Annotated in this window: 53 protein-coding genes and 6 pseudogenes (1 of these 59 cut by a window edge); 31 read left to right on the forward strand and 28 right to left on the reverse strand. The window is 63.4% G+C overall.

Annotation, left to right across the window (positions count from 1 at the left end; translation table 11 throughout):
- From ACSFA8_RS19870 to ACSFA8_RS19880, 3 genes are all read right to left on the reverse strand, one after another.
- Positions 1-546 carry the 5' portion of a hypothetical protein gene (locus ACSFA8_RS19870; protein WP_435481199.1) on the reverse strand. Its footprint begins 147 nt before the window's first position, so only the first 546 of its 693 coding nucleotides appear in the window; it begins with the start codon at positions 544-546; the stop codon falls past the left edge of the window.
- Between the two features lie 378 nt (positions 547-924).
- Positions 925-1,146 (reverse strand): response regulator transcription factor, encoded by a 222-nt coding sequence (locus ACSFA8_RS19875; RefSeq protein ID WP_435481200.1) that lies wholly within the window; start codon positions 1,144-1,146, stop codon positions 925-927.
- A gap of 53 nt (positions 1,147-1,199) precedes the next feature.
- Positions 1,200-1,586, reverse strand: a complete 387-nt coding sequence (locus ACSFA8_RS19880; RefSeq protein WP_435481201.1) for a response regulator — start codon at positions 1,584-1,586, stop codon at positions 1,200-1,202.
- Positions 1,587-1,799: 213 nt separating this feature from the next.
- Between ACSFA8_RS19880 and ACSFA8_RS19885 the strand changes: the two genes are divergently transcribed.
- The 4 genes from ACSFA8_RS19885 to ACSFA8_RS19900 all read left to right on the forward strand — a co-directional run bounded on the left by ACSFA8_RS19885 (position 1,800) and on the right by ACSFA8_RS19900 (position 5,418).
- Entirely contained in the window at positions 1,800-2,276 is a 477-nt protein-coding gene (locus tag ACSFA8_RS19885) for an MEDS domain-containing protein (protein ID WP_435481202.1), read from the forward strand.
- Between the two features lie 99 nt (positions 2,277-2,375).
- Positions 2,376-2,765, forward strand: coding sequence for a hypothetical protein (locus tag ACSFA8_RS19890; protein ID WP_435481203.1), 390 nt, complete (start codon positions 2,376-2,378; stop codon positions 2,763-2,765).
- A complete protein-coding gene (locus ACSFA8_RS19895; RefSeq protein WP_435481204.1) occupies positions 2,729-3,253 on the forward strand; it encodes a sensor histidine kinase in 525 nt (174 codons plus the stop codon). Before ACSFA8_RS19890 ends, ACSFA8_RS19895 begins: the two co-directional genes overlap by 37 nt.
- Before the next feature lie 74 nt (positions 3,254-3,327).
- Positions 3,328-5,418 carry an MASE4 domain-containing protein gene (locus ACSFA8_RS19900; protein WP_435481205.1) on the forward strand — a complete coding sequence of 697 codons (2,091 nt, stop codon included), beginning with the start codon at positions 3,328-3,330 and terminating at the stop codon, positions 5,416-5,418.
- Between the two features lie 311 nt (positions 5,419-5,729).
- Here ACSFA8_RS19900 and ACSFA8_RS19905 read toward each other — a convergent pair whose 3' ends face one another.
- The 5 genes and pseudogenes from ACSFA8_RS19905 to ACSFA8_RS19925 all read right to left on the reverse strand — a co-directional run bounded on the left by ACSFA8_RS19905 (position 5,730) and on the right by ACSFA8_RS19925 (position 8,560).
- On the reverse strand, positions 5,730-6,137 hold the full coding sequence (locus ACSFA8_RS19905; protein ID WP_435481206.1) for a PIN domain-containing protein: 408 nt from the start codon (positions 6,135-6,137) through the stop codon (positions 5,730-5,732).
- Between the two features lie 3 nt (positions 6,138-6,140).
- On the reverse strand, positions 6,141-6,398 hold the full coding sequence (locus ACSFA8_RS19910) for an AbrB/MazE/SpoVT family DNA-binding domain-containing protein (protein ID WP_435481207.1): 258 nt from the start codon (positions 6,396-6,398) through the stop codon (positions 6,141-6,143).
- 139 nt (positions 6,399-6,537) lie between these two features.
- Positions 6,538-7,110 (reverse strand): annotated as a pseudogene (locus ACSFA8_RS19915) (tyrosine-type recombinase/integrase); the annotation flags it as partial.
- Positions 7,111-7,154: 44 nt separating this feature from the next.
- Positions 7,155-7,832, reverse strand: coding sequence for a glutathione S-transferase family protein (locus ACSFA8_RS19920; protein WP_435481208.1), 678 nt, complete (start codon positions 7,830-7,832; stop codon positions 7,155-7,157).
- 17 nt (positions 7,833-7,849) lie between these two features.
- A complete protein-coding gene (locus tag ACSFA8_RS19925; protein ID WP_435481209.1) occupies positions 7,850-8,560 on the reverse strand; it encodes an IclR family transcriptional regulator in 711 nt (236 codons plus the stop codon).
- A gap of 51 nt (positions 8,561-8,611) precedes the next feature.
- Here ACSFA8_RS19925 and ACSFA8_RS19930 point away from each other — a divergent pair, with 51 nt between their 5' ends.
- From ACSFA8_RS19930 to ACSFA8_RS19955, 6 genes and pseudogenes are all read left to right on the forward strand, one after another.
- Complete coding sequence (locus tag ACSFA8_RS19930; RefSeq protein WP_435481210.1) at positions 8,612-9,814, forward strand: CaiB/BaiF CoA transferase family protein; 1,203 nt, start codon at positions 8,612-8,614, stop codon at positions 9,812-9,814.
- 83 nt (positions 9,815-9,897) lie between these two features.
- A complete protein-coding gene (locus ACSFA8_RS19935; RefSeq protein WP_435481211.1) occupies positions 9,898-10,869 on the forward strand; it encodes a Bug family tripartite tricarboxylate transporter substrate binding protein in 972 nt (323 codons plus the stop codon).
- A 13-nt stretch (positions 10,870-10,882) separates the two neighbouring features.
- The gene (gene leuC, locus ACSFA8_RS19940; RefSeq protein ID WP_435481212.1) at positions 10,883-12,292 is read left to right on the forward strand and encodes a 3-isopropylmalate dehydratase large subunit; all 1,410 of its coding nucleotides are present in this window, start codon (positions 10,883-10,885) and stop codon (positions 12,290-12,292) included.
- Positions 12,292-12,933: a 3-isopropylmalate dehydratase small subunit gene (leuD, locus tag ACSFA8_RS19945; protein WP_435481213.1), complete on the forward strand. Its 642-nt coding sequence runs from the start codon at positions 12,292-12,294 to the stop codon at positions 12,931-12,933. Before leuC ends, leuD begins: the two co-directional genes overlap by 1 nt.
- Positions 12,930-13,856 (forward strand): hydroxymethylglutaryl-CoA lyase, encoded by a 927-nt coding sequence (locus tag ACSFA8_RS19950; protein WP_435481214.1) that lies wholly within the window; start codon positions 12,930-12,932, stop codon positions 13,854-13,856. Before leuD ends, ACSFA8_RS19950 begins: the two co-directional genes overlap by 4 nt.
- Positions 13,857-14,009: 153 nt before the next feature.
- A pseudogene (locus ACSFA8_RS19955) lies at positions 14,010-14,695 on the forward strand (zinc-binding dehydrogenase).
- A 155-nt stretch (positions 14,696-14,850) separates the two neighbouring features.
- Here ACSFA8_RS19955 and ACSFA8_RS19960 read toward each other — a convergent pair.
- Both ACSFA8_RS19960 and ACSFA8_RS19965 read right to left on the reverse strand, forming a co-directional pair.
- Positions 14,851-15,834 (reverse strand): alpha/beta fold hydrolase, encoded by a 984-nt coding sequence (locus tag ACSFA8_RS19960; RefSeq protein WP_435481215.1) that lies wholly within the window; start codon positions 15,832-15,834, stop codon positions 14,851-14,853.
- On the reverse strand, positions 15,835-16,647 hold the full coding sequence (locus ACSFA8_RS19965; RefSeq protein ID WP_435481216.1) for an SDR family NAD(P)-dependent oxidoreductase: 813 nt from the start codon (positions 16,645-16,647) through the stop codon (positions 15,835-15,837).
- A 109-nt stretch (positions 16,648-16,756) separates the two neighbouring features.
- Here ACSFA8_RS19965 and ACSFA8_RS19970 point away from each other — a divergent pair, with 109 nt between their 5' ends.
- Together ACSFA8_RS19970 and ACSFA8_RS19975 are read left to right on the forward strand one after the other, a co-directional pair.
- Complete coding sequence (locus ACSFA8_RS19970) at positions 16,757-17,704, forward strand: GlxA family transcriptional regulator (RefSeq protein WP_435481217.1); 948 nt, start codon at positions 16,757-16,759, stop codon at positions 17,702-17,704.
- An 85-nt stretch (positions 17,705-17,789) separates the two neighbouring features.
- Complete coding sequence (locus tag ACSFA8_RS19975) at positions 17,790-17,978, forward strand: 3-keto-5-aminohexanoate cleavage protein (protein ID WP_435481305.1); 189 nt, start codon at positions 17,790-17,792, stop codon at positions 17,976-17,978.
- 143 nt (positions 17,979-18,121) lie between these two features.
- Here ACSFA8_RS19975 and ACSFA8_RS19980 read toward each other — a convergent pair whose 3' ends face one another.
- From ACSFA8_RS19980 to ACSFA8_RS19995, 4 genes are all read right to left on the reverse strand, one after another.
- Complete coding sequence (locus ACSFA8_RS19980) at positions 18,122-18,778, reverse strand: flavin reductase family protein (protein ID WP_435481218.1); 657 nt, start codon at positions 18,776-18,778, stop codon at positions 18,122-18,124.
- A 24-nt stretch (positions 18,779-18,802) separates the two neighbouring features.
- On the reverse strand, positions 18,803-19,789 hold the full coding sequence (locus tag ACSFA8_RS19985; protein ID WP_435481219.1) for a Bug family tripartite tricarboxylate transporter substrate binding protein: 987 nt from the start codon (positions 19,787-19,789) through the stop codon (positions 18,803-18,805).
- Between the two features lie 102 nt (positions 19,790-19,891).
- Positions 19,892-20,188, reverse strand: a complete 297-nt coding sequence (locus ACSFA8_RS19990; RefSeq protein WP_435481308.1) for a hypothetical protein — start codon at positions 20,186-20,188, stop codon at positions 19,892-19,894.
- 28 nt (positions 20,189-20,216) lie between these two features.
- A complete protein-coding gene (locus ACSFA8_RS19995) occupies positions 20,217-20,807 on the reverse strand; it encodes a 2-hydroxychromene-2-carboxylate isomerase (RefSeq protein ID WP_435481220.1) in 591 nt (196 codons plus the stop codon).
- 158 nt (positions 20,808-20,965) lie between these two features.
- On the opposite strand from ACSFA8_RS19995, the gene ACSFA8_RS20000 reads away from it, so the two are divergent.
- The 4 genes and pseudogenes from ACSFA8_RS20000 to ACSFA8_RS20015 form a co-directional block, all read left to right on the forward strand.
- Positions 20,966-21,706, forward strand: coding sequence for an SDR family oxidoreductase (locus ACSFA8_RS20000; protein WP_435481221.1), 741 nt, complete (start codon positions 20,966-20,968; stop codon positions 21,704-21,706).
- Between the two features lie 7 nt (positions 21,707-21,713).
- Positions 21,714-22,700, forward strand: a complete 987-nt coding sequence (locus tag ACSFA8_RS20005) for an NAD(P)H-dependent flavin oxidoreductase (protein ID WP_435481222.1) — start codon at positions 21,714-21,716, stop codon at positions 22,698-22,700.
- Positions 22,701-22,757: 57 nt separating this feature from the next.
- Positions 22,758-22,979 carry a hypothetical protein gene (locus ACSFA8_RS20010; protein ID WP_435481223.1) on the forward strand — a complete coding sequence of 74 codons (222 nt, stop codon included), beginning with the start codon at positions 22,758-22,760 and terminating at the stop codon, positions 22,977-22,979.
- 46 nt (positions 22,980-23,025) lie between these two features.
- A pseudogene (locus ACSFA8_RS20015) lies at positions 23,026-23,994 on the forward strand (alpha/beta fold hydrolase); the annotation flags it as partial.
- A gap of 294 nt (positions 23,995-24,288) precedes the next feature.
- Here the strand turns inward: ACSFA8_RS20015 and ACSFA8_RS20020 are convergent.
- The 4 genes from ACSFA8_RS20020 to ACSFA8_RS20035 all read right to left on the reverse strand — a co-directional run bounded on the left by ACSFA8_RS20020 (position 24,289) and on the right by ACSFA8_RS20035 (position 28,453).
- On the reverse strand, positions 24,289-25,914 hold the full coding sequence (locus ACSFA8_RS20020; RefSeq protein WP_435481224.1) for a 3-(methylthio)propionyl-CoA ligase: 1,626 nt from the start codon (positions 25,912-25,914) through the stop codon (positions 24,289-24,291).
- A gap of 34 nt (positions 25,915-25,948) precedes the next feature.
- Positions 25,949-26,542 (reverse strand): 2-hydroxychromene-2-carboxylate isomerase, encoded by a 594-nt coding sequence (locus ACSFA8_RS20025; protein ID WP_435481225.1) that lies wholly within the window; start codon positions 26,540-26,542, stop codon positions 25,949-25,951.
- Positions 26,543-26,684: 142 nt separating this feature from the next.
- Positions 26,685-26,828: a hypothetical protein gene (locus tag ACSFA8_RS20030; protein ID WP_435481226.1), complete on the reverse strand. Its 144-nt coding sequence runs from the start codon at positions 26,826-26,828 to the stop codon at positions 26,685-26,687.
- 77 nt (positions 26,829-26,905) lie between these two features.
- Positions 26,906-28,453 carry an AMP-binding protein gene (locus ACSFA8_RS20035; protein WP_435481227.1) on the reverse strand — a complete coding sequence of 516 codons (1,548 nt, stop codon included), beginning with the start codon at positions 28,451-28,453 and terminating at the stop codon, positions 26,906-26,908.
- A 406-nt stretch (positions 28,454-28,859) separates the two neighbouring features.
- Between ACSFA8_RS20035 and ACSFA8_RS20040 the strand changes: the two genes are divergently transcribed.
- Together ACSFA8_RS20040 and ACSFA8_RS20045 are read left to right on the forward strand one after the other, a co-directional pair.
- Entirely contained in the window at positions 28,860-29,450 is a 591-nt protein-coding gene (locus ACSFA8_RS20040) for a TetR/AcrR family transcriptional regulator (RefSeq protein ID WP_435481228.1), read from the forward strand.
- Positions 29,451-29,463: 13 nt separating this feature from the next.
- The gene (locus ACSFA8_RS20045) at positions 29,464-29,883 is read left to right on the forward strand and encodes a MarR family winged helix-turn-helix transcriptional regulator (protein ID WP_435481229.1); all 420 of its coding nucleotides are present in this window, start codon (positions 29,464-29,466) and stop codon (positions 29,881-29,883) included.
- Here the strand turns inward: ACSFA8_RS20045 and ACSFA8_RS20050 are convergent.
- From ACSFA8_RS20050 to ACSFA8_RS20060, 3 genes are read right to left on the reverse strand one after another with little or no spacing between them, the layout of a single operon-like run.
- Entirely contained in the window at positions 29,864-30,145 is a 282-nt protein-coding gene (locus tag ACSFA8_RS20050; protein ID WP_435481230.1) for an AraC family transcriptional regulator ligand-binding domain-containing protein, read from the reverse strand. The genes ACSFA8_RS20045 and ACSFA8_RS20050 overlap by 20 nt on opposite strands.
- 23 nt (positions 30,146-30,168) lie before the next feature.
- Positions 30,169-31,947 carry an acyl-CoA dehydrogenase C-terminal domain-containing protein gene (locus ACSFA8_RS20055; protein WP_435481231.1) on the reverse strand — a complete coding sequence of 593 codons (1,779 nt, stop codon included), beginning with the start codon at positions 31,945-31,947 and terminating at the stop codon, positions 30,169-30,171.
- A gap of 16 nt (positions 31,948-31,963) precedes the next feature.
- Positions 31,964-33,148, reverse strand: coding sequence for an acetyl-CoA C-acyltransferase (locus ACSFA8_RS20060; protein ID WP_435481232.1), 1,185 nt, complete (start codon positions 33,146-33,148; stop codon positions 31,964-31,966).
- A gap of 193 nt (positions 33,149-33,341) precedes the next feature.
- Here ACSFA8_RS20060 and ACSFA8_RS20065 point away from each other — a divergent pair, with 193 nt between their 5' ends.
- Positions 33,342-34,037, forward strand: coding sequence for a MarR family winged helix-turn-helix transcriptional regulator (locus ACSFA8_RS20065; protein WP_435481233.1), 696 nt, complete (start codon positions 33,342-33,344; stop codon positions 34,035-34,037).
- 168 nt (positions 34,038-34,205) lie between these two features.
- Here the strand turns inward: ACSFA8_RS20065 and ACSFA8_RS20070 are convergent, their stop codons facing one another.
- A complete protein-coding gene (locus ACSFA8_RS20070; RefSeq protein WP_435481234.1) occupies positions 34,206-35,678 on the reverse strand; it encodes an efflux transporter outer membrane subunit in 1,473 nt (490 codons plus the stop codon).
- 97 nt (positions 35,679-35,775) lie between these two features.
- On the opposite strand from ACSFA8_RS20070, the gene ACSFA8_RS20075 reads away from it, so the two are divergent.
- The 4 genes from ACSFA8_RS20075 (at position 35,776) to ACSFA8_RS20090 (ending at position 41,650) form a co-directional block, all read left to right on the forward strand.
- Entirely contained in the window at positions 35,776-36,393 is a 618-nt protein-coding gene (locus tag ACSFA8_RS20075) for a TetR/AcrR family transcriptional regulator (protein WP_435481235.1), read from the forward strand.
- A gap of 89 nt (positions 36,394-36,482) precedes the next feature.
- The gene (locus ACSFA8_RS20080; RefSeq protein WP_435481236.1) at positions 36,483-37,598 is read left to right on the forward strand and encodes an efflux RND transporter periplasmic adaptor subunit; all 1,116 of its coding nucleotides are present in this window, start codon (positions 36,483-36,485) and stop codon (positions 37,596-37,598) included.
- Positions 37,595-40,696 (forward strand): efflux RND transporter permease subunit, encoded by a 3,102-nt coding sequence (locus tag ACSFA8_RS20085; protein WP_435481237.1) that lies wholly within the window; start codon positions 37,595-37,597, stop codon positions 40,694-40,696. The genes ACSFA8_RS20080 and ACSFA8_RS20085 overlap by 4 nt, the downstream gene beginning before the upstream one ends.
- Before the next feature lie 21 nt (positions 40,697-40,717).
- On the forward strand, positions 40,718-41,650 hold the full coding sequence (locus tag ACSFA8_RS20090) for a LysR family transcriptional regulator (protein ID WP_435481238.1): 933 nt from the start codon (positions 40,718-40,720) through the stop codon (positions 41,648-41,650).
- Positions 41,651-41,701: 51 nt separating this feature from the next.
- On the opposite strand, the gene ACSFA8_RS20095 is transcribed toward ACSFA8_RS20090, so the two are convergent.
- Positions 41,702-42,367 (reverse strand): gamma-glutamylcyclotransferase, encoded by a 666-nt coding sequence (locus tag ACSFA8_RS20095; RefSeq protein WP_435481239.1) that lies wholly within the window; start codon positions 42,365-42,367, stop codon positions 41,702-41,704.
- A gap of 204 nt (positions 42,368-42,571) precedes the next feature.
- Between ACSFA8_RS20095 and ACSFA8_RS20100 the strand changes: the two genes are divergently transcribed.
- Positions 42,572-43,399 carry an acyl-CoA thioesterase gene (locus ACSFA8_RS20100; RefSeq protein ID WP_435481240.1) on the forward strand — a complete coding sequence of 276 codons (828 nt, stop codon included), beginning with the start codon at positions 42,572-42,574 and terminating at the stop codon, positions 43,397-43,399.
- Between the two features lie 135 nt (positions 43,400-43,534).
- On the opposite strand, the gene ACSFA8_RS20105 is transcribed toward ACSFA8_RS20100, so the two are convergent.
- Both ACSFA8_RS20105 and ACSFA8_RS20110 read right to left on the reverse strand, forming a co-directional pair.
- Entirely contained in the window at positions 43,535-44,473 is a 939-nt protein-coding gene (locus ACSFA8_RS20105) for a Bug family tripartite tricarboxylate transporter substrate binding protein (protein WP_435481241.1), read from the reverse strand.
- A gap of 9 nt (positions 44,474-44,482) precedes the next feature.
- The gene (locus ACSFA8_RS20110) at positions 44,483-45,400 is read right to left on the reverse strand and encodes a LysR family transcriptional regulator (protein WP_435481306.1); all 918 of its coding nucleotides are present in this window, start codon (positions 45,398-45,400) and stop codon (positions 44,483-44,485) included.
- A 169-nt stretch (positions 45,401-45,569) separates the two neighbouring features.
- Between ACSFA8_RS20110 and ACSFA8_RS20115 the strand changes: the two are divergent.
- Both ACSFA8_RS20115 and ACSFA8_RS20120 read left to right on the forward strand, forming a co-directional pair.
- Positions 45,570-47,158: pseudogene (locus ACSFA8_RS20115) on the forward strand (carboxylesterase/lipase family protein).
- A gap of 402 nt (positions 47,159-47,560) precedes the next feature.
- Positions 47,561-48,391 (forward strand): oxidoreductase, encoded by an 831-nt coding sequence (locus ACSFA8_RS20120; RefSeq protein WP_435481242.1) that lies wholly within the window; start codon positions 47,561-47,563, stop codon positions 48,389-48,391.
- Positions 48,392-48,544: 153 nt separating this feature from the next.
- On the opposite strand, the gene ACSFA8_RS20125 is transcribed toward ACSFA8_RS20120, so the two are convergent.
- On the reverse strand, positions 48,545-48,730 hold the full coding sequence (locus tag ACSFA8_RS20125; RefSeq protein WP_435481309.1) for a hypothetical protein: 186 nt from the start codon (positions 48,728-48,730) through the stop codon (positions 48,545-48,547).
- A gap of 98 nt (positions 48,731-48,828) precedes the next feature.
- Positions 48,829-49,479, reverse strand: coding sequence for a TetR/AcrR family transcriptional regulator (locus tag ACSFA8_RS20130; RefSeq protein WP_435481243.1), 651 nt, complete (start codon positions 49,477-49,479; stop codon positions 48,829-48,831).
- A gap of 83 nt (positions 49,480-49,562) precedes the next feature.
- Here ACSFA8_RS20130 and ACSFA8_RS20135 point away from each other — a divergent pair.
- A pseudogene (locus ACSFA8_RS20135) lies at positions 49,563-49,652 on the forward strand (ABC transporter substrate-binding protein); the annotation flags it as partial.
- 111 nt (positions 49,653-49,763) lie between these two features.
- Here ACSFA8_RS20135 and ACSFA8_RS20140 read toward each other — a convergent pair.
- On the reverse strand, positions 49,764-50,933 hold the full coding sequence (locus ACSFA8_RS20140) for a citrate synthase (protein WP_435481244.1): 1,170 nt from the start codon (positions 50,931-50,933) through the stop codon (positions 49,764-49,766).
- Between the two features lie 134 nt (positions 50,934-51,067).
- On the opposite strand from ACSFA8_RS20140, the gene ACSFA8_RS20145 reads away from it, so the two are divergent.
- From ACSFA8_RS20145 to ACSFA8_RS20160, 4 genes and pseudogenes are all read left to right on the forward strand, one after another.
- Positions 51,068-52,021, forward strand: coding sequence for a 2-hydroxyacid dehydrogenase (locus ACSFA8_RS20145; RefSeq protein ID WP_435481245.1), 954 nt, complete (start codon positions 51,068-51,070; stop codon positions 52,019-52,021).
- Positions 52,022-52,039: 18 nt separating this feature from the next.
- Positions 52,040-52,732, forward strand: a complete 693-nt coding sequence (locus ACSFA8_RS20150; protein WP_435481246.1) for a fumarylacetoacetate hydrolase family protein — start codon at positions 52,040-52,042, stop codon at positions 52,730-52,732.
- Between the two features lie 29 nt (positions 52,733-52,761).
- Entirely contained in the window at positions 52,762-53,736 is a 975-nt protein-coding gene (locus ACSFA8_RS20155; protein ID WP_435481247.1) for a Bug family tripartite tricarboxylate transporter substrate binding protein, read from the forward strand.
- 184 nt (positions 53,737-53,920) lie between these two features.
- A pseudogene (locus tag ACSFA8_RS20160) lies at positions 53,921-54,050 on the forward strand (tripartite tricarboxylate transporter substrate-binding protein); the annotation flags it as partial.
- Between the last annotated feature and the right edge of the window lie 168 nt (positions 54,051-54,218).

Genomic DNA, 54,218 nt, shown 5'->3' on the forward strand with positions numbered 1-54,218 from the left:
GGCCAGGATCGACAGCACCTTCTTGACCTCGGGGATGGGTCGCCAAGTTTCTCCGAAGAGGTAGCCGGGGTACATCTTCTTGCCTCGGTGGTCGATGGCGAAGACCTGTTTGTTCTGGAGCCAGCGACTCACTGCCGCGTGCGGGTTGGCCGCATCCGGGTCGAGCTTTCGGCCGATTTCCGCAGCCGAGAGCCATTCGGCCCCGTTCATGATCGCCTCCAGCGCCCGCATCTCGAGGTCGGCGCGGGTGGCTGCCGGGCGACGCGGTTCAAAGGCGTCCGCGAGATCTTGCAGGGACTCCTGCTCCACCTTGGCGATTGCCATGCGCACGCGCATCAGGAGCGCATCGTCCTGGGCGGCGGCGCCGCCGGTTTCCTCCACCCGAGAAACCTCCCGCATGATGAGACTCGTCGCAAGGCGCACACTGTCCACCATCGATGCGATGGCTGCGACGTCTCCGGCGGGCGCCCCTGCAGAGCCCGCGCGCGGGATGTCGGAGAGGCTCCTGCGAAGCGGGTGCTTGATCAACATGGATGTGAGAATCATGAGGCTATTTTACTTCTCTCGAATCTCACATGCAAGCAGCGAGTAATGCAAGCTTCCTGCTGCCCGACTTCCTGCAACCAGCCACCCCTGAAGCAGGCCTTGCTGGTTCACGGTTGTCTACTCGATCGATGAGTGCGAGATCGGCTTTGACCGAACTGGATGGCAGCGCCGGCCGTTTTCGCGCCCCGGCGGAGAAGTGCAGAACAACCTAGGGCATGTGTCGGTGGGGACGACGTCGATGTACCTCAGCACCGAACGAGACGAGAGGTCAAAAGCGATGCGTAGCTTCTGGCGAACCACCACCGTAGTCAGCGACGCGGGAACACGGTAGGTTGTGAGGCTACCTCCGGCACGTGCCACTTCAGAACAACACCTATCTCAAGTAGTAGATTTTTTCCGAGCGTCGAGCACGAGGCAACTAGGTACCCCGGATCGCGCGCGCGCCAGAAATTGCGCTGCCGAGGCGAACGTCTCCGGTTGCCATCCGGCGTTTTGGATCAGCAGTTCCAGCGACTCGCGGACCGAAACGTCATCGTCGACCGCGAACACAACGGGCATGGCATCGAACGCGATCGAGACCTTCGAAATGTCGAGCTGCATTCTGTTCGCATGCATGTGAATCTCCTCAGGGGCTCTTGTCGGTGGCAACTGGCTCATCGCGCGCCAAGTGCTGCATCAAGTGCTGCGATCAATGCGGTCTCGCTGAAAGGCTTGAACAGGCATTCCACGGCGCCTTGTGCGATTAGGCGTGGACGGATCGCCCCGTCATTGTGAGCCGTGATGAAAACGATTGGAAGCTCCTGATGTCGCCGCGCCAGTTCGCGCTGCAACTCGGGCCCAGTCATGCCGGGCATCGCGATGTCGAGGATGAGGCATCGCGTCCGACCGACGCAATCGGATGCGAGAAAAGCGCCGGCCGAAGTGAACGCTTCGGCCGCATAGCCAAGCTCCCTCAGCAGATCGGGCAACGACTCCCGGACTGATTCGTCGTCGTCGACAACGCAGACGAATGCCCGCTCTTGTGGAACGGCATCACTCATGGCTGCACGCGATCAGCCAACACCGAAGGGCCTCAGCACGAAACGCCGCGCTAGCTCGGTCTTCATTGCTTCTCCCAACATTGGTGCTCGGGCCTCAGAGTGCCGCGAATGGAAAAATGGGTCAACGATACCTTGGTATTGGTACACCTGTTTTCTCTAGCCATTGCTAGCGCTTTGTGGGGAAATATGACCCCACCTCATAGGAGAACAGTCGTGTTCAACGCCATTTCCGCGTCATCGCCAGTTGCTCGCAATAGCTACCACCCAGAACTGCTGGATGACCCAGGGCACGCTTGTGGATTCTTTCAAAGTGAAGACGAAGAGTACGAGGTGCTGCTGCCCTTCATCAGGGAGGGCTTGGGATCAGGAGAGCGCGTCGTTCACGTCATCGGGCCCGGGAAGCGCGAAGAACATCTGGGACGCCTCACTGCGGCCGGTATCGAGGTCGAAATTCCGTTGTTTCGTGGCCAGCTGGTCGTGATCGACTGGATTCAGCCCTACTTGCCAGACGGCTCCTTCAACCAGGACCGGACTTCGGCGAACTTCGCAATAGTACGGAATCAGGGCAGGGACTTGGGCTTCCCAAGAACGCGTGTGATCTGTCGATCGAAGAGCGGGTTGGCATTGAGGCCAAGCTTCGCGAGACCGTCGCGGCGCTCGACGCGGCCGTGGAGGACAACCGACGGATGATCGATGCAATTCCCGTTGCAGCCTGGCGAACAGAACCCGACGGGTCGGATGGGCCAATGCATTCGATCCTGACGAAGACGCGATGAACACTGGACTCGCATGCGAGCTGAAGGCGAAGAGGGCGAAGTCGAATTGCGAATGCGTCGGCACGATGGCGTCTGGCGCGTGCATCCGGAGGATAGGCCGCGGTTCGTGGAGAGCATCGCGCTCGCCCGAACCGGAGTCGCGAACCATGAATACGACATTCGGCTGCAGATGTCTGACGCTGCCGTCAAACACATCCGGGCCAGTGCCCATGTCAGTGTCGACCGCGAAGGTGGCAAGGAGCTCGTCGGGGTGATGCAAGACACCACTGCCCGGACACTGGCCGAGGAGGCGCTGGGAAAGATTCGCTCCGAGCTTTCGGAAATGACGAAGGTCTCGCATGCGAAGTCATCACTCGTCTGCGCGCCATGTTTGCGAACAAGGATCCGGAGTTCGATGCAGTGAACATTAACGAGGCTACGCGTGAGGTTCTTGCACTGTCGGTCGGCGACTTGCAGCGCAATCAAGTCCTCCTGCGCACCGATCTGGGCTCCCGTCTTCCGAACGTGCGGGGTGATCGCATCCAGTTGCAGCAGGTCTTCCTGAATCTGGTCCTCAACGCCATCGAGGCGATGGCCGACGTCGTCGGTCGTCCAAAGCATCTGGTAGTCCGCACGAGGCTCGACGGGGACGCCAACGCTTACTTGAGCGTCACGGACGTCGGCGTCGGGTTTCAGCCCGGAGACGAGGAAAAGATCTTCAGGGCTTTCTACACCACCAAAAAAACAGGCATGGGCATCGGTCTCTCCGTCAGTAGCACGATCGTCCAGCGCCATGGCGGCCGCATCTGGGCGACACCTATTCAAGACGGTCCGGGAGCCACATTCTCGGTCTCTGTTCCCGTCCCCAGAAGCGGGTCGTGGGGCTGGTCCACTAGATCACGTCCACCATGAGAGCTATTGAGCTTACCAATGCCTGGCACGACAGCGTAGGATTGCTATCGCTTGTAGCCGGAGGGGTCAACTAAATGCTGAAGCGAGGCGATGCTGTACCTGAAGGACAGAACTACGTCCTCTCTAGTCTTCCGCCGAGTCCGGCGCAGAAACGACTCGCGCTCGGTATCGTGCTCGCACTTTGCGTCGCTCTTGCCCTTGTCACCGGGCCGTTCGGCGGCATGCAATTGGGCGCGATCCACTCGTTCGTCGCCGTTTACACGACGGCGATGTTTGTGATCGACTTGATCACCGCGATCATCTTGTTCGCTCAGTTTTCTATTTTGCGATCGCGCGCGATTCTCGTGATCGCGAGCGGGTATCTCTTCACCGCGCTCCTGATTGTCCCCTACGTACTCGCATTTCCGGGCGTGTTGGCACCCAACGGTTTGGTGGGGGGATTGCAAACTTCGGCGCACTTGTACCTGTTGTGGCACTGTGGGTTCCCGCTGTTTGTGATCGGTTATGCGTTGTCGAAGGACGCTGGCGCAAGCTCTGATGTGCCGACGGAGAAGGTACGTCCGGCAATCGTACGCAGCATTCTCTGGACAGTGACTGGTGCGATGGCGGCAGCATTGCTGTCCATAGATGGCGGACCAGGATTGCCGCGCATCATGCTTGACCAGAGCACCTTCGTTCCGAACTGGCCTTACGTGGTCGGCGCACCCATCGCCTTGCTATGCATGGTTGCCCTCGCCGTCCTTTGGGTTCGACGGCAGTCAATTCTCGATCTGGTGTTGATGGTCGTCTTGTGCACGTACCTGATTGAGATTCCGCCGCATTTCTATCCGGCTCCGGCCCGCTTCAGCACCGGCTGGTATGCGGTCCGTGTCACTAGCTTGATGTCAAGCAGTATCGTCCTTATCGTCCTGCTGTATGAGATCTCGGCGCTCTACGCAAGGCTTCTCTCCGTAGTGCTCGGTCAACGTCGCATCGTGGAGCTCTCGCGGATGCTCGCGTCGGAGACAGCGGCCAGCCAGGAAAATGCCCGCCTCTACCGTGAGCTCCAAGAACGCGAGGGGCGCGTTCGACGGCTTTTCAATTCGAACATCATTGGTATCTTCACCTGGAATCTTGACGGCCACATCATCAGCGCCAACGATGCCTTCGGACGAATCGTCGGGTACGGAAGCGACGACATGATGCCGGGGAAACTGAGCTGGAAGGACTTGATGCCGCCAGAGTGGGATCCGGGCGATGACCAGGTCATGACGAACATGCTGGCCACCGGCGTCGCACCTCCATTCGAGGCGGAGTATGTGAGGAAGGACGGCGTTCGTGTTCCCGTGCTGATTGGTGCGGCGCTGTTCGATGGGACGCCAACGGAAGGGGTGGCGTTTGTTCTCGATCTCACGGATCGCAAGCGTGCGGAGCAGGCCGCTCGGGAAAGCGATCAGCGATATCACGACATAGAGAGGCAGTTGGCGGACGCGAACCGCATCGCGAGCATTGCGCAGCTATCGGCGACGATCGCCCATGAGATTAACCAGCCACTCTCGGGCATCATCACCAACGCCAGCACAGGCCTGCGGATGCTTGCTGCCGATCCCCCCGACATCGAGGGCGCGCGCGAAACGGCGCGAAGAGCCATTCGTGACGGCAACCGCGCCGCTGACGTGATCACACGATTGCGTGCGCTGTTCAGCAGGCAGGAGATCATGCTGAAGCCGATAAGTTTGAACGAGGCAACCCGAGAGGTCGTCACGATGGCTTGGAGCGACTTCGAAAAGAACGGCGTGACCCTTCAGCTTGAACTCGGCCAAGACCTGCCGGCCGTCTCAGGCGATCGCATCCAGCTACAACAAGTCATCCTGAACCTGCTTCGCAATGGGTCGGAGGCAATGGCCGGGGTTCACGATCGCCCCCGGCGCTTGGTGATCAGCACCGAGCGGGATAATGACAATCATGTGCGCTTCGCCGTTCGGGATGTCGGCGTTGGCCTGGATCTCGAGGGTAGCGAGAAACTGTTCGCTGCGTTCTACTCGACAAAGCCCGGCGGCATGGGCATCGGCTTGTCCATCAGCCGCTCGATCATCGAGGAGCATCACGGCCGTCTCTGGGCGGAGCCCAACGACGATCAAGGGGCAACATTCTCATTCTCCATTCCTCGCCATACCGAATCGTAAGCGCCACCGGGATGAAAAATCAGGCGACCTTGGTTGGCGCGATGCTCGCGGCAGCTTCCAGTTCACCGGCTCTAGCACAAAGCAATGTAACCCTCTACGGCCGGATAGATCTGTCCGTGGAATCCGTCCATTCACGATACTGGAGATGGGCTGCTTCCGACGCACGAGCGACCATGATGTCTATTCAGCCGCTACAAACGTGTTTTATACGAGAAGCGGTTATGTCCCATCGCTCAGCGCAGTTCCAATGGACTCACAGACCGCGGGTAGTTAGTTTGGTGGCGCTTCAACTGGGCGCGCCAGTTACTCGTCTATTCGACCAACGTCATGCCTGCATAGCGGACCGCGGCACGGTCGAAGCTAACCACTGCGCTGCACCCCTCGCGAAGCGCGATCTGCGCAACCAGGAAATCTGCAAAACCGGCCTTGCCCGACTTTCCCGCCCGCAAGGCCTGAACGGCGTCCTGCACTGCCTCGCGCGCCTGCAGCTTGAACTGCGGCGTGGCGAGCAAGTCGGCCACCGTGTCCGAGAGCTCGACCGTTGTGGCGCCGTAAACGCTCTGCAGCACCCAGCATAGCTCGACTAAGACCACCAGGCTGATGAATCCAGGGGAGCGCTGGCTAAGCCGCTTCTCGATAAATCGAGTAGCGCTAGCAGCTTGGGCAATGTCGTCCTGTGCAAGATACCGGACAAGGACATTGGTATCCAGGCCAATCACGGCTCAGCGCCCGGATCTGCGCTGGCGATCAGCGACTGCTTCGCCAATGGCCCGGTCCATCGCTTCGAGGCTGACTGGCCTTCCAACGCGACCGGCGAACCGTCCCTTCAAAGATGAAACCTTGTTTCTGACGGGAACGACCTTGAACCCGTCCCCCTCGGCAACGAAATCCACCTTTGCGCCAGCCTCCAACCCAAGGGCGGAACGCACGGATGCGGGCAGGGTGATCTGGCCCTTGCTGGTTAGCGTTGCAACTGGCATCAAAACTCCTTACGTCGTGTAAGGAATTCTACATCAACGGCTCATGCAAGGCCGGTTGGAAGCCATGATCGGCCGTTTTCGACGGCGCGCCACAGACTTCAGTCGCAGGCCTCGGTGCTTGGCAGCAAATACCGCAAAGTTATGGGCTGGGCTTGACGCTATGGAACGCCCCCTCCATCTGCCTGGCCCGCTTGACCTCATCGACGTGCAGATAGATCGAAGTCGTTTGGATCGATGCGTGTCGCAGGTTGTCCCTGACGGTGGTCAGTTCTGCGCCATGCGCCAGCGCATGGGTCGCATGGGTATGCCGCATCCAGTGCGGGCTGGCTCGCCTGAGCTTCTCCGCCGTAGCCGGATTCTCCGCCTCGATGACTTGAGCCACCTGCGCGAAGAAGCGCTTCATCACATGCCACAAGCGCGCCGCGGTGATGCCTGTCTTGCTGCCGATGCTGGCTTCGTCTCCCTCGATGTTCCCGATCAACGTGGTCGCCGGGTCCCATCTCGAAGGGGTGACGGGCAGTTGCCGCTGCATGAGACAACGGTCCAAGGCCCCACGTGCCAGCGAGGGCAGGGCGACTTTGGCAGCCTTGCCTCCCTTACCAATCAGGTGCAGCCAGTGGTCGCCCTGGCCGTCGGTCTCGATCTGGCCCAGCTTGGCATCCACCAGTTCGCTCAAGCGTAGGCCGGTGGCGTAGGCAAAGTCCAGGACGAATAAGCTCAACTTGCTCTCGTCGGCTTCGCGATCGGTCAAGAGAGTCAAGGACTATCGGGTCGGATATCGGGCGCGGGGGTCGAGGAGATGCCCTGCGCCTTGGCAGCAAGTGATTGCGCGGCCATCGCTGCCGTGAAGCCCCGTCGCGAGCGCAGACGCCTCCAGTAAGCCGCCACCGAGGGTGTGAAGCGCTCCCCGAAGCCCAGATGATCGGCCAGCAACAATGCATAGCCAACCGACACGTCCGCGGCGGTGAAGCGGCCCGCACAGAGGTAGTCGCGCTCCGCGAGCAGCGGCTCCAGCGTTCGCAGGCGCGCCAGGAACCACTTGGCATAGTCGTCGGCGACCTGCGGCTGTTTTCGCTCCGCCAACTCGAAGTGTGCATACCGCAACACGAGCGTTTGCGGAAAGGTCAAGGTCGCCTCGCCGAAGTGAAGGTAGTTGAGGTACGGCCCGAAGTCTGGCTCGTCAGGACCTACATCCAGTTGGCCCGCCGAAAATTGCGCGGCCAGGTATTGGCAGATCGCGGCCGATTCGGTCATTCGCATGACGCCGTCGGACAGCATCGGCACCGTACCCAGCGGGTTGACCTCGAGATACGTCCGAGACAGCACGCGCGGCGGAAAGGGCAGCATCTGGAGGTCGTAGGAAAGCCCGATCTCTTCAAGCATCCAGAGGGGCCGGAACGAGCGTGCGCTGACGCAATGGTGCAGGGTGATCATGTGTCGAGAGCAACTGCTCATTGAGGCGATAGGAACAAGGATTCGATCTCCCGGGCGGCAAAGGCGATGCGTGCCTGCGTGCTCTGCAAGTATTCGGGGGACGAGTATCGTGTGCTGGTTCCCGAGAGTGAAAGCGCGCCGAGCAGCTTGCCTCTCGCATCGAAGACCGGCGCGGCGACTGCCGCAAGTTCCGGGTCGCGTTCTCCAAGGCTCGTCTGTACCAAGTCCGGGCCGCCAGCAGGCCGACCTCCTTCGTACAGCCTCAACACCCGTCCTCCAGCTCCGCGCTCCGTGGGCAACACGTCCCCGACCTTCAAGACGTGGCCGACTGCATGGTGGCCGGCTGCAAGCGCCACACACAGGCGCAGATCGCCATGCCTCACAAAGAAGCTCGCGGTCTCTCCCGATTCTTTGGCGATCCGATCGATGACCGGTTGTACGACCGCTGCAATCCCGTGCGTCTTGTCCCCCGTGGCCTCGAGAACAGCAGTCGCCGGTCCCAGGCGATAGCGCTCATCGGCGTCCTTCACGGCAAACGAATACCGCATCAAGGATCGCAGCAACCTGGACGCCGTGGCCTTGTCGAGCTGGGTTGTCCGGGCCAGGTCGCTGAGCTTCTGCCCTTCGTCTTTGCGCAGCGCCATCAAAAGCCGAAGTCCGCGTTCAAGCGCGGTGACCCCGAGACCTTTCGCAGAGGCAGCGTCAGGGGTATTTCCGTTGATTGACATGCCAAGTCCCCAGCCTTATAGTTTCATCAGACGATCATACAGGCTCACCAGATGAAACACAAGGACAATGTAATCGACGCGGAACTGCCGTTGGCCGGCGTGAAGGTTCTTGATTTCGGCCACACCGTCATGGCGCCCACCTGCGGGCTCATCCTGGCGGACCTGGGCGCCACGGTCGTTCGTATCGAGCGCCTTGAAGGCGACCCGACACGCAACCTGGCGGGTTTTGGCTCGGGCTTTTTTGGGTACCTGAACAGAAACAAGGAAAGTGTGGCGGTTGATCTGAAGAATCCGCAGTCACGTCCCATTCTGGACAACGCCATCCAGTGGGCCGACGTCCTGATCGAGAACTTCGGTCCCGATGTCATGACGCGCCTGGGCTACGGTTATGCCGCTGCCAGCGCGTTGAACGAGCGGCTGGTTTACTGCTCGCTGAAGGGCTTCTTGCCGGGCCCCTACGAAGCGCGCACCGCGCTGGACGAGGTTGTCCAGATGATGGGCGGCCTGGCGTACATGACGGGTCCGGCCGGACGCCCGATCCGGGCGGGTGCATCGATTGTCGACATGACGGGTGGCATGTTCGGCGTCATCGGCATCATGGCCGCTCTTCGCGCGCGCGAGCAATCCGGGCGCGGCGCCTTCGTCACCAGCGCACTGTACGAATCCACGGCATTCCTGGTCGGGCAGCACATGGCCATGGTGCAGCTGGGCGGCACCGAACTGGTCCCTATGCCCGACAGGACACAGGCCTGGGGCGTGTATGACCTGTGCCAATGTTCCGATGGCCAGATGTTCATCGGCCTCACGAGCGATGCGCAATGGCTTCGCTTTTGCAACGAGTTCGGTTTCGACGAGCTGCGCGACGATCCGCGGTTGGCCAACAACACGGCTCGAACGGCTGCCCGGAGTTGGATGCTGCCGCGCTTGAACGAGGAGTTATCGGCGTTCTCGATGGCGCAAGTGGAGGCCCATTGCATTCGGGCCCAGGTTCCGTTCGGGCCTGTGCGCACCCCGCTCGACCTGCTCGATGACGAACACCTCGGCGCAAACGGCTCCCTGTTGGACGTCTGGGTGGAAGACAAACATGCGGCACTCCCGGCAATGCCGTTCCGCATCAACGACCAAAAGCCTGCAGTTCGCCTGCAGCCACAAAGCGTGGGCGCGCAGACGGCCAAGTACCTCGAGGCTTGGGGGCTGTCAGCGGCGGCTTCGCGCGATCTCTTTGCATCCCGCACAGTCGCGGGCCCGCATTGACAAGTCAGCACACCTTCACCGCTGCCAGATGCCACAAGAGCAAAGCAGCCCTTTGATCACATAACAACCACCCGGAGACAAACATGACATTCATCAGCAGACGCGACATCCTGACCGCCCTCGCAGGGTTCTGCGTCACATTTGGTACGGCCTACGCCGACACTTACCCCAGCAAGCCGATTCGTATGATCACGCCGAACTCGGCAGGCTCCGGCGCCGACAACATGACGAGGCGCCTGGCCGATCAGATGTCCAGGGCATTGAAACAGCCGTTCGTCGTGGAGAACATACCGGGCGCCGGCGGCGTCGTGGGCACCGAGGCCTTGCTGCGGGCCCCTGCCGACGGGTACACCATCGCGCTCATCAGCTCGAACTACGTCGTGTTTCCCCATGTCTACAAGAAGCTGAGTTTCGACGCGCTGAAGGACATCACGCCGATCGCGGGGGTTGCCACATCGCCGATGGTGCTGGTCACGCGCGCCGACCTGCCGGCGAACAATGTGGGTGAACTCAAAGCGCTGGCGTTGAAGGAACCGAACAAGTTGACGCTGGGTTCATCCGGCAACGGTACGATCCTTCACCTTGCAGGGATGTACATGCAAGAAAAAGGGCAGTTCTCGCTGCTGCACGTCCCCTACAAAGGCGTGGCGCCGGTGATCCCCGATCTGGTCAGCGGCGTCGTCGACGTGGCCTTCCTTTCGTACGCGTCTGTCGAGGGTCTGGTCAAGCAGGGTCGTCTCAAGGTTCTGGCGGTGTCCAGTGACAAGCGGGCGACGGCGTTGCCCAATGTGCCGACCCTGTCCGAAACCATTCCCGGCTGCGTTCTGGAAGCGTGGTACGCGGTGATCGGTCCCAAGGCAATGCCGGCTGACATCGTTCGCAAGCTCAACGAAACCATCAACATCACCCTGCAGAGCTCGGCGTTCCAGAGCCAGATTGCGGCCGAGGGCGCAGTGACGGCGCCGATGAGCCCGGATCAACTGAAGGCGTTCTTGGCGTCAGAGTACGTCAAGCACGGCGATTTGGTGGCGCGCGCTGGTGTCGTTATTCAGTGAGGCGCAGGTAGCCATGCCGCCCCGCACGCTTTTCCAGAAGCTCTGGGATCAACATCACATCGCCGACCTTGTGGGCGGCGAGGCGCTTATCCACATCGACCGACATTTGCTTTACGAGATCACGAGCCCTCAGGCATTTGAAAGCTTGCGATTGACAGGGCGTGCGGTGCGCAATCCGGAGCTGACCTACGGAACCACCGACCACCTGATCTCGACGGATCGCGGCCGCGGAGACGACACGGTCGATGGTGGAAAAAAGCTGATCCAGGCCTTTCGCAAGAGCACGCATGAGCACGAGATACGGCACTTCGATGTGCACGACCCGCAGCAAGGCATCGTTCACGTCATCGCGCCCGAACTCGGCATCGCGCTCCCTGGCGTTACCCTGGTCTGTGGCGACAGCCACACCGGGACCGTTGGCGCCCTGGGTGCCTGGGCCTGGGGAATCGGTACATCGTCTGTCGAGCAAGTTCTGGCAACACAAACCCTGGCCGTGCGAAAACCGAAAACGATGCGCATCCATGTGGATGGCGTGCTGGGCAATGGTGTGACCGCCAAGGATCTCATCCTGTTTCTGATCGGTCAGATCGGCACCGCGGGTGCGACGGGATACGCATTGGAACTGAGTGGCCAGGCAATTTCCGCAATGCCGATGGAGGGAAGATTCACCCTGTGCAACATGGGTGTCGAAGCGGGAGCCAGGACAACGTTGATTGCACCGGACGAAACCACGTTCGACTACGTCAGGACACGCGAATTCGCGCCCACTGGCGATGCGTTCGAGATGGCTGTTTCGCACTGGCGCCAGCTTGCCAGCGATGCCGGTGCCGTCTACGACGCCGAGTTCGACTTCGACGCGAGCGTCGTCGCACCGCAAGTCACATGGGGTACCAGTCCGGAGCAGGTCACTGCGATCGATGCGCTCGTGCCCGACCCGGCGCAGATCGAGGACAAGGAAGAGCGCGAAGCCGCGCAACGCGCCATCGAATACATGGGCATCCAACCTGGCGCGCCCCTGTTGGGCTTGAAGATCGACAACGTTTTCATCGGTTCTTGCACCAACAGCCGCATTTCAGACCTGCAAGCCGCGGCCGCCGTCGCACGAGGCCGGAAGGTCGCGGGGCATGTGCGCGCCATCGTGGTGCCGGGGTCCATGACCGTGAAGCGAGAGGCGGAAGCGCTCGGCCTGGATCGCATCTTCCTGGATGCGGGGTTCGAGTGGCGCGAGCCGGGGTGCTCGATGTGCGCCGCCGTGAACAGTGATCGTGTCCCGGCGGGGAAACGCTGCGTGTCGACCTCGAACCGAAATTTCGAGGGACGCCAAGGGCCAGGTGCGCGAACGCATCTCGCCAGCCCCGCCGTGGCAGCCGCAGCCGCTATTGCCGGCAAGCTGACCGATATCCGCGAACTTGGAGCAAGTTGATGGAACCGTTCATTCAATTGCAAGGCACTGCGGCGCCGCTGCCCAGGATCAACGTGGACACCGACGCGATCATCGCCGTCCAGCATGTCTACACGCTGTCGAAAGCCGGGTTGGAAAAGTATCTCTTCCATCGATGGCGATATGCCGGGGACGGCAGCGAGACGCAAGAATTCGTGCTGAACCGGGAGCCTTTCCGGCGCGCCTCGATCCTCGTCGCGCGCGCAAACTTCGGATGCGGTAGCTCTCGAGAGCACGCCGTATGGGCACTCGTCGACTTCGGTTTCCGCAGCATCATTGCCCCGTCGTTTGCGTCCATCTTCTACGAGAACTGCATCAAGAACGGCATCCTGCCGGTGACGCTGCCAGAGGGCGCCGTGGAAGGACTGTTGGCCATGCTGGAGCGGAATCCGGGCGAGACAGTGACGGTGGATCTGCGTTCCTGCCAAGTGGTGTTTCCCGATCGGTCGATCCATGCGTTCGAGATCGACGAAGCACGCCGCGACACGCTGCTCCAGGGACTGGATCCGATCACCCTCGCTGCAAGCCATGAGGAAGACATCGCCGCCTACCAGCGCAAGGACCGCCTGGCACGTCCGTGGGTGTGGGCACAACGCATTGATTCGATGGACAGGCTCCCATGAATACACCCACACCTGTGATCGTTCGCGAAGTTGGCTTGCGCGACGGCCTTCAAAGCATTGCCAGGACGCTCCCGACGGAGCAGAAACTCGAATGGCTGCATGGCGCGTACGCCGCCGGACTGCGCGAGATCGAGGTCGGCTCCTTCGTGCCGGCACGCCTGCTCCCTCAGTTGGCGGACACGGCGGACCTGGTGGCCAGCGCCAGAAGGCTTCCGGGTCTGGTGACGTCCGTGCTGGTTCCCAACCTCAAGGGGGCGCAAGCCGCCCTCGACAGCGGCGCGGACGTCATGCTGCTGCCCCTGTCCGCGAGCCATGCCCACAGCCTGGCCAATCTGCGAAAAACGCCCGACGAAGTGGTGGCGGAAATCGCCCTTATTCGCAGCCTGCGCGACAGCAGCGGATCGGCCTGCCTGATCGAGGTCGGTCTCAGCACGGCGTTCGGTTGCACGATTCAGGGCGCTGTCGATGAAAGCGAGGTACTACGCCTGCTGCAAGCCGTGCTCGATGCCGGGGCCGACCGCGTTGGACTTGCCGATACTGTGGGCTATGCACAGCCGATGCAGGTTAGGAGCTTGTTCGAGAAGGGGTTCGCAGTTGCAGGCGATCGCCTGGCCTGTGGACATTTTCACGACACGCGAGGTCTGGGTCTGGCCAACGTGTTCGCGGCTTGGGAGGCCGGGGTTCGCCGATTCGATGCCTGCACCGCCGGCATTGGCGGGTGCCCACATGCACCGGGCGCAAGTGGCAATGTATCCACGGAAGACACGGCCTTCCTTTTTGCAAGCATGGGCGTGCCAACAGGGCTGGAATTTGACGCGCTCCTCGCACTGCGCGCCAAGGTTGCGCAGTGGTTGGAGGGCGAGACTCTTCACGGTGCCGTGTGGCGTGCGGGGCTGCCCAAGACGATGCTGCCTGGAGCGTAGATTCGAGGCGCGCAGGGATCAGATCGTGCGAGCATCCAGCGCGACTGACGGTCGCGCTGGACCAGCACAGCCTGCCGCTCACGCGGCCCCGCGTGAGCGGTCGTCACGGACAGGCGCCTGGATAGTCTGGATCTGCTGCGCGCGTTCAACGAGGTGGCAGCCTCTGGCAGCTTCTCGCGAACGGCCAAGCACCTCGCGCTGTCGCGGGGAACCCGGGATGCGATGGCCATCGGCACAGCCGGGTATACGGCGATGCTATCGATCCTCGCGTTGGAACATGGCGGGATTACACCGGCCGTGGCGACATCATCGTCACTGGCGCGAATGGCGGCGTCGGCTCGATCGCGATCGCGCTTTTGTCGGACCTCGGCTATCGCGTCATCGCTTCCACGGGACGGCTGCAGGAAAGCCAGTACCTTCGCGATCTCGGCGCGGCCGAGATCCTCGATCGCAAGACCCTCTCGCAAGCAGGCGCGCCCATCGCGAGGGAAAGATGGGCCGGCGCGGTGGATTCCGTGGGCAGCCACACCTTGGCCAACGTGCTGGCGCAAACGAAATATCGCGGCGTTGTGACGGCGTGCGGCTTGGCTCAAGGGCTAGATCTTCCGGCATCGGTGCTGCCCTTCATCCTGCGCAACGTGACCCTCGCCGGCATTGACTCGGTCAATGCCCCGCAGCACGTTCGCGTCGAGGCATGGTCGCGACTCGCCCGCGACCTGGACCTCGCCAAGCTCGCCCGCACGACCCAGGTCATCGGCCTGGCCGATGTGCCCGCCATCGTCGGGCGGATCTTTGAGGGACAGGTTCGCGGCCGCACCGTCGTCGACGTCAACGCCTAAGGGTTGAGCAGGGGCATCGGCCACTTCGTGTGCATGACTGGGCCGAGCTCCTACTGGCCAGTCTTGGAGAGGCCGAGGGCTTGGACTGCCGTCCTTGCTGAACAGCCTCCAGCCTTGTACGCGAGGATGCCCGTCGGGGCCTTTGTCGGGCAAGATCAGGACAAGATAATCCGCGCGATTTCTTTCGGGTTCTCTACCGCCGAAAAGTGACCGGTCGTCGCCAGTGTGAACATGCGGGGACGTTTCAGCGCAGCCTCGGTGCGACTGCGCTCCGTAATGCGTGACCAGTCTTTGTCGCCATAGATTAGCGTGACAGGCGCCTTCACAGCGGAGTAGCGCTCGCGCGCCTTGCTCCAGGAGCGCCACCCAGCCAAAACCCGTCGCTCGGCGTAGTGGAAGTGAGGCCGTGACCCCGTTTTATGGAACAGGGTGAGCAGATCACCCGGCAATTTCCGTGGGTCCGCGTAACCGCCCTTCATGACATTTCCAATGACCCAGCGGGTGGCGGCGGCCGCAGCGATCGCTCCGAAGACGGGGACTTGCAGGCCGCCGATGATCAGATTGGCAAACCAGTTGCCGCGACGAAGGCCGTCGGCGTACCGCGTCTCGTAATCATAGGGATTGAGCGCGTAGACGGCACGTATGCGCTCAGGCACATCGGCAGCCGAAGTCAAGGCAATGACGGCACCGATGGACTCGCCCACGAGGGTCACATCACGCAGATCCAGTGCATTCAGAAAGGCAATGAAACCCTTTCGGATATAGGCCTCATCGTAGGGTGCCGACGTGTCAACGGGCGATTCACCGTGGCCCGGAAGATCCACGGCATACACGGTGAACTTCTCTGCGAGCAGCGGCGCCAATGCTCGGAAATATTCCAGTTGGGTGCGAATGGTGTGAAGGAGGACCAGCGGCGGGCCATTTCCCGACTTCTGGTAACGCATGCTGAGCTTGTCTGAAATCTTCAGAAGCGTGGGTTCGCCGGCGCTCTTGTTGCTGTGTTCTCTTGATTCCATCATTCCGACTTTCTGTGATTTGGACGGCCGCTTGGCCATGTGCAATGGTTTGAATGGCCAGAACCGGTAACCGACTACCAAGCCGAATACGTCCGGATCGGCCTTGGCCTCAATGGTCCGCACCTATTGCGCCACGCGGTAGCGTGCTGCCGGCCGGTCAGTGGACAGGTGGGCGGCCATGGCCTGGCGCGCGGCCTCGTAGGCGTCCCACTCCTCCACCTGGTGCAGAGAAGGAATGGTCACCGCCTCGCCGCGGTCGAACCCGACCAGTGCTGCATCCACCAGGTCCTCGGCCCGCATCACGATGGCGCTGGGCAGGTGTTCCACCGGCAGCCCGCCGGTGGCCCAGAAGTCGGTTGCGGTGGCGCCGGGCAGCACCGCCTGCACCTGCACGCCCTGCGGCGCCAGCTCATGCCGCAACGACTGGCTGAAGGCCAGCACGAAAGCCTTGCTCCCGCCATACACGCCGTTGAGGATCTCGGGGGTGATGGCGGCGATGGACGCGATGTTGATCACCGCGCCGCGGCCCCGGGCCACGAAGCCAGGGGCGGCGGCATAGGTAAGCCGCGTGGGCGCCACCACGTTCAGGGCGATCATCCCGGCCATGCGCTCGACATCGCTCTGCAGCAGCGGCGTGTGGGTGCCGATGCCGGCGTTGTTGACCAGCAGCGTGATGCTCGCGTCCTCGCGCAGCTTGGCTTCCACCTTGGCCAACGAGGCGGCATCGCCCAGGTCGGCAGCCGCCACCTCCACCGCGCGGCCGGTGCGGGTGCTGATGTCGTCGGCCAGGAGGTTCAGCCGGTCGCGGTTGCGGGCGACCAGGATCAGGTCGTAGCCGCGGCGGGCCAGCCGGTCGGCGTACAGAGCGCCGATCCCCGACGAAGCGCCGGTGACGAGGGCGGTGCCCAGGGATGGGGAGGAAGCAGTGGTGGTCATGGTGGCGGCGCCTTCAGGGTTGCGATAAGTTGATGGAGCGTATGTTGCGCCGGTTTGTGAATGGCTCAAATGACGTATATAGTCATGATTTACGCCATAGAGACTTTTCATGCATCGCATTGGCTACATCCTGTCGGACGGCTTCCAGGTCATGGCCATCGGCACCCAGGCGGTGTTCGAGATCGCCAACCTGGTGGCCGGCGAGACCTTCTATGCGCTCGAGAACTACGCGGTGGGCGGCGGCGAAGTGCGCTCGTCGCTGGGCATGACGCTACAGACGCGGCGCTTGACCGCCCGCAGCAGCGCCGACACCTGGATGGTGGCCGGCGAGATCGACCCGCTGCTCCGGCCCGCACCGCCCGAACTGTTGCGCCTGCTGCGGCTCGCCGCGCCGCGAGCGCGCCGCGTGGCCGGGCTGTGCACCGGCGGCTTCGTGCTGGCGCAGGCCGGCCTGCTCGATGGCCGCCGCGCCACCACCCATTGGGCCTATGCCGCCGACCTGCAGCAGCGGCATCCCACCATCCGGGTGGAGGCCGACCGCATCTTCATCACCGACGGCCCGTTGTGGACTTCGGCCGGCATGACGGCCGGGCTCGACCTGGCGCTGGGCCTGGTCGAGAAAGACCTGGGAGAGGAAGTGGCCCGCTCGGTCGCGCACTGGCTGGTGATGCAGCAGCGCCGCGCCGGCGGACAGAGCCAGCACTCCGAACTGCTGAAGCTGGCGCCCAAGACCGATCGCATCCAGCTGGCGCTGGACCATGCGCGCCGCCACCTCGCCGGCCCGCTGGGCGTGGAGCAACTGGCCGAGGCGGCCCATCTGAGCCCGCGGCAGTTCAGCCGCGTGTTCACCGCCGAAACCGGCCAGTCGCCGGCCAAGGCCATCGAAGGGCTTCGGCTGGAAGCGGCGCGGCTGATGGTCGAGCAGGGCAGGCACCCGCTGGAAGTCATCGCGCGCGAGACCGGCTTCCGAGACCGGCGGCACATGCGCGAAGCGTTTCTGCGCGGCTTCGGCGTGCCGCCGCAGGGCCTGCGGCGCGGCGCGCGAGAGGCGGCCTGACGCTTCGGGCCGCGCTGCGTCCGGTCAGGCCGCCGACACCCGTCAGACCACATCGCCCACGTTGTCGGACACCAGCAGCGACTGGATGGTCGGTAATGTGCGTGTTCGTCTTGAGGACTCGCTCTTGATTGGGCGGGGCCAACTCGCGGGGTCCAACGCCGAGCAGGTCCTCAAGGTGCGGCGGATGCTGCAGGACCACGGTCTCGAGATCGCCAGGCCGACCGAAGCCCGCGCGATGCTAGCGCCAAAGGGTCCCGACCGTACTCGGTTCTGACATCTCGAGGTCCGCTGTGCGCGATATCGCCTGCCCCCGAGGTTTCCTTTTGGGGGATCTGCCGAAATCGGGTGGCGGGAAGTGCCAAGAATGACTTTCGGCAGCAAGGTCTTCGACCGGGAGTGGCACTCTTGCGGATGTTGCTATCCCTTGCCGTGCGAAGCCGCGCTGCTGGCGCCCGCGAGCCGCCCGATCTGAAAGACATTGTCTGGCGTTACCTGAACATAGTCGTTCAGTCCGCCGGACCGCATGATCGGATAGGCCTCGGCTGTCTGATAAACGCCGTCTTTCAAGAGTGTCTTGTCGATGTAAACGGCCACCACCTCGCCCAACACGAGCCAGCCACTGACCTTCTCGCCTGCGGTGTTTCGGAATTGCACGATGTCGATGACCTTGCATTCCATGGCCGCGCGGCTCTCGCCCACCCGCGGGACGTTGACCTTGCGGCCCGGCACCGCCGTGAGGCCGGCGAACGGAAACTCGTCCTCGCCGTGGGCAAGCGGTGCCGAGGTCTGGTTCATCTGGTCACCCAGCTCGCGGGTGACCAGGTTCCAGGTGAACTCGCGCGTTTCCGATGCGTTTTGAACGCTGTCTTTCCAGGCGATCGAAGAAAATCCGATGATCGGCGGGTCGTAGTTGAACGCGTTGAAGAAACTGTAAGGCGCGAGATTGACTCGCCCCTGCGCGTCGCGCGACGAGATCCAGCCGATGGGCCGCGGGGCGACCAGCGCATTGAGCGGGTTGTGGCTCAGCCCGTGGCCCTGGGCGGGCTCATAGTAGTGAAAGTCTCGAACGGTCATGGTAAGGGCGCCCGCGCGGCCGCGCTATTGCGCCACCAGATTGAGCGTCTTGGCGATGTTGGTGAACTTTTCGTTCTCCGAACGAAGGAAGGTTGCCGCCTGCTGCGGCGTCATCGAGTCCAGCTTGCGCAAGCCCTGCGCGGTCGTGAGCGCGAGGAACTCCGGACTGTCGTTCCACTCGTGGAAGGCCTTGGTCAGGCGCGCCACGACGGCATCGGGTGCGCGCGCGGGCGCGAACAGGCCGGTCCAGATGCCGAACTCGAAGTTCTTGAATCGAGTGTGCTCGCCCAGGGTCGCGAGGTCCGGCAGGAGCGCATGCCGCTTGGCGCTGGCGATGGCGATGGCCTTGATCCGTCCTGTCTGAATCATTCCCAGGATCGGCCCTGCAAGAGGAACAAACGCGAGATCCACTTCCCCGCCGCCGACGGCCGTAGCAATGGGAGCGATGCCCTTGTACGGCACCTCCAGCAACTTGACGCCTACCCGCCCCTGCAATTCAGCGGCCGCAAGATGAGCGAGCGTGCCCTGGCCCCAATGGGCAATGGAGAGTTCCTTCGCGGCGGGCTTTTGCATCTGCTCGAGGAGCGCGCTGAGGTTGTTGAAAGGGCGATCGGGATGACTGACGAGGATCATGTCCGCGCTCCCGAACGAACCGATGAGCTTGAAGTTGTCGGACGTGTACTTGGCCGAGGCGACCGTGAGCGGCGCTACCACCAAATCCGGACCGGCAGTGGCGAGCAGCGTGTACCCATCGGGCGCCGCGTTCAACACGTTCATCGCTGCAATGGAGCCGTTCGCTCCGGGCATGTTGTCGATCACAAGAGCCTGCCCAAGGGCGCGCTGCAGCACGGGCGCGGATGGGCGAACCGAAGCGTCGACCCCGAAACCGGCCGGGTAAGCAATCTTGATCAGGATGGATTTGTTCGGATAGGGCTGAGCGGTGGCGGCAGCGCCGCAAAGCGCGACCACGACAACCGCGGCATTAAAGAGTCTGCGTGTCAATGTTTTCATGTTTTGTCTCCGTGCACTGGTCGGAACCAGGCCAAATGTTGTGAATAGAAGGGTTACTCGTTGATGAGATCGCGCGCTGAGTCAGCGCATATACCGACCTGTTCAGCCCACAGCGACACTCTGCGGTCGCAGCTCCTTTCGCAGGATCTTGCCCACGGCTGACTTCGACAAAGCGTCAACAAAGGTGATGTGCCGTGGCACCTTGTAAGGCGCAAGCAGCGCCGACGCGTGCTCGACCTTGGCAAAGATCAGCGTTTCACCGGCGCAGGTCACGGCCGTCCTGGCCGCGTGCCTCGCGAAAACGCGTTCCAGCATCGTGACGAGGGTCTCACTTTCATCGAGGGCGATGTCGTGGGGAAGCCCCTCCGGATAGGAGGCATGCCAGAGTCGGTGTTCCATGTGATTTCTTCGAGCTGTTGGCCGGTGCTCAGGACACTGCTTCGCGCACGAAGTCCATCCGATCCTGGCCAAAAAACATCTCGGCACCGACGAAGAGCGTGGGCGCGCCGAACACGCCGCGCTCGACCGCCTCTTGCGTCGTCGCCTTCAGCGCGGCCTTGGTCTCGGGATCCTGCGCCAGGCGCTCGATCTCGGCGGGATCGAATCCGCCTTCGGTCAGGACGCTGGCCGCAAGTTGTGGGTCGTTCAGGTTGAGCGCGTCAATCCAGAGCGCCTTGAACACGCAGCCGAGCAGTTGCTGCAACTGCTCGGGCCGGCGCAACTGGATTCCGGTGACCGCGCGCATGAGGAACAGCGTGATGATGGGAAAGTGCGGATTTCCCCTGAACGGGACGCCATACCGGCGCGCATGGCGCTCGTAGTCCATTTGCGTATAGCGCCCCTTGACCGGGATGGTGGCCGGCGAGGCGTTGCCAGTGGCCTGGTAGACGCCGCCGAGCAGCATCGGCCGGTAGACGAGGTCGGCGTCATGGCTGGCGCACAAGCCCGGCAACTGTGTCCACGCCAGGTATGACGACGGGCTGCCGACATCGAAGAAAAAATCAACTGACTTGCGCATTCAAGACTCCTTTAATCTAACGAACGTTTGGTAAACGAACGCTATGTGAATCCGGAACCTCTGTCAACGGGGTTTGACTCGATTTCAATCGTATTGACAAACGATCGTATGTTGATTAACGTTGCCATGACTGAACGATCGTTATTTAAGGAGAACGCATGGACCAATCAGCCAGCCACCGCGGTGTGGCACTCGTCGTCGGCGCTGGCGACGCCACTGGCAGCGCAATCGGCGCTCGCTTCGCCCGCGAGGGCTACGTCGCGTGCCTGACTCGCCGGTCGGCCGACAAGCTGGAGCCGGCTATCGAGCGCATCCGCGCGGCCGGCGGCCAGGCGTTTGGCTATGGCAGCGACGCGCGCAAGGAGGAAGAAGTCGTAGGCCTTATCGACCAGATCGAAAAGGAGCGCGGCCCCATCGAAGTGATGGTGTTCAACATCGGCGCCAACGTGCCCAGCAGCATCCTGGAGGAGACCGGACGCAAGTACATGAAGATCTGGGAGATGGCCGCCTTCAGTGCATTCCTGAATGCGCGCGAGGTCGCGCGCAGGATGGTCGCGCGGGGGCGTGGCACGATTCTCTTCACCGGCGCGACCGCAGGCATCCGCGGCTCGGCCAGATTCGCCGCTTTCGCTGGTGCCAAACATGCTCTGCGCGCACTGGCCCAGAGCATGGCGCGCGAACTCGGCCCGCAGGGCATTCACGTGGCGCATCTCGTGATCGACGGCGCCATCGACACGGAGTTCATTCGAACCAGCTTCCCCGAACGCTACGCGCTCAAGGAGCAGGGTGGCATCCTGAACCCCGAGCACATCGCTGAAAACTACTGGTATCTGCATACCCAGCCTCGAGACGCCTGGACGTTCGAAATGGATCTGCGCCCCTACATGGAAACCTGGTAAACAAGACATGAAAACACGCATCACTGAACTCTTCGGCATCCGTCATCCGATCATCCAGGGCGGCATGCACTACGTCGGCTTCGCCGAACTCGCCGCCGCAGTCTCCAATGCCGGTGGACTCGGGCTCATCACGGGCCTGACGCAGAAGACACCCGAGCTCCTGGCCAAGGAGATTCGCCGCTGCCGCGAGATGACGGATCAGCCCTTTGGCGTGAACCTCACGTTCCTGCCGACCTTGTCGTCCCCTCCCTACCCCGAGTACATCGCGGCGATTGCCGAAGGCGGCGTTCGCATCGTCGAGACGGCGGGGCGCAGTCCCGAGGCTTACATGCCCGCGCTCAAGAAGGCCGGCATCAAGGTCATCCACAAGTGCACCTCGGTGCGGCACGCGCTGAAGGCCGAAGCGATCGGATGCGATGCCGTGAGCGTGGACGGCTTCGAGTGCGGCGGGCACCCGGGCGAGGACGACATGCCGAACATGATCTTGCTGCCCCGGGCGGCCGAGGAGTTGAAGATTCCCTTCGTGGCTTCCGGTGGGATGGCAGACGCGCGCAGCCTGGTGGCGGCCCTTGCGCTGGGCGCGGAGGGCATGAACATGGGCACTCGCTTCGTGGCCACGCAGGAAGCACCGGTTCACCAGAACGTCAAGGACGCCATCGTGGCGGCCACCGAGCTCGACACGCGGCTCGTGATGCGCGGCCTGCGCAACACCGAGCGCGTGCTGACCAATTCATCCGTCGAGCAATTGATCAGGATCGAGAAGGAAAAAGGCGACGCGCTCAAGTTTGAAGACATCCTCGACCAGGTCGCGGGCGTCTACCCGCGCGTGATGCTCGAAGGGGAAATGAATGCCGGCGCCTGGAGCTGCGGCATGGTGGTCGGACTGATCAACGACATTCCGACGGTGCAAGCGCTGATGGATCGCATCATGGAGGAGGCTGAGCAGTTGATCACAAGACGGCTTGCCGGGTTCCTGGAGCTTGAGCCGGCCTAGGCTGTGGAGATCAGCGGGCTCGCTTTTTTCCAGTGAGACCGCTCCTCGTAAAACATCATGGAAACCGCCGCCAGACACCACTACGAAGCCCGGTTCTGTTCGCTGTTCAATGAGGATCACGCCATGGCATTTCCATGCGATGCCCACGGGAAGGTAAACCTGGACGAGCTGAGCGATCGGGCGCGCAACAACTACTTCTATGCCCGGATCCTGATAGGCCGTGAGTTTGTGGCGCCAGTCGTCTTGGCCCGCAGGGAATCATCCGCCTCGCAAATCTAGGAGCCGACAGTGACTCCGCATGTGCACACGATAGGAGCACTCCCCGATGTCGCTATTTCAGCTATCAGAAAACACTTTCCGAAGCGCACGCAACAGCACCTTTTATCTCGCCAGCGGCCCGAGCCTAGGGACACCAATCATCTTCGTTCATGGCTGGCCTGAACTTGCGCTGAGCTGGCGTCATCAGCTTCCAGTCTTCGGCGCGCTCGGTTTCAGGGCGATCGCTCCGGACTTGCGAGGCCACGGAAGGTCGTCGCTCTACAGCACGCATGACGCATATGCCCAGCGCGAAATTGTTGCCGACATGATTGAGCTGCTCGATTCCCTCGGCAAGGAAAAGGCGATCTGGGTCGGGCACGACTGGGGAGCGTCGGTCGTCTGGAACATTGCCAGCCACCATCCGGATCGTTGCCTTGCGGCGGCCAACCTCTGTGTGCCCTACGCGACGTTGGAGCGGGGACTTGATGTGTTGGTCCAGTTGGTCAACCGCGATCTGTATCCGCAAAGCGAGTACCCGTTCGGAAACTGGGAGTACCAGCGCTTCTACGAAGAGCACTTCGCAAAAGCCACGGGCGCGATGGAGGCGAACGTCGCCGGAACCTTCAAGGCACTCTTTCGCGCTGGCAATCCCGAGGGAAAGGGCAAGCCGGCGCTTTTGTCTCAGGTTCGCCGCGATGGCGGCTGGTTCGGTGGACAGGGAGTTGCTCCAGACCTTCCCCGTGATGAGCGAGTCATCAACGAGAACGATCTGCATGCCTATGCCTCCGCCTATGAGCGAACAGGCTTTTTCGGCACGGACTCCCTGTACATGAACCATGCAGCCAACGCTCGCTATGCGTCCGAGGCCTTGAATGACGGCTATCTCGACATGCCCGTTCTCTTTCTGGAAGCGGAATATGACTACACATGCGACTGCGTGAACTCGCCTTTGGCTGAACCGATGAAAAGGCTTTGTCGAGATTTGACTATCGAGCGGATCGAGTCAGGGCACTGGATGGCACAGGAGAAACCTGTAGTAGTGAATGCAAGACTCGCGCAATGGCTGGGCGCCAGGATTCCGCAAGCCTGGTGCGGCCAGGCGTCAGGGGAGCTGGCCCCTTCAATGACAGGACACGATCCATCGCCAATCTTCAAAGACGGGAGCAGTACTGTGAGTACAGCGAGGGATACGGATACCGTCGGAGTGATCATGAGTGACCAGCGCCGCAGGCGCTGGTCACTGGCAGAGACGGCTGCGCTGGTTCGCCGAAGCTAAGAGCCCGGCATGAGCGCGCGTCGCTCGTTCGCGACGCTCGCCGGTCGGAGCCCGTCAGGCGATCGGCAGAACATAGTCCTTCAGCATCTCGCGCAGCTTCGTCTTGAGCATCTTCCCCGTCGCTCCGAGCGGGATGGTGTCGACGAACACCACGTCGTCCGGAACCTGCCATTTCGCTGCCGTGCCCTGGTAGAACTGCAGGACCTCTTCGCGTGTGACGTCGGAGCCCGGCCGTCTCACCACGACGACGATCGGACGCTCATCCCATTTCGGGTGCGGCATGCCGATGCAGGCAGCCAACTGCACGCCGGGGTGCGTCATGGCAATGTTCTCCACCTCGATCGAGCTGATCCACTCGCCGCCTGACTTGATGACGTCCTTGCTGCGGTCGGTGATCTGCATGAATCCATCCGGGTCGATCGTTGCGACGTCTCCGGTGCGGAACCAGTCGCCCTCGAGGGGATTGCCGCCCTCGCCCTTGAAATACTCGCGCACGACCCAGTAGCCCTTGACCTGGAGGTCGCCGAACGTCTGGCCGTCCCAGGGCGCCTCCTTGCCGTCCAGGCCGACGATGCGCATGTCGATGCCGAATCCGACCCGGCCTTGTTTCAGGCGCATGGCGCGCTGCTCTTCGGGGGCGAGCCTCGCCTGTTTGGGCTTCGGGGCATAGGCTGTTCCCAGCGGACTGGTTTCGGTCATGCCCCAGACCTGCATGACTTCTGCACCCCGATCCTCGAACCCCTTGATCATGGCTGAATTCACGGCCGCACCCCCGATCACGAGCTTGCGCAGCGTCGAGAAGCGAAGGTCCTGCGACTGCACATGCGCGAGGAGCATCTGCCAGATGGTGGGCACGCCCGCCGCGCAGGTGACGCCTTCAACTTCGATAAGTTCGTAGATCGACTTGCCATCCATGGCCGGGCCGGGCAGTACCAGTTTGCAACCGGTGAGCATGGCGGCATATGGAATTCCCCAGGCATTGACATGGAACATGGGCACTACCGGTAGGACGGCACCGTTTGCCGACAGATCCAGCCCGTCAGGCACCGGTATGGCGAATGCGTGCAGAAGCGTGGAGCGATGGCTGTAGAGCACCCCCTTGGGGTTGCCGGTAGTACCGCTCGTGTAGCACATGCTGGACGCCGTGTTCTCGTCGAATGTCGGCCACTGATATTCGTCCGACTGCTCACCGATCCAGGCTTCATAGCTCACGAGATTGGGGATGCCGGTGTCACCCGGCAACCGATCCGCATCGCATAACGCGACGTACTTCCTGATGGTCTTGCAGCTGGCGTAGATCGCCTTGATGAGCGGCAGGAACGTCAGGTCGAAACAGAGAACCTGGTCTTCTGCATGGTTGGCAATCCACGCGATCTGATCCGGCGGAAAGCGCGGGTTGATCGTGTGCAATACACGGCCCGACCCCGAAACGCCCACGTACAGCTCAAGGTGGCGATAGCCATTCCAGGCCAGCGTGGCGACACGGTCGGAAAACTGCAGGTTCATCGCATCCAGCGCGTGGGCCAGCTGGCGGGAACGCCGCGCCACGTCGCGCCAGGTGCACCTGTGGAGGTCGCCTTCCACCCGGCGCGAAACGATCTCGGCGTCGCCGTGGTGTCGCTCGGCCGACACGATAAGTGATGAAATCAGCAGCGGATGCGTTTGCATCAGTCCCAGCATAGTTGTCTCCTGAATTGTTTTGCGCTGCCGGCCCTTATGAGGCCAGCTGCTCTTTGATGAGGTCGAGCTTGTCCTGGCCGAAGAACATCTCGTTGTCCACGAAAGTGGTCGGCGCGCCGAACACGCCGCGGCTGACCGCCTCTTCCGTGGTGGCCCTCAAGGCAGCCTTCACTTGCGGGTCGCCAAGAAGCGCTTCGACCTCTGCTTTAGAAAACCCGGCGTTTGCCAGCGTACGGCTCGTCAACGCCGCATCGTTCAGGTCCAGGTTATCGATCCACATCGCCCGAAACACGGCGACGAGCAGGTCGTTGAGCCGTTCGGGAAAGCGAAGGTGCACGCCCGTGACCACCCGCATGAGATGCAGCGTGATGATGGGGAAATGCGAATTCATCGTGAGCGGCACACCGTAGCGCCGCGCATACCTCTGGTACTCCATGTTCACGTAGCGGCCCTTCGCAGGCACCGTGACCGGCGAAACATTGCCCGTTGCCTGGAAAACGCCGCCAAGCAACATCGGCTTGTAGATGAGTTGGGCGCCTGCTGCCTGGCACATTCCGGGCAACTGTGTCCAGGCCAGGTACGAGGCGGGACTGCCCACATCAAAATAGAAGTCAACGCGCTTGGCCATCAAATCGAATCCTTAAAAGAACGAACGTTTAGTAAAAGGAGACTATGGCATGCCCTTGAGCGTGTCAACAGAGATTTCGAGGGGGTTATCGAGATTGCGTGCAGTTGCACCTGCCGGCGACGAGAGGCCCTTCAAGCCTCAATTACGGTTGCTGCTCGGGTGCTTCCGCAAAATCGCTCTGATGCTTTCGCACGAAGTCCTCGACCGACATCGGTGGCACACCGGTCAGCAACTTCACGTTGTCCGAGGATCGGTCATATCGGTTGTCCCGGTGCAGCAAGGCCATGGACTCCAGGTGGGCGACCAAGTGCGCTGAGGGTCCAATGGACCGTATGCGCTCCAGCCACGGTTCCAATGAAATGTCTAGGTTGAGCTGGGGGGAACGCTTCCTGCTGTCAGGTAACGATCGCGCAGCTGTTTCTTGTAGAGCTTGCCGGTCGCCTGACGAGGAAAGTCGAATTCGAAATCGATGGTTCGCGGTGTTTTGATCGGCCCGAGCAACTCGAGGCAGCGAGCCTTCAGCGCCTCGACCATCACCGGAACTGTGAAATCCGGGTGCGCCGGCTGGATGACCGCTTTGACTTCCTCGCCGTATTCCTCGTTCGGCACCCCGAAAACCGCGGCGTCCGCGACACGTGAGTCTTGCAGCAGGACGTCTTCGATCTCTTGCGGGTAGATGTTGACGCCGCCCGAGATGATGACGAAGTCCTTGCGGTCGGTCAGGTAGAGGTAGCCTTCGCGATCGAGATGCCCGATGTCGCCGAACGACCGCCAGCCCTGCGCACTGGTCACGGCGCGGGTCTTGCTCGGATCGTTCCAGTACTCGAAACGGGCATCACTCTCGAAGAAGATTTGCCCGGTTTTCCCCGCGGGCAGCTCATGGCCGGCGTCGTCCAGAATATGCAGGATGCCATCGGTCGCGCGCCCAACCGAGCCTCTGTGCATCAGCCATTCGCGCGAGGTGATCGCCGTGGCGCCGATGCCTTCAGTGCCTGAGTAATACTCGTCAAGCACGGGCCCCCACCAGTCGATCATCGCCTGCTTGACGTGGACGGGGCAGGGCGCCGCACCGTGAACCGCACGAACCATGGAGGTCATGCTGTAGCGATTGCGTACGTCTGCTTCCAGCCGCAGCAAGCGGTGGAACATGGTTGGTACCCAGAGCGAATGGGTGCATTCGAAGCGCGCGATGGCGGCCAGCGAACGCTCGGCATCGAACTTCTCCATCACGATGCTGGTCGCGCCGGCATGGATCGCAGCCGACAGGAATCGATTGGGCGCGCTGTGATAGAGCGGCGATGTGGACAGGTAGATCGAGGAGGAGTCGAGCGCGAACGACCGCGCCACTGCGGCGTTGCGGTTGTCGACGGCATCGAAGTCGTCTTCGAAAGGCGGCTTGCGTACGCCCTTGGGCCGGCCGGTGGTGCCTGATGAATACAGCATCTCGCGCCCTGGCGCGAGAGCGGTCGGTCGCTCGTGCGAGGCGGCGAGAAAGCGCGCTTCCCAGCGTTCGATCGGCGCAGCCGCAAAGCCGATACAGACAAGCCGCGCACGACCGACATCCAGTGAACGAACGGCTTCGGCGCTCATGCAGGCTGATGACACGATGGCAACCGAGGCCATCGAGTCCTTGACGATGTACTCCAAATCCGCGGCGGACAGCCGCGTCGAGGCGAGCACGTAGTACAGGCCGATGCGTTGCGCGCCGAGCGCAAGAAAGAGCAGTGCAGGCGAGTTCTCGATACACAAGACGATGCAATCGTTCCGCTTCAAGCCGATCGACTGCAGGGCATTGGCCGCGCGGTTCGCCTCCCGTTCCAGGCGCGAGAAGCTGTATGCCTCTCCGGAGTCGAGAAAGTGCACAGCCACCTTGTCGGGTGTGGCGAGTGCGAAGTGGCTCAGGTGGTACATCGCCGCCGTCAGGACAGGTCGATCGCGGCGCCGTCAATGCGGACGACATCGCTCGAACTTCGCCGCCAAGCGCCGCCGTCTGCAGCAACGGCCGCTGGTAGTGAAAGCGGGCAGTGGCAATCTTCGACGCGTAGATGTGGCCTGTCGTTTCGGACTCCTTTGCCACAACTTCCGCCATGGATGACGGCTTCTCTCATGGACAAACTCCAAGTTGACTATTAACCTAACGATCGTTCAATAAACATCAGAATGCTAAATGTTTGTTGGCGCAGCGTCAACTTGACCCAACCGGGTTGCGCGCAGGGGAAACCCTAGGCATCTTGAGTCGCAAGGTTTGTGCGAGCACGGTCGTTCATCTAACGATCGGCATGTTATGATCGTGGGACAAACAATCTGAGGTGCATCCATGCGCTATCCGACCACGCACAAAGAGGAAACCCGCAAGAAGCTGCTGGAAAATGCCCGTGCCATCGTAAAGAAGGGCGGCTTCGGAACCACCGGTGTTGATGAGCTGATGGCAAGCATCGGCCTGACCGGGGGAGCCTTTTATGGCCATTTCCCTTCCAAGGAGGCACTGTTCGCCGAGCTGCTCGAGCATGAAATCTTCAACAGCGCCGAGATGCTAGGGGGCGACCAGGATTCGCCGCCCGATCACGTTGCGAAGCGGTTGCGCAGCTACCTGAGTTCGTACCACGCCCTGCACCCGGAAACCGGGTGCGTCCTGCCGGCGTTGGGGCCGGAAATCGCAAGAGCGGGGCCCGAGGTGCGCGAGATCGTGGAGGGGGGCTTGAAGCGTTTGCAGAAGAGTTGGAGCTCGCGCATCGGCGACCCGGATGCAGCGTGGGCGCTTATTGCCCAGTGTGTTGGTGCACTGGTGTTGTCCCGTGCCGTCGAATCCGAGCGCACTCGCAAGGAAATCCTTGCTTCCAGCCGCCGCTTCCTCGACCAGACGCACGCACTGGATCAGGCCGCCGGCAAGCCCTCCAAAGCATCCTGACGGCGACGGCTGCGTGCCAGCTTGCACTGAGACAAAGCTTTACCAACTTGCGCGTCTGGTAAGGCGGCACTACGACGCCGAACTCGGCAAGGTAGGCCTGCGCACCTCGCAGTACGGCCTGTTGGCGGAAATCGCGACACACGGGCCGGTGCGCCCCTGTGACCTGGCCGAGACGATGTCGCTCTCCCCGTCAACGCTGACGCGCAATCTCAAGCCGCTTATCTCCAACGGGTGGTTGTTCCTTGGTCCCGGCGCTGACGGGCGCACCCGCAGTGTTCGCGTCACCACTGCCGGCCTCAGGAAATGTGCCGAAGGCGTGCCCCACTGGATCCTGGCACAGGCCAAGGTGCATCGAATGATCGGTAGCCGGAACGTGAGGGCGTTGCACGCGCTCATCGACGACTGCATGGCCGTCATGTCGGCGGACTGTTAACTTCGATGCGCTGGCGTGCCCCGGCACGCAGGGCCACGTCGGACGCGGGCGATAGCTTCTGCGCATTGGCAAAGACCGCCATCCGTTGGGCCTGCGACATGGGGGCGTATGCGTTGTCGATGTCGTCGGGCTCCAGCCCCGTGCGTGCGAAGAGGTCGGAGAGGGCGACTCCCTCGCATCGCAGCTGCGTCGCCAGTGCCGAAAAACCCAGCAGCGCGGCGTTAGGCGCAACAGTCTTCAGGCTTATGGCATTCAGCGTCATGGCAGCGATGCTGTAGCCCGCGACTAAAAAAGGTCTAGCGCCGGTGCCATCAATGCGGACGACCCCGCTCGAACTTCGCCGCAGAGTGCCGCCGTCTGCGGCAACAGCCGCTGGTAGTAGAAGCGGGCAGTGGCAATCTTCGACGCGTAGATGGGGTCGGTCGATTCGGACTGCTTTACCGCGACTTCCGCCATGCGTGCCCAGGTCCATGCGAGGGCCAAATGCCCTACCAGGCGCAGATAAGGCACTGCGGCGGCCCCAGCCGCATCCGGGTCTGCCGCGGACGTCGCTACGAGCTCGCTCGTGAGTTGCCTCACTTCACCGACCAACGCCGCCAGCGGTTCCGCAAACTCGCGCATCGCCTCGCGCGGGCTGCAGGTTTCGGTGAACGCGGCGGCCATGTCAAGGAACGTGGCCATTTGCCGTCGCCCGTCCCCCAGCACCTTGCGCCCGAGCAAGTCCATGGCCTGCACGCCGTTCGTGCCCTCGTAGAGCCCGACGATGCGCACATCGCGCAGATGTTGCTCGACGCCGTTCTCGCGGATGTAGCCGTGCCCGCCGAACACCTGCATGGCGAGCAGCGTGCACTCCACCGCGAGGTCGCTGGACAGCGCCTTCACGAGCGGGGTTAAGAGGCCGAGCAGTTCGGCCGTCTCGTTGCGTTTGGCGGGGTCGGGATGGTGGCGCTGCACATCGCTCAGTTGCGAGGTCCACAGCGCCAGGGCGCGCGCGCCCTCGATATTCGCTTTCTGGGTCAGCAGCATGCGGCGCACGTCGGCATGCCCGATGATCGGGTCGGCGACTTCCCCGGACGATCTCGCGCCGCTGGCGCGTCCCTGCAGGCGTTCTTTCGCATAGGCCAGGGCCTTCTGGTAGGCCGCTTCCATCAGGCCGATGGCGATCATGCCGACTAGCACACGCATGTGGTTCATCTGCACGAACATGCCCGCCAGCCCCTTGTTGGCCGCACCCAGCAGCCAGCCCGTCGCACCGTCGAAATTGATGGTGCAGGTCGAGTTTCCGTGGATGCCCAGCTTGTGCTCGATGGAACCGCAGACCACCGCATTGCGTGCGCCGACGGCGCCGCTTGCATCGGGCAGGAATTTGGGGACGATGAAAAGGGAAATGCCCTTCACGCCGGGAGGCGAGTCCGGCATGCGCGCGAGCACCAGGTGCATGATGTTGTCGGTCAGATCCTGCTCGCCGCCCGATATGAAGATCTTGCTGCCGGTGATGCTGTAGCTGCCATCGGCTTGCGGAACGGCCCGGGTTCGCATCAGGCCCAGGTCGGTGCCCGCGTTCGGCTCGGTCAGGCACATCGTGCCGGCCCACTCGCCCGAGGCGATCTTCGGCAGATAGAGTGCCTTCTGTTCCTCCGACCCGTTCGCAGCCACGTTCACATACGTGGCATGCGACATGCCGGGATAGGACGACCATGCCATGTTCGCGCCACCGAAGACTTCGTAGACCGCATTGGCGACGACCGAAGGAAAGCCCTGTCCCCCGAACTCGGGGCTGCAAGCCAGTCCGGGCCAGCCGTTCTTCGTGAATTCGTCATAGGCCTTCTTGAAGCCCGGCGGTGTCTGCACCACGCCGGCAGAAGGCATGCTGCAACCGTGCTCGTCTCCGGGCGCATTGAGCGGCGCGATCACCTCGGACGCGAACTGGCCGGCCGCGGCGAGCACCTGGTCGATGGTCTCGGCGTCGAGTTCCGGCTGGCCGCAAGCCTCCAGCATGGCCGGCACCTGAAGGAGCTCGTGCAGTATGAATTGAATGTCGCGCATTGGGGCCCGATAGGTCATGGTGATGTTCCTTGCCTCAAGCCACTTCGAAAAGGCCCGCGGCACCCATGCCGCCGCCGATGCACATCGTGACCACGACGAAGCGCACGCCGCGCCGCTTGCCTTCGATGAGCGCATGCCCCACCAGCCGCGAGCCGGTCATGCCGTAGGGGTGCCCGATCGTGATGCCGCCGCCGTTGACGTTCAGTTTTTCCGGATCGATGCCAAGGCGGTCGCGCGAGTACAGCACCTGGCAGGCGAACGCCTCGTTCAATTCCCAGAGGCCGATGTCGCTCACCTTAAGTCCGTGGGTCTTCAGCAGCTTGGGCACGGCCAGAACCGGGCCGATGCCCATTTCCTCGGGCGCGAGGCCGGCGACCGCGATGCCGCGGTACGTGCCCAGCGCCTTGAGGCCGCGCCGCTCGGCGACCGAGCGCTCCACGAGCACGCAGGCCGATGCGCCGTCCGAGAGTTGGCTCGAATTGCCCGCGGTGATGACGCCGCCTTCGATGACGGGCTTGAGCTTGGAAAGGCCTTCGAGCGTCGTGTCGGGGCGGTTGCCTTCGTCGCGATCCAGGGTGACGTCGCGGAAGGTGATTGCGCCCGTCTGCTTGTCGGCCACGGCCATGCTCGCCGTGATGGGAACGATCTCGGCATCAAACAGATGATGCTCCTGCGCCGAGGCGGTGCGGCGCTGTGCTTCCGCGGAATAAGCGTCCTGCGACTCGCGTGAGATGCCGTACTTCTTCGCCACGATCTCGGCCGTGTTCAGCATCGGAATATAGGCATGCTGCACGCGCGCAACGAGCTGGAGGTCCGCGTCTTCGCCCACCCACTTGACGAAAGGGTTCTGCACGGCGGAAATGTTCTCCTGACCCCCGCCCACGGTCACGTCCATGCCGTCGACGATGATCTGCTTGGCAGCCGTCGCGATGGCCATCAGGCCGGACGCGCATTGCCGATCCATCGTCTGTCCGGGAACCGACTGCGGCAGACCCGCCGCGAGGGCCGCGAGACGCCCGATGTTCATGCCCGCAGTGCCGGCGGCCATTGCGCTGCCGACAACCACATCCTCGACTTCTTCAGGATTGATGCCCGCCCGCTGGACGGCGTGATGAATCGCGTGGCCCATCAGTGTGGGCGACTTGATGTTGTTCAATGCGCCGCGAAATGCACGGCCGATGCCGGTGCGTGCGGTGGAAACGATGACGGCTTCTCTCATGATCAGACTCCAAGGGGTTCAGTAAACAGGTTGGCGCATCGGCGCGCCACGACGCATCACATGATTCAGTCGGATTTAAATAACGAGCGTTTGATAAACGGTGGTGAAGTATAGATTTGCAGTAGGGCACCGTCAACGCAGTGGCGGGCGTTCTCAGCAGGGGAAAACCCTCGGGTATCGACAGCTATTTCTGATGGAAGAGCATCGTTTATCAAACGATCTGCTAGCTATGATGGGTGATGCCACGAACTCCAGAGGTCAATGCATGCGCTATTCGGCAGCCTACAAGGAGGAAACCCGCAGGAAGCTGCTCTTGAATGCCCGTGCAATTGCCAAAAAGGGGGGGGTCGAGAGCACCGCAATCGATGACCTGATGGCAGGCATTGGCCTGACCGGCGGCGCGATCTCTGCGCTGATGCACACGCAACCTGCACCGCAGACGCCCGCGCTTGATTTCGCCAGCCTTCCGCAATCAGCCTGCACCGACACTAAGACGCACAAGCTCGCTCGCCTCGTCAGGCGGCACTACGACGCGGAACTCAGTAAGGTCGCTCTTAGAACGACGCAGTATCGGCTGTTGATGGAAGTCGAGGCACATGGACCGGTGCGTCCTTGTGATCTTGCCGAGACTCTGTCGCTCTCCCCATCAACGTTGACCCGCAATCTCAAGCCTCTCGTCTCCAACGGCTGGGCGGATCTTGGGCCAGGTATCGATGGGCGCACGCGCAGCGTGTGCATCACCGCTGCGGGCCGGCAAAAGTGTGCCGAGGGGCTGCCTCGCTGGACCATGGCGGGGGCCAGAGTGCATCACTTGATGGGAGGCCAAAAGGTGAGCGCATTGCACGCACTTCTTGAGGAATGCCTGAGAAACATGTCAGCGCCGGAATGAACGGTGGCGACCCGCCGAGCCTGCGGATGATCTCGCTCTCGGATACCTTGGACGCGGAGGCAGTTCTCTTCAGGGGTTCTCCCGCATGAGTCTGGATCAGCGCGGCCGGGCAATCCGCTGGCTTTCTGCCGACAGGAGACGAACTGCGTTAATCGCGCTTTTTACACCTCATGGCACACGCAAACTAGCGACGGAGCCGGCCGAGTCGTTCTGCGGCCAGCCGCCGCCCAGCGCCTTGAAAGCGCTGACCGCCGCGCGCGCCGATTCCGTTTGCGCCTGCACCCTGGCATCGGCCACGCGCAGCAGGCTCTCGTCAGCCTGCAGGACCTCGATCAGGCTGACGACGCCTTTCTGGTAGGCCGCGAACGAAGCGCCTCTGGCGCGGCCGAGCGATGCCTCGCCCTGCGCAAGCAGGACGGTCTGCGCTTCGCGCTTGACCAGCGCGGAGAATGCGTTCTCGACGTCTTCAGTCGCACGCAGCGCGGCCAACCGGTAGGCGGCGAGCAGTTCCGCGTCCTGTCCCTTGGCGGCGTCGATCTGCGCGTCGATGCGGCCGAAGTCGAACAGGCGCCAACGCAGGCCGAGCATGCCCGCGGCCTGGCTCGCGCCGCTGCTGAACAGGTTGCCACTGGACACCGACGTGGCGCTGCCGATCATTCCGCCCAGGGAAAACTTCGGGTAGTACTCAGCCACGGCCACGCCGATGCGGGCGTTCGAGGCGGCCAGGCGCCGTTCCGCCGCGATCAGGTCGGGTCTGCGGCGCAGCAGGTCGCCGGGCGCCCCGGCGCCGCTGATCCGGGGCGCGACGGGGATGACACCGGCTTGTTCCAGTTCCGCGCGGTGCGCGCCGGGCGCTGCGCCCAGCATCACGTCCAAGGCGTTCATCGCGGCATCCAGGCCGGCCTCGAGCACCGGCACGGACGCCCGCACCTGCGAGAGCGCGCCTTCGGCCTGCCGCAGCTGAAGCTCGGCAGCCAGCCCCTTGCCGTAGAGCAGGTCGACCTTGGACACCAGATCCTGCTGCGTGCTCACCTGCCGGCGCGCGACGTCCAGGCGGGCTTGCAGGCCGCGCAGGGTGATGTAGATGTCGGCGGTCTGCGCCGCGACCGTGAGGCGCGTGGCGGCTGCACCCGCTTCGGACGCCTGGTAGTCGGCCAACGCGGCTTCGCGCCCGCGGCGCAGGCCGCCGAAGAGGTCCAGTTCCCAGCTCGCGCCGAGGTTCGCTTCATAGGCGTTGCCGTAGCGCTCGAAGTTGGGCTGCGAGTTCAGCACTTGGCCCAGCGGCGTCTCCACCGACTGGTAGGCCCGGGCCACTTGTCCGCTGAGGTTGCCCGAAGGAAGCAGCGCAGAGTTTGCCGCACCCAGGCCGGCCTTGGCCTGGCTGACGCGGGCGGACGCTTGGGCGAGATCGAGGTTCTGCGTCAGTGCGAGCTCGACGTAACGTGCCAGTTGGGCGTCGCCGAACCCCTTCCACCACGCGATCAAGTCGGCATTGGCGGCAGCCGTTCGTCCGTCGACAGCGCGCTGGCCGATGAATTTGTCCGGCAGGGAGGCTTCGGGCCGGACGTAGTTGGGGCCCACCGCGCAGCCCGCAACGAGGCAGGCTGCAGCGACCAGCGAGAGTGAAGTGCGTTTGAGCATGGTGATTTCCAAGGCAGCCGAAGCGTTGACGTGTAGTGACCATTATACCGTATAGTCACTCATTGTTCAAACAGGCAGGTGACGTTAAGCTCTGGCCATGAGTACAGCCATCGCTTCCCCCGTCTCGGCACGCGGCCCAGCCGACCATGATGTAAGAGACCAGATCGTGGTCGCCGCGACCGAGCACTTCAGCCGGTACGGCTATGAAAAGACCACCGTTTCGGACCTGGCCAAAACCATCGGCTTCTCGAAGGCCTACATCTACAAGTTCTTCGAATCCAAGCAGGCGATCGGCGAAATGATCTGCAGCAACTGCCTGCAAGAGATCGAGGCCGAAGTGGTGGCCGCGGTGAGCGCCGTCGATAGCCCTCCAGAAAAAGTGCGCCGCATGTTCAAGGCCATCGTCGAGGCGAGCCTTCGCTTGTTCTTTCAGGATCAGAAGCTCTACGAGATCGCGATCTCGGCCGCCACCGAACGCTGGCCCTCTGCCATTGCGCACGAGGAATTCGTCCGGCAATTGATCCTGGACGTGCTGCGGCAAGGGCGCGATTCCGGGGAGTTCGAGCGCAAGACGCCGATCGACGAGGCCGCAGCGGCCATCTACCTGGCCATGCACCCCTACATCGACCCCCTGTTGCTGCGCCACAGCTTCGGTCACACCGACGAAGCACCGGCGCTGCTGTCCGGACTGGTGCTGCGAAGCCTGTCACCCTGAGCAAACAAAACAAAACGTCTGTGACTATTGACTTAAACGGTCACTAGTTGCAGAATTTGGGTCCTGATCGATTCGTCAATGGGACTCTCATGCTGCCGCGCCGTTTTGTTATTTCCGCAGTCTTCTGCGCCCTGCCGTTTGCATTGGTCGCCTGCGGCGAGAAGGCGCCGCCCGATGCACGCACGCTCACGCCGCTGGTGCGGGCCGCCACGGTTCAGCCGGCCGGCGCGGCATCGCGCTCCTTGAGCGGCACCGTTGCCGCGCGGATCCAGAGCGACCTGGGCTTTCGCGTTTCCGGCAAGGTGCTGGAGCGCCTCGTGGACGCCGGGCAAACGGTCAAGCGCGGCCAGCTGCTCATGCGTATCGACCCGGTCGACCTGAAGCTGGCATCGCGTGCGCAGCAGGAGGCCGTGGCCGCTGCGCGTGCGCGTGCCAAGCAGGCAAACGATGAGGAACTTCGCTACCGCGACCTGCGCGGAACGGGGGCCATTTCGGCCTCCGCCTACGATCAGATCAAGGCGGCGGCGGATGCGGCCCAGGCCCAGTTGAGTGCGGCCGAAGCGCAGTCCGAAGTCGCTCGCAACGCCAACCGCTACTCGGATCTGGTCGCCGATGTTGACGGCACGATCCTCGAAACGCTGGTTGAGCCCGGTCAGGTCGTGAATGCCGGCCAGGTGGTGGTGCGCTTGGCGCAGGCCGGGCGCAGGGAGGCGGTGGTGCAACTGCCCGAAACGCTGCGCCCTGCCATCGGCTCCGTGGGCCACGCCACGCTGTTCGGCAGGGAAGGCGCCGCGGTTCCTGTGAAGCTGCGGCAGCTTTCGGACGCGGCCGACCGCCTCACCCGCACCTTCGAGGCGCGCTATGTGCTCGAAGACGAGCTGGCCAATGCGCCGCTGGGCGCCACGGTGACGGTTCACGTCGGGGACGGCAAGGCCGTCGCGAAGAACGGTGTGCAGGTTCCCATCGGCGCCCTGTTCGACGCCGGCAAGGCGCCGGGCGTCTGGGTCATTACCGGCGAGCCGACGAAGGTGCACTGGCAGCCGGTGAAGGTGGAGTCTCTGGAAGACGACCGAGCCCAAGTCACGGGCCAGCTCAAACAGGGCGATCGAGTGATCGCACTCGGCGCGCACCTGCTGCGGGACGGCGAAGAGGTGCGCGTCGCCGGCGCGGTCGCGGCGCCTGCGGGTGGCGGAGCCCGTCCATGAGCGAAAGCCGTTTCAATCTGTCGGCGCTCGCGGTTCGCGAACGATCGATCACCTTGTTTCTGATCTGTCTGATCTCATTGGCGGGCCTGGTCGCGTTCTTCAAGCTGGGGCGCGCGGAAGACCCCGCCTTCACGATCAAGGTGATGACCATCATCACGGCCTGGCCCGGCGCCACGGCGCAGGAGATGCAGGACCAGGTCGCCGAGAAGGTCGAGAAACGCCTGCAGGAACTGCGCTACTACGATCGCGCCGAAACCTACACCCGGCCCGGTCTCGCGTTCACCACGCTGACCTTGCAGGACAGTACGCCCCCCTCCAAAGTGCAAGAAGAGTTCTATCAAGCACGAAAGAAGGTCGGCGACGAAGCGGGCAATCTTCCGGCGGGCGTGATCGGCCCGATGATCAACGACGAGTACGCCGACGTCACCTTCGCCCTTTTCGCGCTCAAGGCCAAGGGAGAGCCGCAGCGCGTGCTGGTGCGCGATGCGGAAGCGCTGCGCCAGCGGCTGCTGCACGTGCCGGGCGTGAAGAAGGTGAACATTGCTGGGGAGCAGTCCGAACGGATCTACGTCGAGTTCGCACACGACCGTCTGGCCACCCTGGGCATCGGCCCGCAGGAAGTCTTCGCTGCACTCAATGCCCAGAACGCGCTGAGCCCGGCCGGCTCGGTGGAAACCAAGGGCCCGCAGGTCTTCATTCGCCTGGACGGCGCCTTCGACACCTTGCAGAAGATCCGGGACACGCCGGTGATCGCGCAAGGCCGCACCTTGAAGCTGTCGGACGTGGCCACGGTCAGGCGCGGCTACGAAGACCCGGCCACCTTCATGATCCGCAACGGCGGCGAGCCGGCGCTGCTGATAGGCGTCGTGATGCGGGAAGGCTGGAACGGGCTCGACCTGGGCAAGGTTCTGGACGTGGAAGCCCGCGCCATCAATGCCGAACTGCCGCTGGGCCTGAGCCTGTCGAAGGTCACGGACCAGTCGGTCAACATCGCCGCGTCGGTCGACGAATTCATGATGAAGTTCTTCGCGGCCTTGCTGGTCGTGATGCTGGTGAGCTTCCTGAGCATGGGCTGGCGCGCCGGCCTGGTGGTCGCCGCGGCCGTGCCGCTCACACTGGCCGTGGTCTTCGTGGTGATGGAGGCCACCGGCAAGAACTTCGACCGCATCACGCTCGGCTCGCTGATCCTGGCGCTGGGCCTGCTCGTGGACGACGCCATCATCGCCATCGAGATGATGGTGGTGAAGATCGAAGAAGGATACAGCCATGCCGCCGCCTCGGCGTACGCATGGAGCCACACCGCCGCGCCCATGCTCTCGGGCACGCTGGTGACCGCCGTCGGCTTCATGCCCAACGGCTTTGCGCCATCGACCGCGGGCGAGTACACGAGCAACATGTTCTGGATCGTCGGCATCGCACTTATCGCATCCTGGGTCGTCGCGGTGGTGTTCACCCCGTACCTGGGCGTGAAGCTGCTGCCGAATTTCAAGAAGGTCGAAGGCGGCCATGCGGCCATCTACGGCACGCCGCGCTACAACCGACTGCGCCGGGTGCTCGAGGGCGTGATCGCACGCAAGTGGTTGGTCGCGGGCGCCGTCATCGCGCTGTTCGTGCTCTCCATCCTTGGCATGGGCCTGGTCAACAAGCAGTTCTTCCCGATCTCCGACCGGCCCGAAGTACTGGTCGAAGTGCAGATGCCCTATGGCACCTCCATCACGCAGACCAGCGACGCGGCGGCAAAAGTCGAAAAGTGGCTTTCCACGCAGGCGGAGGCGCAGATCGTCACGTCCTATATCGGACAGGGGGCACCTCGCTTCTTCTTCGCAATGGGCCCGGAGCTGCCGGACCCGTCCTTCGCCAAGATCGTGGTTCGCACAGCCAGCCAGGAAGAGCGCGAGGCCTTGAAGCTGCGGCTGCGCGAGGCCGTCGCGCAGGGCCTCGCGCCCGAGGCGCGGTTGCGGGTGACCCAGCTGGTGTTCGGCCCGTACTCCCCGTTCCCGGTGGCCTACCGTGTCACGGGGCCGGATACGAGCGAACTGCGGAAGATCGCCGCCGAGGTCAGGCAGGTGATGGAGTCGAGCCCGATGATGCGGACGGTGAATACCGACTGGGGCACCCGCACGCCCACGCTGCACTTCACCTTGCATCAGGACCGTCTGCAGGCCGTTGGACTGAGCTCCAATGCCGTGGCGCAGCAACTGCAGTTCCTGTTGAGCGGCGCGCCGGTGACCACCGTGCGCGAAGACATCCGCACCGTGCAGGTCATGGCCCGTTCGGCCGGCGGCACGCGCCTCGACCCGGCCCGAATCGCAGACTTCACGCTCGCCGGCGCCGGCGGCCAGCGCATTCCGTTGTCGCAGGTCGGCGAGGTCGAGGTGCGCATGGAAGAGCCGGTCATGCGGCGGCGCGACCGCGTGCCCACCATCACGGTGCAGGGCGACATCGCCGATAAGCTGCAGCCGCCGGACGTGTCGAACGCGATCACGAAGCAGCTTCAGCCGATCATCGACAAGCTGCCCGCAGGCTACCGCATCGTCCAGGCTGGCTCCATCGAGGAATCGGAGAAGGCGACCGAGGCGATGTTGCCGCTGTTCCCGATCATGCTGGCGATGACGCTACTCATCATTATTTTCCAGGTGCGCTCCATCTCTGCGATGGTCATGGTGTTCCTCACGAGTCCGCTGGGGCTAATTGGCGTCGTGCCGACCCTGTTGCTGTTCCAGCAGCCCTTCGGCATCAACGCGCTCGTAGGACTCATCGCGCTGTCGGGGATCCTGATGCGCAACACGCTGATCCTGCTGGGGCAGATCCATCACAACGAGCAGGAAGGGCTGGATCCCTTCCATGCAGTCGTCGAGGCGACCGTGCAACGGGCGCGTCCGGTGATCCTGACCGCGCTCGCGGCGATCCTCGCGTTCATTCCACTCACGCATTCCGTGTTCTGGGGCGCCCTGGCCTACACGCTCATCGGCGGCACGTTCGCCGGGACGGTCCTGACCCTGGTGTTCCTGCCGGCGATGTATTCGATCTGGTTCAAGATCAGGCCGGACGGCCGTGCCGGATCTGCACAGCCTGCCGCACAGGCGGCGCCCGCGTGAGCGTTCGTCACGGACAAGCGCGTGGATAGCCTGGACCTGCTGCGCGCGTTCAACGAGGTGGCAGCCTCCGGCAGCTTCTCGCGAACGGCCAAGCACCTCGCGCTGTCGCGGGGAACCGTCAGCAAATACATCGCGACCCTTGAAGGCCGGTTCGGCGTCCGCCTGCTGAACCGCAACACTCGGTCGGTCAGCCTGACCGATGCGGGTCACCTGCTGCTCGAGCGAAGCCGGCCGATGGTGGAGCTGGCGGAGGTCACGCTGGCGGAACTCCAGGAGCGTGCGTCGACGCCCAGCGGCCGGCTGCGCATCTCGGCACCGCACGGGGTTGACCTGACGCAACTCCCGACGCTCATCGACGTTTTTCTGAACCACTATCCGCAAGTCAGCATCAGCCTCATCCTCACAAACCGAATCGTTGACCTTGTGGAGGACGGCATCGACATTGCCTTGCGCTTTGGACTCACGACCAATGAGAATCTGATCGTCCGCAAGCTGGCCCCGATGGCGCTGAGCGTGTGTGCCGCTCCGATGTACTGGCGCAAGCACGGAATTCCTGCTCATCCCAGCGAGCTCGCACAGCACAACGCCTTGTTCAGCTCCTCGTTGGATCCGGCGCCGACGTGGCGATTCGAAGTCGACGGGCAGCCTCTGGAAGTTCCAGTCCGCGGTCGGTTGAACGCCACCGAAGCGGGTCCGTTGATCCAGGGCGCGTTGCTCGGGTCTGGCGTGACCTACCTCCCCACCGAAATGCTCAAGCCGTACTTCGACAGCGGTCGACTGGTGCCGGTGCTATCTGCCTTCGTGCGCCGCGACATGTGGCTGTCCGCCGTCTATTTGCAGCGCCGACACAGCACCGCAGTCCAACGTGCGTTTCTCGATTTTCTTCAGCAGCGCATGCAGCTGCCGGGCAGCGTTGGATCAACGCCCCTGGCGGCCACACGGGCCTCGGATTGAATGCGCAAACGTACCCCTGGCCGATGCCTTGAGCACCCGGCAGTTCGTCATCTAGCCTCGCGCCCGGATGGCGCAGCGCAGCCGCTCCATCCCGGCGTCCCTCACGCCCATCGCGGCCAACGAGCACAGCATGTCCTCGAAATAGGCGCGACTGGTTCCCAGCACTCCCTGCCCGGTGCAGATCATGTCGGCGACCTGCTCGATCGGCAGGCCGCCGATGTAGCGCTCATGCGCGCGGTTGACCACGAAGGTCAGCGCGCGCACCGGTCGCCCTCCCGCCCGCGCGGTCACCCACCGTGCTTCGTAGGCGCCGGTCGCCATCTCTCGCTTCCACAGGAGCTGCAGCTCTCCGAATGCCTTGGCGGCCGGGATGCGGAACAGCACGCCGTCGCACGAGCCTCCGCGGTCGAGCGCGAGCATGGCGCCCGGCACTGACGGCGTCCCGCGTGCGATGACCAGGCGAAGGGAGAAGCGCCGGTGCCAGCCGAGCACCCGCGCCCGGGCCGATGCGCTGAACTCGAACGCCGGATTCCACATCAGCGACCCGTAGCCGAACACCTGGACATCGCTGCCGGGATCGTGACCTTCGAGCACGCCCTCGAGCGACGCGCGCAGCTCAGCCTCGCTGCGGATGCGGGTACCCGGAGGCAAGCCGGCGAACAGCGTGTCGAGCGAGGTTTCGCGCAGCCGCTCCCGGGTCAGCACGAATGTGCTCACGCCGAATTCAATCGTACGGGGGAGCAGATCAAAATGTCTTGGCTCATAACGAAACGGCGCAGAACGCTTCCTTCTGATAACGGTCGTTTGGTGAACGTACAATAATCCATGCTTCGCACAGTTGTCAACGGTGGAACTCGAGGCGCTGGGAGTATCCACGGCCGACTATGCTTGCCGATCGTTTATCTAACGAGCCTCATCCCCATGGCAAGACTCGAGCACCCATTCGATAGTGCGATCGCCCTCGACGGCCTTGACGGCCTCGGCGACGAACGATTCGTGGCCCGCACCACTGCCTCGTACGCGAACATGGTCGGCCCCTTCGGCGGCACGATTGCAGCGGTGCTGATGCAGTCCGTGCTCGGGCACCCGGCGCGCCTCGGCGATCCGGTGGCGTTCACGGTCAACTTCGCCAGCCCGATTGCAGACGGGGCCTACGAGATCGCGGCCCGTCCGGCGCGCACCAACCGGTCAACCCAGCACTGGTCGATCGTCGCTTCGCAATCCGGCGACGTCGTCGCGACGGCGACGGCTGTTTTCGCCAAGCGCCGCCCAACCTGGTCGCGATCCGAGGCTGAGCCGCCACCCTCAGTCGTCCCGTTCGATCGCCTGGCGCCCTCACCCTCGGTGGGCAGCCCGCCCTGGGTGAGCCGTTACGAGACGCGCTCGATGGCTGGCGGCATGCCGAGCGACTGGGACGGTGGCGAAGCGGCGAGCTCGACGAGCTGCCTCTGGGTGCGCGACGCCCCGCCGCGCCCCCTGGACTACGCATCGCTGACGGCCCTGTGCGACACCTTCATGCCGCGCATCTTCGTCCGTCGCCGGATGGCGGTGCCGATCGCCACGGTGACGATGACCACATTTTTCCACGCCGACGCGCAGATGCTGATTGCCCAAGGCGATCGACCGTTGCTCGGCGTCGCCTGCGCGCTCAACTTCCGCGACGGCTACTTTGATCAATCCGCGCAACTCTGGGACGACCAGCAGCGGCTGCTGGCGAGCACGCACCAACTGGTCTACTACCGAGAGTGATCGACGGAGCCGACAACCGAGGTTGCCACCGCGCGCGGCTTAGCCACCGCCGCCGGCGCCGCCAACGTTGAGAGCCGCATTTAGTAGCTCCAGAGCTGTCCCGCACTCGCGTTTGCGAGTTGTTTCAGACTTTCCCTAGCGTTCGGCTTCGAGCTGGACTTGCCGCAGGAAATCTGCCGCGGAGCCCGCAAAAGGCGTGTTGTTGGCAGCCAGCAAGGTGCCGCGCAGGCCGGGGTTGCGCAGGGCAGCAGCCACTTCGCGATTGAGCTGCTGCACCACGGTAGCAGGCGTGCTCGGAGGCGCAAACAAGCCGAAGAGCGAATCGAGGTTCGCCTCCGGGAAACCCAACTCCGCCAGGGTCGGCACGTCGGGAAGCACGGGGAGGCGGGCGGGTGCGCCCACGGCCAGGGCCGTCAAGCGTCCACGCTGGATGGCTTCCAGCTGCTGCGGAGCGACGTTCGTGGAGAGGACCTCGAAGTGGCCGCCGAGGGCGTCCGTGATCTGCTGGCCGCCGCCCTTGTAGGGGATGTGCACCAGGTGGGCGCCACTCGCGCGGCGCACCCGCTCCAGCACGTTGTGGCCCGTCGTCCCAGCGCCGGTCGTCGCCCACCGGATGGCGCTGGACCGCACGCGCGCGAGTGAAAGCATTTCGGCGAAGGTCCGCGCGCGCAGGGCCGGCGTCCCCGCCACGAGCACCGGTGTGCGCATCACGCCGGCCACGGGTGTGACGGGCAGCAGCCCCGGGTCGCGCCGCCCGCTTGCGGTCATCAGCGCCACTGCCGTCGCCGCTGCAAAGCCCAGCACGTGGCCGTCGGCGGGGCTGCCTGCCACCCGCTCCATGGCGATCGTGCCGCTCGCGCCAGCGCGGTTCTCCACGAGGACGGGCACGCCCAGCCGCGCCGCAAGCAGTTCGGCGAGCTCGCGCGCGACGAGGTCGCTCACGCCACCGGGTGGATAGGCGACGATGATGCGCACCGCCTTCCATGGCCACGCAGGCTGCGCGCCCGATCGCCCGTGAATCGCCGCGGCAAGCACCGCGAAGAGCAGCCACCGCCTCCTAGTGGACCACTGCATACAAGCTCCTCATCGCGCCCGCGCCCGGTGCCCCGCGGCCACCTCGCGCGCGAGCGCGATGAAGGTCCCCGTCGGGCCGTCGCAATCGTCTTTGCGGTAGACCAGGGTCAGCGGCGCGCTCAGCTTCCCTGGGTCGGCCAGCGGCCGGTAGACGACGGCGTGGGGGTGCGCTCCGCGCATGGAGGCCGGCACGAGGGACAAGCCCACGCCGGCGGCGACCAGGTTGATGTTGGTGGTCATGCGCTCGACCTCGGCGGCGAGTTCCACCTCGATGCCGTGCCGCGCGCACGCGGCCAGCAAGTTCGCATACAAGCCCGGCGCGCCGGGCCGCCGCACGAGGATGAGCCGCTCGGCGCGCAGCTCCTTGAGTTCCACCGGCTTGGACTTGTCGCGCGCCAGCCGGTGGTCAATGGGAATCGCCAGCAGCGACTCTTCCTGCAGCAGCTCCTCAAAGACGAGTCCGGCCGGACGGGCCACCGGCACCCGCAGGAAGCCGCAGTGCAGGCGCCTGTCGGCCACCGCCTCCGTGATCTCCGCGCCATTGTTCTCGCTGACCTCCACGCGAATGTCCGGGTGCAGCTTTCGGCAGGCGCGCAGGGCCTCGGGCGTGAACGCATGCGCCGCGGCCGAACTGGTGAAACCCAGCGCGATGAGGCCGCGCTCCCCCTTCACGAAAGCAGCCATCCGCTGCTGCATCGCCGAGAAGTCGGCCAGCAGGCGCGACGCCTCGGACATCAGCTGACGGCCCGCGTCCGTCAGCTCCACGCCCTTGGGATGCCGATTGAAGAGCGGGGCGCCCAGTTCGTGCTCAAGGGCGCGAATCTGCTGCGACAACGGCGGCTGCTGCATCCCCAGCAGTTCCGCCGCGCGTGTGATGTGACCCGCCTCGGCGACGGCCATGAAGTAGCGGAGATGTCGCAGGTCCATATCTAAAACGTATTCAGTCAAGATTCTAGACATCTTTGCAATCTGAACTAAAACGCGGCGAAATGTCGTGGACATGCTGGCTACGGCATGGATCCAAGCTCCCCGCAATTTCACGAACCAGGAGACCCCCATGATCCATCGTCCATTCTTGCTAACCTTCTGGATTGCCATGAGCGCCGCGACCCTTGCACTGGTTGGCTGCGCGTACAAGGCCGGGGTCGCAGTCGATGCAGGCCGCTCGACCGTAGCGACCGAGAACGGCAACGTCAAAGGCCTTGCGAAAGGAAACGCGGAGATATTCCTCGGCCTGCCTTTCGCAGCGCCGCCAATGGGAAGCCTGCGTTGGGCACCCCCCGAGAGAGCCCTTCCTGGCAGGGCGTACGAGACGGGACGGTCGCGGGACCCAGTTGCCCGCAGAGCGGTGGATCCCCGGTCATCGGTCGAACGGAGAATGAGGACTGCCTTTATCTCAACATTTATCGTCCCGCAGGCGCTGCTCCGGGCGCATCGCTCCCCGTACTTGTGTATGTTCACGGTGGGGCCAATACGGTCGGAGGCGCCGTCCAAATCGACGGCTCTCGCATGGCGGCAGAAAACGGGGTGATGGTCGTTGCCATCAATCACCGCCTGGGATCACTCGGTTTCTTGAATCATCCCGTGCTCGCCCAGCAGGCCAAGGATCGCCTGGCGGGAAACTATGCATTGCTCGACATCAAAGCAGCGCTGGAATGGGTTCAACGCAACATCCGTGCATTCGGCGGCAATCCCAACAAGGTGACGTTGGGAGGAACCTCATCGGGCGGAACGAACGTTTGCGCGCTCCTGGTCAACCCTGGTACCGCTGGGCTCATTCATGCGGCAATTATTTCCAGTGATGATTGCTTGCGGGACGTTGACACGGTCGCGCAGTCGGAGGCGCGCGCGGCAGCCTTTGCAGCCAAGCTTGGGTGCGCGAGCCCTGAGAACGTCGGAGCCTGCCTGCGCTCCAAGAGCGCGGGCGAGTTGGTAACCGCGGGCGGCGCCTGGAATCCCCATGTCGATCCCAAAGGCTTCCACCGCAAGCCTGCGATCGACGCGATCGCGGCAGGCGAATGGAGGGCGGTGCCTGTATTGATGGGCAGCACGCGTGAAGAAGGCCGTAGTTCCGGCACGGCTTTCGCCAACTTCACGGCCCAGGCGTACGCGGCCTGGGTAACCCGGCTCGTCGGGGCTGAGCGTGCCCCAGCGCTGCTCGCAGCCTATCCAGCGGACAAGTACTCGGGCCAGTACGCGCTGCCCTACGTCATCGGCGACTTCATTACCGACAGCGGAATGCGCGGTCTCGGCGGTTGCACCAACCTGGCGCTGGCGAGATATGTCGCGCGTCAAACGCCCACTTACTACTATCAGTTCGAGGATCCAAATCCGCCGGCGGGCTCGACACCGCCCGGCTTTGAGTTTCGCGCATCACATGGCCTCGATACCCCGTTCACGTGGCCCGATTCGCCTCACATGGCGCAGTTCTCGTCCTCACGGTTTACCGAAGCGCAGTGGCAACTGTCGAAGGAGATGACCCGCTACTGGGCCGCTTTCGTCAAAAATTCCAACCCGGAGGTTCCCGGGCAGGCGGCGTGGCCGCGATTGACCGCAGACGGATCGCTAATGTCGCTGCGGCCGGGCGGACAGAGCCGAGCCACGCCTGTCGCACAGTTTGCGGAGCTGCACAAGTGCGCGATCTGGGAAAAGATGCCCTGGGTGCTCGATCGCGGCGAACGCTGATCTGCTCCGATGTGGAACGGAGATGGCTTGCGGCAGGCTTCAAGCGGACAGCAGGGGCAAACAACAGGCCGACGAAGCAGCGGCAGCCGAGCTGCATGCCGCGACATCGTCCTTGGTTTCTGGCATCTGGGACTTTCAGTACTTGACAGTCCATTATAGCCGTTATACTTAGTGTACGATGAAGTACACTATATGAAAAATTTCATGACGCCCTGGTGGGCCGGCTACGGCGTCCGGCGTGACGGCCCGGCACAGGGGCCGACCGGTGCGCCGCTCGACGCGGCTGCATGAGCAACATGCAGCCTGACCACCCCCACTACAGCTACAGAGCCGATGGATCGGCACCCCATCCTCGCCGACCCTGTCGGCGGCGCAAACCACAGTTCAACCAAGGAGCAAAGAATGTCCAACGACAAGAAGCAGCAAGATGGGCGCGTCGCGATCATCACGGGCGCATCGGGCGGTATTGGGGAGGCCACCGCGCTGGCGCTGGCGCGGGCCGGATACCGAGTCTTCGGCACCTGTCGCAAACCTCAGCAGTCGAAGTCCGCGGGTGTCGAGCATCTGGTTTGCGACGTCACCAGTGATGCGTCGGTCGAGGCCGCGTTCAGCGAAGTACTTGCCAAGGCCGGCCGCATCGACCTGCTGGTCAACAACGCAGGGGCCGGGCTGATGGGCGGGGCGGAGGAGTCATCCATCGAGCAGGCGAAGTCGCTCTTCGACGTCAATCTGTTCGGCGTGATGCGAACCACGAAGGCCGTCCTTCCCGTCATGCGCCGGCAGGGGCGGGGCCGGATCGTCAACATCAGCTCCGTCATGGGACTGATCCCAGCCCCTTACTTGGCGGTGTATGCGTCGAGCAAGCACGCCCTCGAAGGCTATTCCGAGTCGCTGGACCATGAGATCAGGGACGCGGGTATCAGAGTGGTGCTCGTCGAACCCGCGTACACACGGACTTCGTTCGAGAGCAATCTCATCCAGGCTGACCAACAGCTCGATGAATACAAGTCCGCACGCTCGAACGCGGAGGCCGTCATGCGCGACGTGATGAACAGTACCGCCGACTCGCCGGAAGTGGTCGCCAAAACCGTCTTGAAGGCCTGCACCGCGGGGAACCCGCGCGGTCGCTACGCCGCAGGTAGATTCGCCCGGCAAGTGAGCCTGCTTCGTCGGTTCGTCCCGGCATCTGCGTTTGACAAGAGTCTGCGCAAACAAATGCGCTTGCCGGCATAGGTCCGTTGCGCGTGGCGAGCATCAGGGGTACGCGAGAGAAGGGGCCGCGGCTCGGTGCCACCCCCCAATTGCCCTCACACCTCTCTCAAGATTTCAAAGCCCGCGGGTTCTCTGCCGCCGCCAGCGGGTCGGCATCACCTTGGGACCAGCGGGTCAATGCGGATGCCATTCAGGCTGATGGGCCAGTGCATCGATGGCAAACCCGAAGTCTTGAAGATGACACCGGCCTCCTGAGGCAACAAGGGCTGTTCGGAAGCATTTGATCTGCCGCAGCAGGTCACGCAGCATGCGCGCGCCGGCGAACGGAAGCTCCAGATGCAACTCGTCGATGCAGCGCATCAGCCTTTGATGAGCGCGCCTTCTCACCGAAATGAGGTCACGCTACGACACTTCCCGATCGAAGCGTGTGAGTTCATCTCACCCTGATCCTCATCGCGTCAAGGTGCTTTCGCATAGGCTGCCATGAACACCCGCACTGCTTCGCGCAGCAGCGCCCTGTCTTCCCGCGCGTCGGGCATATCGAGCTTTAGCAGCCCGCGGATGTGGCCGTCACCAAGGAACATGGACAGGAACAGGTCCGCCGCTCGGCCCGGGTGCCGTATGTTCAGCGTGCCCTGCGCATCAGCGCGGCGCAGATAGGTAGCCAGATCGCCGATCAGCCTCTCGGCTCCCTGCCTGTAAAACGCCTGGCACGCGTCGGGCTGTGACCCAGCGGCGCCGTAGAGCGAGCGAAACTGGCCCAGCGCATCTTCCTCGCGCGCCAGCGTCAGGAACTGCTCTCCGACGGTCCGCAGTGCCTTTTGAGGCTGCGTTGGGTCGAGCGCTTCAACACCGGCGACCCCGCCCATCACGCGGTCGGTGCGATCGCGAATCACCGCCTCGAACAGCCCTTCCTTCGAAGCGAAGTGGCTGTAGATGGTCATCTTCGAGACGCCGGCGTCCGCGGCGATGGCATCGACGCTGGCTCGCTCCAGGCCGTGCGCGTTGAAGTGGCTGTGCGCCGCTTCCATGATCCGCCGCAAGCGCTCGGGGTCGCGCGGCCGACCGCGACGCGGTTGAGGCGCGACCTGCTTCTCGGTTTGGGGCATCGTCTTTCTGTACTTTACAGTCACTTTTCGTCATGAAACTTACTGGACTTCAATGTACAGTATATTGCGCCTTTCACAACTGACCGCTGCGCGGCGCCGGGATCTCGTTCACCGCGCCATATGTGCTGATCGAAGGCTGCTACCTCGTGCGCGCGACTCGGCCATTCGCGACAACAGCGGGTTCATGGCGCAGCTCCCGGCCACGGTAGGGCGAGTGCTCGCAAGGCGAGCAGGTCAACCTTGGCATAGATCGTGGCAGTTTGCGGACTGCGGGGGCTTCAATCCTAGGGCTGTGTGTTCGGCGTCGCGGGCATCGCACCCACATAGCGCCCGCGCGGACGAATTACCTGCGCCACGCCGAGTTGTTCCAGGCTGTGTGCCAACAGCCCCACGCTGCGCGCTGTAGCGAAGAGGCCAAAAGCTGCATCGGCGGGTAGTCGATAGTGGGCTACCAAGGCGGCCAGGGCCACGTCGATGTTGGGCTGCAAACCGGTCAGTGTCGTTACCTTTTCTATGAAACGCGCGATTACCTCCGGCGGCTCGAACAACGCCAGCAAGGCAGCCGCGCGCGGGTCGCCATCGGGATAGATGTGATGCCCGAAACCTGCGAAGGGCAAACCGGTCGACAGGTAGTGGGCCACCACATGGTCTTCGCCCAATCGTTCCACTTCGCCAAACAGCGCCTGGACGCGACCTGAGGCATCGCCGTGCAAAGGCCCCGATAGCGTGGTCAATCCGGCCAGAAGACATGCCGGCAACGAGGCGCCGGTCGAAGCTGCAATGCGCGCCACGAACGCCGAACTCGTCAACTCATGGTCCACCAGCAGCACCATGGCCGTTCGCAGCAGATCAGCCACTTGGGCCGGCTGCTTCCATCCTTGCGCGAATCGCAAATGCAGGGGCTTACGCCCCTGCCGGGCGCCGAAAGCATTGGCCAGCTGACCCACCAGGCCCTGCCCCTCGTGGTGCAGCACCCGCGTCAGGCGTCCGCGGGTGGAATGGCCGACGACCGCCAGGCCGGCCAAGGCAGTGAAGGCAGCAACGCGGCCGGGCTTGACCGCACCCGGCGGCGTGGATGAGGCAGGTGAAGAAAAGTCGACGGGCTGCTCGGCGGCCCACAGCAGTTGCGCCACGTCTTCGAGCTCAGCCGACTGGGCCAGGCTCACGGCGTCCTGCCCTCTGTAGTACGGACGCCCACGAAAGAAGGCACAAAGCGCAGTCGGGATGCTGGGCTCCGAGCCGAACAGCGTGTTGGCGGCCAGCGTCTCGTGCTTGCGGCCGGCCTGCTTGCGCTTGGCCAGCCCCGCCACATCCTCGGCGCGGTAGAGGCTGCGGCGCGTGTCAGCCGGATCGGGCATGACTTCGAGCTTGCCGCGGCTCACATATGCGTACACCGTTTGGGGTCGCACCCCGAGGAGGCGGCACGCCTCGTCCATCGAAATCCAGGAAGCCATGGCCGATTGCAGAAAGTTTTATATATTGATTTTATACGTCAATATTGACTGTGATATCAATCTATTTCTAACATGGGCACCTCCCTGAACAAGCAGGCTTGAACACGGCCCCGCTGCCTCTTTGAATGATCGACATGAAACCGCAGATCCTCCAGCTCAATCCGATCCTGATCCCCGTGATCAATGAGAAGCTCGCATCGCTCTACACCGTTCACAAGTTCTTCCAGGTGGCGGACAAGGAGGCCTGGCTGCGTGAACACGGCGCATCTATCGACGCCGCTATCACCGGCGGGCACACTGGCATCTCGCGCGCCATGCTGGAGCAGTTGCCGGGCCTCAAAGTGGTGGCCGTCAATGGCGTGGGTACCGACGCCGTCGATCTGGCGTACTGCCGGGGCCGTGGCGTACCCGTTACCGCAACCCTCGGTGCGCTGACCGAGGACGTCGCCGATCTGGCCATCGGCTTGTTGATCGCCGCTTGCCGCAACCTGTGTGCCGGCGACCGCTTCGTGCGTGACGGCCAGTGGGAGCTTCAGCCTCAACCCAGCGCGATCCCGCTTGCCCGGCGCTTCAGCGGTATGCGCGTTGGCATCGTCGGCATGGGACGGGTGGGCCGTGCTGTCGCGGTTCGTGCGGCGGCGTTCGGCTGCCAGATCAGCTACACCGACCTGCGCCCGATGGACGACATCGCGCACCGATACGTTGCGAACCTGGTGGATCTCGCGCGCGACGTCGACGCGCTCGTGCTGTGCGCAGCGGCCGACAAGGCCGAAGGCATCATCGACGCGGCGGTGCTCGAAGCGCTGGGCCCGCGCGGCTTCCTCGTGAACGTCGCCCGTGGCCGCCTGGTCAACGAGGCCGACCTGACAGAAGCACTCGCTGCCGGCCGCATTGCCGGCGCGGGTCTGGACGTGTTCGTGGACGAACCGCGAGTGCCTCTGACGCTGCGCCAGTCCGACAGCGTCACCCTCCAGGCCCACCGCGCCAGCGCCACCTGGGAGACCCGTACCGCCATGGGCGAGATGGTGCTTGCCGGCATCGCTCAGGCCTTGGCCGGCGAGCGCCCGACGATGAGCCTGACCACCTGAGCCCTCACAAACGCGACCATGACGAAATTCGTGTTCCCGGCGCCCGCGCCGACCACCTTGCCAGTGGCCGGTAGCATGGAGGTTTTCCCGGTGGGCCGCGTGTACTGCATCGGCCGCAACTACAAGTGGAGCCAGGACGAAGCGACACCTGTGGAAATGCCGGGCTGGTTCATGAAACCTGCCAACGCGGTGGTACCGGCGCACGGCGTGCTGCCCTATCCCCCCGGCACCGGCGACTTCTGTCACGAGATCGAATTGGTGGTGGCCATCGGCCGCGGCGGGCGCGACATCGCCCCGGCGCAGGCGCAATCGCACCACATCTGGGGCTACGCTGCGGGGCTCGATCTCACGCGGCGCGACCTGCAGCAACAAGCCAAGCGTGCCGGTGGCCCTTGGGAGGCCGCCAAAGCGTTCGACCATTCGGCGCCCTGCAGTCCCCTGATGCCGGCTGCGGTGTTCGGCCATCCGAACCAAGGGGCCGTGTGGCTAACCGTCAACGGCATTGAACGGCAGCGCGCCGACCTGTGCGACCTCACCTGGCCGGTGCCCGAACTGGTGGCCATGCTGTCCCGGTCGGTGACGCTCGCGCCCGGCGATCTCATCTACACCGGCACCCCCGCGGGCGTCGGCCCGCTGCAGCCCGGCGATGTCGTCAGCGGGGGCGTCGCGGGCATCGGGCAGTTCTCCATGACCGTCGGTAGCGCTTCATGACGATTTACCACCCACCAGAGGAGACTTCCATGCAACTCACATCCCTGTTCAAGATCCTTGCCGTCTCGGCATCCTTAACCGTGGTGCCGTCCCTGGCATCGGCCCAGGCCTATCCGACCCACGCGATCAAGATCATCGTGCCGGCGCCGCCCGGTGGCGCGATCGACACCATTGCCCGCGTCGTCGGGGACAAGCTGGCGCTGTCGATGGGCCAACCGGTGGTCGTCGACAACCGTCCCGGCGCATCGAACAACCTCGGCACGGATGTCCTCGCCAAATCGCCGCCCGATGGGTACACGATCGGGATCGTGGGAGGCAGCCACAACACCAACAAGTTCCTGTTCAAGAACCTGGGTTGGGATCCAGAAAAGAGTTTCGAGCCCATCGTCTACACCCACGAGGTTCCATTGGTGTTCGCGATCTACCCCAAGATCCCCGCCAAGACGTTGCCCGAGCTGGTGGCCTGGATGAAGGCCAATCCGGATCAAGCCAAGGTCGCCACATCCGGCCGCGGCAGTGCGCAGGAAATGGCGGCCGAGATGTTCCGCATGGCGAGCGGAGCGCAGGTCCTGCTGGTGCCCTACAAGGGCTCTTCCGCCGCCCAGCCGGATCTGCTGGCCGGGCGCACTGCGCTGTACATCGACACGATCAGTGCCATCCAGTCGCAGGTCAAAGCCGGCAATGTACGGGCCGTTGCGGTGTCGACGCGCAAGCGAACAACGTTGCTGCCGGATGTGCCGACCGCCCACGAGCAGGGTCTCAAAGGCTATGACGCGAACACGAACGGCGGTTTTCTGGCGCCTGCCGGCACGCCCAAAGCGATCGTCGCAAAGCTCAATGCCGAGATCAACGCGGCGTTGAAGCTGCCCGAGGTTCGGGCCAAGCTAGAGGCTGTCGGCATCGAAATCCAGGGGGGAACGCCGCAGGACTACGCTGCGCTGATCAAGTCCGATCTCGTCAAATGGGGCAAGGTCGTCAAGGAGGCGGGAATCCCGATGGAGTAAGTCTTCCCGCAGCCAGGCACTGCTTTTCCATGTCTTCGACCGCCGGAGCTGACAGATGCCATCCGAGAGGAAACCGGATGCCCTCGGGCAGAAGCCCAGCGTGGTCACAGGCGGAAAGCTCGCACCGGTGGCCAGCCCGCCGATGGCAGCGCGCAGCTCCATCCGCTGTTGCCTGACGGAGGCGCTGGCGGTGACCACACCCCGTCGACTCCCCCGCATTGCCTAACGTACCGACGGTGTCAGAGGTCGGGGTCCCAGGTTATGAGGCGTCCGTGTGGTTCGGACTCTCTGCTCCCGTCGGTCACCCATGCCCGTGCCGGCGATCGTGGGTCTTGGAGTCTTGACTCGTGGGCAGCCGTCTGGCCTTCGCAACCGCCGTAGAGGCAGGCAGCTTCACACCCGCCGGCTGCAAGCTTGGGTCTCTGGTTCTGCGGTGGAAAAATCGGTGGATCGTTTGTTGAGGTACTTCTCCGGCGCAGCAC

The organism is Variovorax nitratireducens, from assembly GCF_051216545.1.
Taxonomy (GTDB): domain Bacteria; phylum Pseudomonadota; class Gammaproteobacteria; order Burkholderiales; family Burkholderiaceae_C; genus Variovorax.

What these genes read in the sequence shown, in the direction of transcription:
- ACSFA8_RS19875 (WP_435481200.1), bottom strand. Translation starts at nt 1,146, where the DNA reads ATGCAGCTCGACATTTCGAAGGTCTCGATCGCGTTCGATGCCATGCCC.
- ACSFA8_RS19880 (WP_435481201.1), bottom strand. Translation starts at nt 1,586, where the DNA reads ATGAGTGATGCCGTTCCACAAGAGCGGGCATTCGTCTGCGTTGTCGAC.
- ACSFA8_RS19890 (WP_435481203.1), top strand. Translation starts at nt 2,376, where the DNA reads ATGCGAGCTGAAGGCGAAGAGGGCGAAGTCGAATTGCGAATGCGTCGG.
- ACSFA8_RS19895 (WP_435481204.1), top strand. Translation starts at nt 2,729, where the DNA reads ATGTTTGCGAACAAGGATCCGGAGTTCGATGCAGTGAACATTAACGAG.
- ACSFA8_RS19900 (WP_435481205.1), top strand. Translation starts at nt 3,328, where the DNA reads ATGCTGAAGCGAGGCGATGCTGTACCTGAAGGACAGAACTACGTCCTC.
- ACSFA8_RS19910 (WP_435481207.1), bottom strand. Translation starts at nt 6,398, where the DNA reads ATGCCAGTTGCAACGCTAACCAGCAAGGGCCAGATCACCCTGCCCGCA.
- ACSFA8_RS19920 (WP_435481208.1), bottom strand. Translation starts at nt 7,832, where the DNA reads ATGATCACCCTGCACCATTGCGTCAGCGCACGCTCGTTCCGGCCCCTC.
- ACSFA8_RS19925 (WP_435481209.1), bottom strand. Translation starts at nt 8,560, where the DNA reads ATGTCAATCAACGGAAATACCCCTGACGCTGCCTCTGCGAAAGGTCTC.
- ACSFA8_RS19930 (WP_435481210.1), top strand. Translation starts at nt 8,612, where the DNA reads ATGAAACACAAGGACAATGTAATCGACGCGGAACTGCCGTTGGCCGGC.
- ACSFA8_RS19935 (WP_435481211.1), top strand. Translation starts at nt 9,898, where the DNA reads ATGACATTCATCAGCAGACGCGACATCCTGACCGCCCTCGCAGGGTTC.
- leuC (WP_435481212.1), top strand. Translation starts at nt 10,883, where the DNA reads ATGCCGCCCCGCACGCTTTTCCAGAAGCTCTGGGATCAACATCACATC.
- leuD (WP_435481213.1), top strand. Translation starts at nt 12,292, where the DNA reads ATGGAACCGTTCATTCAATTGCAAGGCACTGCGGCGCCGCTGCCCAGG.
- ACSFA8_RS19950 (WP_435481214.1), top strand. Translation starts at nt 12,930, where the DNA reads ATGAATACACCCACACCTGTGATCGTTCGCGAAGTTGGCTTGCGCGAC.
- ACSFA8_RS19965 (WP_435481216.1), bottom strand. Translation starts at nt 16,647, where the DNA reads ATGACCACCACTGCTTCCTCCCCATCCCTGGGCACCGCCCTCGTCACC.
- ACSFA8_RS19970 (WP_435481217.1), top strand. Translation starts at nt 16,757, where the DNA reads ATGCATCGCATTGGCTACATCCTGTCGGACGGCTTCCAGGTCATGGCC.
- ACSFA8_RS19975 (WP_435481305.1), top strand. Translation starts at nt 17,790, where the DNA reads ATGGTCGGTAATGTGCGTGTTCGTCTTGAGGACTCGCTCTTGATTGGG.
- ACSFA8_RS19980 (WP_435481218.1), bottom strand. Translation starts at nt 18,778, where the DNA reads ATGACCGTTCGAGACTTTCACTACTATGAGCCCGCCCAGGGCCACGGG.
- ACSFA8_RS19985 (WP_435481219.1), bottom strand. Translation starts at nt 19,789, where the DNA reads ATGAAAACATTGACACGCAGACTCTTTAATGCCGCGGTTGTCGTGGTC.
- ACSFA8_RS19990 (WP_435481308.1), bottom strand. Translation starts at nt 20,188, where the DNA reads ATGGAACACCGACTCTGGCATGCCTCCTATCCGGAGGGGCTTCCCCAC.
- ACSFA8_RS19995 (WP_435481220.1), bottom strand. Translation starts at nt 20,807, where the DNA reads ATGCGCAAGTCAGTTGATTTTTTCTTCGATGTCGGCAGCCCGTCGTCA.
- ACSFA8_RS20000 (WP_435481221.1), top strand. Translation starts at nt 20,966, where the DNA reads ATGGACCAATCAGCCAGCCACCGCGGTGTGGCACTCGTCGTCGGCGCT.
- ACSFA8_RS20005 (WP_435481222.1), top strand. Translation starts at nt 21,714, where the DNA reads ATGAAAACACGCATCACTGAACTCTTCGGCATCCGTCATCCGATCATC.
- ACSFA8_RS20010 (WP_435481223.1), top strand. Translation starts at nt 22,758, where the DNA reads ATGGAAACCGCCGCCAGACACCACTACGAAGCCCGGTTCTGTTCGCTG.
- ACSFA8_RS20020 (WP_435481224.1), bottom strand. Translation starts at nt 25,914, where the DNA reads ATGCTGGGACTGATGCAAACGCATCCGCTGCTGATTTCATCACTTATC.
- ACSFA8_RS20025 (WP_435481225.1), bottom strand. Translation starts at nt 26,542, where the DNA reads ATGGCCAAGCGCGTTGACTTCTATTTTGATGTGGGCAGTCCCGCCTCG.
- ACSFA8_RS20030 (WP_435481226.1), bottom strand. Translation starts at nt 26,828, where the DNA reads ATGGCCTTGCTGCACCGGGACAACCGATATGACCGATCCTCGGACAAC.
- ACSFA8_RS20035 (WP_435481227.1), bottom strand. Translation starts at nt 28,453, where the DNA reads ATGTACCACCTGAGCCACTTCGCACTCGCCACACCCGACAAGGTGGCT.
- ACSFA8_RS20040 (WP_435481228.1), top strand. Translation starts at nt 28,860, where the DNA reads ATGCGCTATCCGACCACGCACAAAGAGGAAACCCGCAAGAAGCTGCTG.
- ACSFA8_RS20050 (WP_435481230.1), bottom strand. Translation starts at nt 30,145, where the DNA reads ATGACGCTGAATGCCATAAGCCTGAAGACTGTTGCGCCTAACGCCGCG.
- ACSFA8_RS20055 (WP_435481231.1), bottom strand. Translation starts at nt 31,947, where the DNA reads ATGACCTATCGGGCCCCAATGCGCGACATTCAATTCATACTGCACGAG.
- ACSFA8_RS20060 (WP_435481232.1), bottom strand. Translation starts at nt 33,148, where the DNA reads ATGAGAGAAGCCGTCATCGTTTCCACCGCACGCACCGGCATCGGCCGT.
- ACSFA8_RS20065 (WP_435481233.1), top strand. Translation starts at nt 33,342, where the DNA reads ATGGAAGAGCATCGTTTATCAAACGATCTGCTAGCTATGATGGGTGAT.
- ACSFA8_RS20070 (WP_435481234.1), bottom strand. Translation starts at nt 35,678, where the DNA reads ATGCTCAAACGCACTTCACTCTCGCTGGTCGCTGCAGCCTGCCTCGTT.
- ACSFA8_RS20075 (WP_435481235.1), top strand. Translation starts at nt 35,776, where the DNA reads ATGAGTACAGCCATCGCTTCCCCCGTCTCGGCACGCGGCCCAGCCGAC.
- ACSFA8_RS20080 (WP_435481236.1), top strand. Translation starts at nt 36,483, where the DNA reads ATGCTGCCGCGCCGTTTTGTTATTTCCGCAGTCTTCTGCGCCCTGCCG.
- ACSFA8_RS20085 (WP_435481237.1), top strand. Translation starts at nt 37,595, where the DNA reads ATGAGCGAAAGCCGTTTCAATCTGTCGGCGCTCGCGGTTCGCGAACGA.
- ACSFA8_RS20100 (WP_435481240.1), top strand. Translation starts at nt 42,572, where the DNA reads ATGGCAAGACTCGAGCACCCATTCGATAGTGCGATCGCCCTCGACGGC.
- ACSFA8_RS20105 (WP_435481241.1), bottom strand. Translation starts at nt 44,473, where the DNA reads ATGCAGTGGTCCACTAGGAGGCGGTGGCTGCTCTTCGCGGTGCTTGCC.
- ACSFA8_RS20110 (WP_435481306.1), bottom strand. Translation starts at nt 45,400, where the DNA reads ATGGACCTGCGACATCTCCGCTACTTCATGGCCGTCGCCGAGGCGGGT.
- ACSFA8_RS20120 (WP_435481242.1), top strand. Translation starts at nt 47,561, where the DNA reads ATGTCCAACGACAAGAAGCAGCAAGATGGGCGCGTCGCGATCATCACG.
- ACSFA8_RS20125 (WP_435481309.1), bottom strand. Translation starts at nt 48,730, where the DNA reads ATGCGCTGCATCGACGAGTTGCATCTGGAGCTTCCGTTCGCCGGCGCG.
- ACSFA8_RS20130 (WP_435481243.1), bottom strand. Translation starts at nt 49,479, where the DNA reads ATGCCCCAAACCGAGAAGCAGGTCGCGCCTCAACCGCGTCGCGGTCGG.
- ACSFA8_RS20140 (WP_435481244.1), bottom strand. Translation starts at nt 50,933, where the DNA reads ATGGCTTCCTGGATTTCGATGGACGAGGCGTGCCGCCTCCTCGGGGTG.
- ACSFA8_RS20145 (WP_435481245.1), top strand. Translation starts at nt 51,068, where the DNA reads ATGAAACCGCAGATCCTCCAGCTCAATCCGATCCTGATCCCCGTGATC.
- ACSFA8_RS20150 (WP_435481246.1), top strand. Translation starts at nt 52,040, where the DNA reads ATGACGAAATTCGTGTTCCCGGCGCCCGCGCCGACCACCTTGCCAGTG.
- ACSFA8_RS20155 (WP_435481247.1), top strand. Translation starts at nt 52,762, where the DNA reads ATGCAACTCACATCCCTGTTCAAGATCCTTGCCGTCTCGGCATCCTTA.